General features: G+C 74.5%; 54 protein-coding genes (1 of these 54 cut by a window edge). 22 read left to right on the top strand and 32 right to left on the bottom strand.

From position 1 onward, the window contains the following. A protein-coding gene (locus tag ACFXHB_RS02690; protein ID WP_380571500.1) for a DUF461 domain-containing protein crosses the window boundary here: on the top strand, positions 1-387 show its 3' portion. 288 nt of this gene lie to the left of the window's left edge; 387 of the gene's 675 nt are visible here — the last part of the coding sequence; the start codon falls outside the window, past its left edge; it ends in the stop codon at positions 385-387. A gap of 164 nt (positions 388-551) precedes the next feature. On the opposite strand, the gene ACFXHB_RS02685 is transcribed toward ACFXHB_RS02690, so the two are convergent. Together ACFXHB_RS02685 and ACFXHB_RS02680 are read right to left on the bottom strand one after the other, a co-directional pair. Next, positions 552-1,244 (bottom strand): response regulator transcription factor, encoded by a 693-nt coding sequence (locus tag ACFXHB_RS02685; RefSeq protein ID WP_238863613.1) that lies wholly within the window; start codon positions 1,242-1,244, stop codon positions 552-554. A 2-nt stretch (positions 1,245-1,246) separates the two neighbouring features. Continuing rightward, entirely contained in the window at positions 1,247-2,533 is a 1,287-nt protein-coding gene (locus ACFXHB_RS02680) for a sensor histidine kinase (RefSeq protein ID WP_380571499.1), read from the bottom strand. A 307-nt stretch (positions 2,534-2,840) separates the two neighbouring features. On the opposite strand from ACFXHB_RS02680, the gene phoU reads away from it, so the two are divergent. Together phoU and ACFXHB_RS02670 are read left to right on the top strand one after the other, a co-directional pair. Then, a complete protein-coding gene (gene phoU / locus ACFXHB_RS02675; protein WP_380571498.1) occupies positions 2,841-3,518 on the top strand; it encodes a phosphate signaling complex protein PhoU in 678 nt (225 codons plus the stop codon). 263 nt (positions 3,519-3,781) lie between these two features. Then, positions 3,782-3,955 (top strand): hypothetical protein, encoded by a 174-nt coding sequence (locus tag ACFXHB_RS02670; RefSeq protein WP_380571497.1) that lies wholly within the window; start codon positions 3,782-3,784, stop codon positions 3,953-3,955. Between the two features lie 117 nt (positions 3,956-4,072). Here ACFXHB_RS02670 and ACFXHB_RS02665 read toward each other — a convergent pair whose 3' ends face one another. Then, positions 4,073-4,660 carry a lytic polysaccharide monooxygenase gene (locus tag ACFXHB_RS02665; protein ID WP_380571496.1) on the bottom strand — a complete coding sequence of 196 codons (588 nt, stop codon included), beginning with the start codon at positions 4,658-4,660 and terminating at the stop codon, positions 4,073-4,075. Positions 4,661-4,935: 275 nt separating this feature from the next. Then, positions 4,936-5,694, bottom strand: a complete 759-nt coding sequence (locus ACFXHB_RS02660) for a phosphoglyceromutase (protein ID WP_380571495.1) — start codon at positions 5,692-5,694, stop codon at positions 4,936-4,938. A gap of 209 nt (positions 5,695-5,903) precedes the next feature. On the opposite strand from ACFXHB_RS02660, the gene ACFXHB_RS02655 reads away from it, so the two are divergent. Further along, positions 5,904-7,184: an MDR family MFS transporter gene (locus tag ACFXHB_RS02655; RefSeq protein ID WP_380571494.1), complete on the top strand. Its 1,281-nt coding sequence runs from the start codon at positions 5,904-5,906 to the stop codon at positions 7,182-7,184. Between the two features lie 37 nt (positions 7,185-7,221). Here ACFXHB_RS02655 and ACFXHB_RS02650 read toward each other — a convergent pair whose 3' ends face one another. Both ACFXHB_RS02650 and mshA read right to left on the bottom strand, forming a co-directional pair. Beyond that, on the bottom strand, positions 7,222-7,737 hold the full coding sequence (locus ACFXHB_RS02650; protein WP_380571493.1) for a YbjN domain-containing protein: 516 nt from the start codon (positions 7,735-7,737) through the stop codon (positions 7,222-7,224). A 75-nt stretch (positions 7,738-7,812) separates the two neighbouring features. Then, positions 7,813-9,138: a D-inositol-3-phosphate glycosyltransferase gene (gene mshA / locus ACFXHB_RS02645; protein WP_380571728.1), complete on the bottom strand. Its 1,326-nt coding sequence runs from the start codon at positions 9,136-9,138 to the stop codon at positions 7,813-7,815. 535 nt (positions 9,139-9,673) lie between these two features. Between mshA and ACFXHB_RS02640 the strand changes: the two genes are divergently transcribed. Then, the gene (locus ACFXHB_RS02640; protein ID WP_380571492.1) at positions 9,674-10,504 is read left to right on the top strand and encodes a class I SAM-dependent methyltransferase; all 831 of its coding nucleotides are present in this window, start codon (positions 9,674-9,676) and stop codon (positions 10,502-10,504) included. 326 nt (positions 10,505-10,830) lie between these two features. On the opposite strand, the gene ACFXHB_RS02635 is transcribed toward ACFXHB_RS02640, so the two are convergent. Beyond that, entirely contained in the window at positions 10,831-11,391 is a 561-nt protein-coding gene (locus ACFXHB_RS02635) for an O-acetyl-ADP-ribose deacetylase (protein WP_380571491.1), read from the bottom strand. Between the two features lie 243 nt (positions 11,392-11,634). On the opposite strand from ACFXHB_RS02635, the gene ACFXHB_RS02630 reads away from it, so the two are divergent. Then, entirely contained in the window at positions 11,635-13,119 is a 1,485-nt protein-coding gene (locus ACFXHB_RS02630; RefSeq protein WP_380571490.1) for a PP2C family protein-serine/threonine phosphatase, read from the top strand. Between the two features lie 175 nt (positions 13,120-13,294). Here the strand turns inward: ACFXHB_RS02630 and ACFXHB_RS02625 are convergent, their stop codons facing one another. The 6 genes from ACFXHB_RS02625 to ACFXHB_RS02600 all read right to left on the bottom strand — a co-directional run bounded on the left by ACFXHB_RS02625 (position 13,295) and on the right by ACFXHB_RS02600 (position 17,448). Continuing rightward, on the bottom strand, positions 13,295-13,648 hold the full coding sequence (locus ACFXHB_RS02625; protein ID WP_380571489.1) for a DUF2516 family protein: 354 nt from the start codon (positions 13,646-13,648) through the stop codon (positions 13,295-13,297). Between the two features lie 144 nt (positions 13,649-13,792). Then, the gene (locus ACFXHB_RS02620) at positions 13,793-14,344 is read right to left on the bottom strand and encodes a hypothetical protein (RefSeq protein WP_380571488.1); all 552 of its coding nucleotides are present in this window, start codon (positions 14,342-14,344) and stop codon (positions 13,793-13,795) included. 19 nt (positions 14,345-14,363) lie between these two features. After that, the gene (locus ACFXHB_RS02615) at positions 14,364-14,780 is read right to left on the bottom strand and encodes a helix-turn-helix domain-containing protein (protein WP_380571487.1); all 417 of its coding nucleotides are present in this window, start codon (positions 14,778-14,780) and stop codon (positions 14,364-14,366) included. A gap of 218 nt (positions 14,781-14,998) precedes the next feature. Next, a complete protein-coding gene (locus ACFXHB_RS02610) occupies positions 14,999-15,790 on the bottom strand; it encodes an ABC transporter permease (protein WP_380571486.1) in 792 nt (263 codons plus the stop codon). Beyond that, positions 15,787-16,749 carry an ATP-binding cassette domain-containing protein gene (locus tag ACFXHB_RS02605; RefSeq protein WP_380571485.1) on the bottom strand — a complete coding sequence of 321 codons (963 nt, stop codon included), beginning with the start codon at positions 16,747-16,749 and terminating at the stop codon, positions 15,787-15,789. Before ACFXHB_RS02605 ends, ACFXHB_RS02610 begins: the two co-directional genes overlap by 4 nt. 30 nt (positions 16,750-16,779) lie before the next feature. After that, on the bottom strand, positions 16,780-17,448 hold the full coding sequence (locus tag ACFXHB_RS02600; protein ID WP_380571484.1) for a DUF4097 family beta strand repeat-containing protein: 669 nt from the start codon (positions 17,446-17,448) through the stop codon (positions 16,780-16,782). A gap of 225 nt (positions 17,449-17,673) precedes the next feature. Between ACFXHB_RS02600 and ACFXHB_RS02595 the strand changes: the two genes are divergently transcribed. Further along, entirely contained in the window at positions 17,674-18,444 is a 771-nt protein-coding gene (locus tag ACFXHB_RS02595) for a MarR family transcriptional regulator (protein ID WP_380571483.1), read from the top strand. Positions 18,445-18,562: 118 nt separating this feature from the next. Here ACFXHB_RS02595 and ACFXHB_RS02590 read toward each other — a convergent pair whose 3' ends face one another. The 3 genes from ACFXHB_RS02590 to ACFXHB_RS02580 form a co-directional block, all read right to left on the bottom strand. Continuing rightward, positions 18,563-18,760 (bottom strand): hypothetical protein, encoded by a 198-nt coding sequence (locus tag ACFXHB_RS02590; RefSeq protein ID WP_380571482.1) that lies wholly within the window; start codon positions 18,758-18,760, stop codon positions 18,563-18,565. Positions 18,761-18,884: 124 nt separating this feature from the next. Beyond that, entirely contained in the window at positions 18,885-19,541 is a 657-nt protein-coding gene (locus ACFXHB_RS02585; RefSeq protein ID WP_380571481.1) for a nucleoside deaminase, read from the bottom strand. A 45-nt stretch (positions 19,542-19,586) separates the two neighbouring features. Continuing rightward, a complete protein-coding gene (locus ACFXHB_RS02580; protein WP_380571480.1) occupies positions 19,587-20,699 on the bottom strand; it encodes a MerR family transcriptional regulator in 1,113 nt (370 codons plus the stop codon). Between the two features lie 257 nt (positions 20,700-20,956). On the opposite strand from ACFXHB_RS02580, the gene ACFXHB_RS02575 reads away from it, so the two are divergent. Continuing rightward, on the top strand, positions 20,957-21,574 hold the full coding sequence (locus tag ACFXHB_RS02575) for a YceI family protein (RefSeq protein ID WP_380571479.1): 618 nt from the start codon (positions 20,957-20,959) through the stop codon (positions 21,572-21,574). Between the two features lie 199 nt (positions 21,575-21,773). Here ACFXHB_RS02575 and ACFXHB_RS02570 read toward each other — a convergent pair whose 3' ends face one another. After that, positions 21,774-22,739: a LysR family transcriptional regulator gene (locus ACFXHB_RS02570; RefSeq protein ID WP_380571478.1), complete on the bottom strand. Its 966-nt coding sequence runs from the start codon at positions 22,737-22,739 to the stop codon at positions 21,774-21,776. 111 nt (positions 22,740-22,850) lie between these two features. On the opposite strand from ACFXHB_RS02570, the gene ACFXHB_RS02565 reads away from it, so the two are divergent. Continuing rightward, complete coding sequence (locus tag ACFXHB_RS02565) at positions 22,851-24,098, top strand: MFS transporter (protein ID WP_380571477.1); 1,248 nt, start codon at positions 22,851-22,853, stop codon at positions 24,096-24,098. Between the two features lie 10 nt (positions 24,099-24,108). Further along, on the top strand, positions 24,109-24,594 hold the full coding sequence (locus ACFXHB_RS02560; protein WP_380571476.1) for a macro domain-containing protein: 486 nt from the start codon (positions 24,109-24,111) through the stop codon (positions 24,592-24,594). 19 nt (positions 24,595-24,613) lie between these two features. Here the strand turns inward: ACFXHB_RS02560 and ACFXHB_RS02555 are convergent, their stop codons facing one another. Further along, a complete protein-coding gene (locus ACFXHB_RS02555) occupies positions 24,614-25,159 on the bottom strand; it encodes a GNAT family N-acetyltransferase (protein ID WP_380571475.1) in 546 nt (181 codons plus the stop codon). Between the two features lie 185 nt (positions 25,160-25,344). Here ACFXHB_RS02555 and ACFXHB_RS02550 point away from each other — a divergent pair, with 185 nt between their 5' ends. Next, the gene (locus ACFXHB_RS02550) at positions 25,345-26,169 is read left to right on the top strand and encodes a TetR family transcriptional regulator (protein WP_380571474.1); all 825 of its coding nucleotides are present in this window, start codon (positions 25,345-25,347) and stop codon (positions 26,167-26,169) included. A 162-nt stretch (positions 26,170-26,331) separates the two neighbouring features. Here ACFXHB_RS02550 and ACFXHB_RS02545 read toward each other — a convergent pair whose 3' ends face one another. Then, complete coding sequence (locus ACFXHB_RS02545) at positions 26,332-27,636, bottom strand: GNAT family N-acetyltransferase (protein ID WP_380571473.1); 1,305 nt, start codon at positions 27,634-27,636, stop codon at positions 26,332-26,334. A 148-nt stretch (positions 27,637-27,784) separates the two neighbouring features. Between ACFXHB_RS02545 and ACFXHB_RS02540 the strand changes: the two genes are divergently transcribed. Then, the gene (locus ACFXHB_RS02540) at positions 27,785-28,294 is read left to right on the top strand and encodes an NUDIX domain-containing protein (RefSeq protein WP_380571472.1); all 510 of its coding nucleotides are present in this window, start codon (positions 27,785-27,787) and stop codon (positions 28,292-28,294) included. A 160-nt stretch (positions 28,295-28,454) separates the two neighbouring features. Continuing rightward, positions 28,455-28,982: an SMI1/KNR4 family protein gene (locus ACFXHB_RS02535; protein ID WP_380571471.1), complete on the top strand. Its 528-nt coding sequence runs from the start codon at positions 28,455-28,457 to the stop codon at positions 28,980-28,982. Positions 28,983-29,151: 169 nt separating this feature from the next. On the opposite strand, the gene ACFXHB_RS02530 is transcribed toward ACFXHB_RS02535, so the two are convergent. The 6 genes from ACFXHB_RS02530 to ACFXHB_RS02505 all read right to left on the bottom strand — a co-directional run bounded on the left by ACFXHB_RS02530 (position 29,152) and on the right by ACFXHB_RS02505 (position 39,244). Further along, positions 29,152-30,552, bottom strand: coding sequence for a C40 family peptidase (locus ACFXHB_RS02530; RefSeq protein WP_380571470.1), 1,401 nt, complete (start codon positions 30,550-30,552; stop codon positions 29,152-29,154). A 211-nt stretch (positions 30,553-30,763) separates the two neighbouring features. Further along, positions 30,764-31,840 (bottom strand): hypothetical protein, encoded by a 1,077-nt coding sequence (locus tag ACFXHB_RS02525; RefSeq protein ID WP_380571469.1) that lies wholly within the window; start codon positions 31,838-31,840, stop codon positions 30,764-30,766. A gap of 126 nt (positions 31,841-31,966) precedes the next feature. Next, entirely contained in the window at positions 31,967-33,814 is a 1,848-nt protein-coding gene (locus ACFXHB_RS02520) for a threonine/serine exporter ThrE family protein (protein ID WP_380571468.1), read from the bottom strand. A 129-nt stretch (positions 33,815-33,943) separates the two neighbouring features. After that, on the bottom strand, positions 33,944-34,597 hold the full coding sequence (locus tag ACFXHB_RS02515) for a DedA family protein (protein ID WP_380571467.1): 654 nt from the start codon (positions 34,595-34,597) through the stop codon (positions 33,944-33,946). Between the two features lie 165 nt (positions 34,598-34,762). Continuing rightward, entirely contained in the window at positions 34,763-37,120 is a 2,358-nt protein-coding gene (locus ACFXHB_RS02510) for a hypothetical protein (protein WP_380571466.1), read from the bottom strand. A gap of 168 nt (positions 37,121-37,288) precedes the next feature. After that, the gene (locus ACFXHB_RS02505; protein ID WP_380571465.1) at positions 37,289-39,244 is read right to left on the bottom strand and encodes an ATP-binding protein; all 1,956 of its coding nucleotides are present in this window, start codon (positions 39,242-39,244) and stop codon (positions 37,289-37,291) included. A 342-nt stretch (positions 39,245-39,586) separates the two neighbouring features. On the opposite strand from ACFXHB_RS02505, the gene ACFXHB_RS02500 reads away from it, so the two are divergent. Next, a complete protein-coding gene (locus ACFXHB_RS02500; RefSeq protein WP_380571464.1) occupies positions 39,587-39,907 on the top strand; it encodes a hypothetical protein in 321 nt (106 codons plus the stop codon). A 277-nt stretch (positions 39,908-40,184) separates the two neighbouring features. On the opposite strand, the gene ACFXHB_RS02495 is transcribed toward ACFXHB_RS02500, so the two are convergent. Further along, on the bottom strand, positions 40,185-41,351 hold the full coding sequence (locus ACFXHB_RS02495; RefSeq protein ID WP_380571463.1) for a TetR/AcrR family transcriptional regulator: 1,167 nt from the start codon (positions 41,349-41,351) through the stop codon (positions 40,185-40,187). Between the two features lie 300 nt (positions 41,352-41,651). On the opposite strand from ACFXHB_RS02495, the gene ACFXHB_RS02490 reads away from it, so the two are divergent. Then, positions 41,652-42,809, top strand: coding sequence for an acyl-CoA dehydrogenase family protein (locus ACFXHB_RS02490; RefSeq protein ID WP_380571462.1), 1,158 nt, complete (start codon positions 41,652-41,654; stop codon positions 42,807-42,809). A 246-nt stretch (positions 42,810-43,055) separates the two neighbouring features. On the opposite strand, the gene ACFXHB_RS02485 is transcribed toward ACFXHB_RS02490, so the two are convergent. Beyond that, on the bottom strand, positions 43,056-43,334 hold the full coding sequence (locus tag ACFXHB_RS02485; protein ID WP_380571461.1) for a hypothetical protein: 279 nt from the start codon (positions 43,332-43,334) through the stop codon (positions 43,056-43,058). Between the two features lie 133 nt (positions 43,335-43,467). Between ACFXHB_RS02485 and ACFXHB_RS02480 the strand changes: the two genes are divergently transcribed. After that, positions 43,468-43,785: a cupin gene (locus ACFXHB_RS02480; protein WP_380571460.1), complete on the top strand. Its 318-nt coding sequence runs from the start codon at positions 43,468-43,470 to the stop codon at positions 43,783-43,785. A gap of 45 nt (positions 43,786-43,830) precedes the next feature. On the opposite strand, the gene ACFXHB_RS02475 is transcribed toward ACFXHB_RS02480, so the two are convergent. After that, complete coding sequence (locus tag ACFXHB_RS02475) at positions 43,831-44,421, bottom strand: TetR/AcrR family transcriptional regulator (RefSeq protein ID WP_380571459.1); 591 nt, start codon at positions 44,419-44,421, stop codon at positions 43,831-43,833. 122 nt (positions 44,422-44,543) lie between these two features. On the opposite strand from ACFXHB_RS02475, the gene ACFXHB_RS02470 reads away from it, so the two are divergent. Further along, on the top strand, positions 44,544-46,124 hold the full coding sequence (locus ACFXHB_RS02470) for an MFS transporter (RefSeq protein WP_380571458.1): 1,581 nt from the start codon (positions 44,544-44,546) through the stop codon (positions 46,122-46,124). Between the two features lie 109 nt (positions 46,125-46,233). Then, entirely contained in the window at positions 46,234-46,890 is a 657-nt protein-coding gene (locus ACFXHB_RS02465; RefSeq protein ID WP_380571457.1) for a class I SAM-dependent methyltransferase, read from the top strand. On the opposite strand, the gene ACFXHB_RS02460 is transcribed toward ACFXHB_RS02465, so the two are convergent. Further along, positions 46,848-47,639: a response regulator gene (locus tag ACFXHB_RS02460; protein ID WP_380571456.1), complete on the bottom strand. Its 792-nt coding sequence runs from the start codon at positions 47,637-47,639 to the stop codon at positions 46,848-46,850. The genes ACFXHB_RS02465 and ACFXHB_RS02460 overlap by 43 nt on opposite strands. Further along, on the bottom strand, positions 47,636-48,853 hold the full coding sequence (locus tag ACFXHB_RS02455; RefSeq protein WP_380571455.1) for a sensor histidine kinase: 1,218 nt from the start codon (positions 48,851-48,853) through the stop codon (positions 47,636-47,638). Before ACFXHB_RS02455 ends, ACFXHB_RS02460 begins: the two co-directional genes overlap by 4 nt. A 286-nt stretch (positions 48,854-49,139) precedes the next feature. Between ACFXHB_RS02455 and ACFXHB_RS02450 the strand changes: the two genes are divergently transcribed. After that, positions 49,140-51,503, top strand: a complete 2,364-nt coding sequence (locus ACFXHB_RS02450) for an MMPL family transporter (protein WP_380571454.1) — start codon at positions 49,140-49,142, stop codon at positions 51,501-51,503. Here ACFXHB_RS02450 and ACFXHB_RS02445 read toward each other — a convergent pair. Then, complete coding sequence (locus ACFXHB_RS02445) at positions 51,470-52,369, bottom strand: DUF3626 domain-containing protein (RefSeq protein ID WP_380571453.1); 900 nt, start codon at positions 52,367-52,369, stop codon at positions 51,470-51,472. The genes ACFXHB_RS02450 and ACFXHB_RS02445 overlap by 34 nt on opposite strands. A gap of 123 nt (positions 52,370-52,492) precedes the next feature. On the opposite strand from ACFXHB_RS02445, the gene ACFXHB_RS02440 reads away from it, so the two are divergent. From ACFXHB_RS02440 to ACFXHB_RS02430, 3 genes are all read left to right on the top strand, one after another. Continuing rightward, positions 52,493-52,885 carry a YidH family protein gene (locus ACFXHB_RS02440; protein ID WP_380571452.1) on the top strand — a complete coding sequence of 131 codons (393 nt, stop codon included), beginning with the start codon at positions 52,493-52,495 and terminating at the stop codon, positions 52,883-52,885. A gap of 183 nt (positions 52,886-53,068) precedes the next feature. Next, on the top strand, positions 53,069-53,383 hold the full coding sequence (gene tatA, locus ACFXHB_RS02435) for a Sec-independent protein translocase subunit TatA (RefSeq protein ID WP_380571451.1): 315 nt from the start codon (positions 53,069-53,071) through the stop codon (positions 53,381-53,383). A gap of 140 nt (positions 53,384-53,523) precedes the next feature. Continuing rightward, on the top strand, positions 53,524-54,093 hold the full coding sequence (locus ACFXHB_RS02430; RefSeq protein WP_380571450.1) for a potassium channel family protein: 570 nt from the start codon (positions 53,524-53,526) through the stop codon (positions 54,091-54,093). A gap of 20 nt (positions 54,094-54,113) precedes the next feature. Here the strand turns inward: ACFXHB_RS02430 and ACFXHB_RS02425 are convergent, their stop codons facing one another. Further along, positions 54,114-54,482 (bottom strand): VOC family protein, encoded by a 369-nt coding sequence (locus ACFXHB_RS02425; RefSeq protein ID WP_380571449.1) that lies wholly within the window; start codon positions 54,480-54,482, stop codon positions 54,114-54,116. Positions 54,483-54,646 lie beyond the last annotated feature (164 nt).

Here is a 54,646-nt window from a genome sequence, read left to right as displayed (position 1 = left end):
GTCTTCGCCGACGAGAAGGGCGCTCCGCTGAGCACCATCGTCGTCCCGGCCGGCGGCGCGGTGCTGCTCGGCGGCAACGGCAACCCGTCCGCCAGGGTCGCCTCCGCCAGCGTGCACGTCGGCGGCTTCGTGCCCACCGCCTTCGCCTTCAAGAGCGGCGAGAAGGTCGCGGCCGACGCCGCGGTCACCCCGAACAAGGGGCTGTACAAGGGGTGGGGCCCGACCGCCTCCCCCGCGGCCGTGCCGTCCAAGGCCGCCACACCCGGTGCCACCACGCCCACCGGGGCCACCACCCCGGCCGGTACGGCGGCGCCCACCACCGGTGCCGCCACTCCGGCCGGTACGGCGCCCACCACCGCCGCGACCACGCCGGCCGCCGCCCACTGACGCACCGCCCGCCGGGCGCGCGCCCGGCGGGCCCGTGCGAAGGACCCCTCCGGGCAGCTGCCCGGAGGGGTCCTTCGTGTGTCCTTCGTCGGTCACCGGCCCGGGGGCCGGGCGAGCGGCTCGCGCCACCCTCCCCCGCCCCGGTGCCGGCGGTCCCGGTCGGTCTACGGCTCGAACTTGTAGCCGAGGCCACGGACCGTGACCAGGTAGCGCGGCGCGCCCGGGTCCGGCTCGATCTTCGCCCGCAGGCGCTTCACGTGGACGTCCAGGGTCTTGGTGTCCCCGACGTAGTCCGCGCCCCAGACCCGGTCGATCAGCTGCATCCGGGTGAGCACCCGGCCCGCGTTGCGCAGCAGCATCTCCAGCAGGTCGAACTCCTTGAGCGGCAGGTCGACCTTGGCACCGTCGACGGTGACCACGTGGCGGTCGACGTCCATCCGGACCGGGCCCGCCTCCAGCGCGCCGGGGCCGCCGCCGTCGCCGGGGCCCTCGGCCTCGCCGCGCCGGCGCAGCACCGCGCGGATCCGGGCCACCAGCTCACGGGTGGAGTAGGGCTTGGTGACGTAGTCGTCCGCACCTATTTCCAGGCCGACCACCTTGTCGATCTCGCTGTCCTTGGCGGTGACCATGATCACCGGGACGTTCGAGCGCACGCGGAGCTGGCGGCAGACCTCGGTACCGGGCAGGCCCGGCAGCATCAGGTCGAGCAGGACGAGGTCGGCGCCGTTGCGTTCGAACTGCTCCAGCGCGTCGGGGCCGGTGGCGGCGATGGCCACCTCGAAGCCCTCCTTGCGGAGCATGTACGAGAGAGCGTCGCTGAACGACTCCTCGTCCTCGACCACCAGTACTCGGGTCACGATCAGGCCTCCGGGGCAAGCTGGGGGGTTGTGTCTGACAGGGATTGCGCGGACTCCCCGGCGGGGAGCCGGTGATGTGCGGGGGCCTGCCCGGCGGGCAGGCGCACGGTGAAGGTGGAGCCCTGGCCCTCGACGCTCCACACCGAGACGGTGCCGCCGTGCGAGGCGGCCACGTGCTTGACGATGGAGAGGCCGAGGCCGGTGCCGCCGGTCGCGCGTGAGCGCGCCGGGTCGACCCGGTAGAAGCGTTCGAAGACCCGCTCGCGGTCCTTCTCGGAGATACCGATGCCCTGGTCGGTCACCGAGATCTCGATCAGCTCGCCGTCGGCCTCGCCGAGGGCGGCCGCGCTGGAGATCCGGCGGGTGGCGATCGCCACCCTGGTCCGCGGCGGACTGTAGTTGACGGCGTTCTCGACCAGGTTGCCGAGGGCCGCGGCGAGCTGGCCGCGGTGGCCGTGCAGGTAGAGGCCGGCGATGCCGCCGGCCGCGATCAGGATCTGCTTGGCGGCGGCCTGCTGGCGGCAGCGGTCGATCGCCTCGGCGATCAGCTCGTCCACCGCGACCGGCTCCGGGTCGACCATCAGTCGGTCGTCCTGGACCCGGGAGAGGTCGATGATCTCCTGGACCAGGCTGGCCAGCCTGGTCGCCTCGATCTGCATCCGGCCGGCGAAGCGCTGGACCGCCTCCGGGTCGTCGGACGCGTCGGCGACCGCCTCGGAGAGCAGCGAGAGCGCGCCGACCGGGGTCTTGAGCTCATGGCTGACGTTGGCGACGAAGTCGCGGCGGACGGCTTCGACCCGGCGGCGGTCGGTCTGGTCCTCGACCAGCACCAGGACCAGCCGGGAGCCCAGCGGGGCGACCCGGACCGACACCGCGAGCGGTTCGGCGGCCCGCGCCGCGCCCGGCCGGGGCACCTCCAGCTCGACCTGACGGATCTCGCCGTCCCGGCGGGTGGCCCGGGCCAGCGCGAGCATCGGGTCGACGGCGACCGCGCCACCGCGCACCAGGCCCATCGCGTACGCCGCCGAGCTGGCCTTGACCACCTCGTCGCCCTCGCCGAGCACGATCGCGCAGGAGCGCAGCACGGAGAGGACGGTGTCGACCCCCGGGGGCAGCGGGGGTTCGTGGGCAGGGGTGGTGAGCCCCTGGTGCCGGGTTCTGCCGTTGGTGCCGCCGTATCTGCCCTTGGCCTGTTCGCGCTCGCTCCAACGGAAGGCGATGGAGGCCGTGAGGCCGACGCCGAGCCCGGCTATGGCGCAGGCAGCGGCGGCGGCCACGTTCACGTCCATACCGCCAGCCTAAGCGCATGACGTGGCCACTCCTCCAGGGTCGGATCAAGGGATCGGCCGCCCGTTGCCGAGAATTCACCTCCACGTAGCTGCCGATTCACCGCACGGGTCGTGCGTGGTCGCCCGGACGGCCCAGAGTTGGCCACGCAGCCCGTGTGGGAAGGGCCGGCGGATCGAACGCCTGTCCGTCGCCCCCGGTGCGCGCGTACGATGCGCGCCACCAGCAGCGGTCATCCGCACGCCGTACCGACGGTCGTACGGAATGACCGGTCGGCACCGCCACCGACACAGCTACTGAGGAGAGAGCATGCGCGACGCGTACCACGAGGAACTCGACTCGATCGGCGACAGCCTGATCGAGATGGCCCGGCTGGTCGGCTCTGCCCTGGGGCGGGCCACCACCGCGCTCCTCGACGCGGACCTGGCGCTGGCGGAGAGCGTGATCGCCGCCGACGAGAAGATCAACAACCTGCACCACGAGCTGGAGAACCGGGCGATCGACCTGCTCGCCCGCCAGCAGCCGGTCGCCACCGACCTGCGCATCGTCGTCACCTCGCTGCGGATGAGCGCCGACCTGGAGCGCTGTGGCGACCTCGCCCGGCACGTGGCCAAGGTCGCCCGGCTGCGCTACCCCGAGTCGGCGGTGCCGGGCGACCTGCACGCGACCGTCCTGGAGATGGGCCAGCTCGCCCAGCGGCTGGTGGCCAAGGCGGGCCTGGTGATCGCCACCAAGGACGTCGACAAGGCGCTGGAGCTGGAGCAGGACGACGACGCGATCGACGCGCTGCACCGCGACCTGTTCGCGCACCTGATCGACGACCGCTGGCAGCACGGGATCGAGACCGCCGTCGACGTCACGCTGGTCGGCCGCTACTACGAGCGCTTCGCGGACCACGCCGTCTCGGTGGCCAAGCGCGTGGTGTACCTGGTGACCGGCGAGCACGTGGACGAGTTCGTCGCCTCCTCGGAGGCCGCCGGGGAGTGACCCCGGGCGCGGCACGGCGCCCCCGGAGGCAGGGTCGGTCCCGCCTCCGGGGGCGCCGCCGTTCGCGCGGTCGGGGCGTCGGGGCCGCGCCACCCGACGGCGCTCACCCCGCTGGGTGAGTAAACCTCGGACGAGGGTGGTGGGGGCGCACGACCTTCTCGGCCCCCCACCACTGCGCGCCCGTTGACGCTCCGTCCGATCGGCGGTTTCACTCGAAGCCGTAGGCACCGAAGCGTGCCCGTCACAAGGAGGGTTCCAGCGCGATGAAGGCAAACCCGACCCGACCGGCACCGGCCCACGACATCGAGCCGCCCACCCCGAAGCTGCTGCCCGTCCTCGCCGCCGGTTGCGGCTGCGGCCCGGGCTGCGGCTGCGGCTGCCAGTCCGGCGCACCCTGCCAATGCGGCGGCGTCAGCGGCGGCTGCTGCGGCCACTGACGACCGGCGCAGCCGGCGAAGCTCCGTGGTGCACGGCCGCCGTGGGAGACGGTCGTGCACCCCGGTCATCCGGTCGGCGGCGGCCGGCCGTCGGCTCGCTCGCCCGCGGAGCGCGGGTCAGAAGAGGACGTCGGTGCAGGAGTAGAAGGCGTTGCCGGTGTCGGAGATCTCCCAGACCGAGACGACGACCTGGTGGCCCGTCCGACCGCTCGGGATCGTCGCGGAGTGGCTGACCGTGCTGGGCACCTGGGTGCCGTTGTACGGGACGGTCAGGAACGGCGTCAGCTCCAGGCTGGCCCGGGTGACCGGCTGGGCCGCGTTGTAGCCCGCCTTGGTCAGGTAGTACTTGAAGTTCGTGGTCGCGTGCCGGGCGGTGAACTTCCAGGTGAAGGTGAGCTGCTGGCCCGCCGACACCTTGGTGGTGGGCCAGCCTCCGCCGCGCGGGTCGTCCAGCTCGGCGAACCGGCTGTTGCCGCCCGCGCAGATGGTGCCGTCGGCCGGCCCTCTGCTGGGGAAGCCCTTCGGCCCCTCGACGCTCTGCGGCTCCCAGCGGATCTCGCCGCAGTTGGTGACCGTTCCCGCGCCGCAGAGCGCGGCCCGGCTGGGTGGGGTCGAGATGTAGCCGTGCGACTGCGCCGGCAGGGCGACGGTGAGCGGGACGGCGACGGCGGCGACGACCGCTCCGACGAGATGACGTGTGCGCATGGTGCTCCTCCGTGGGGGTGGATGGAGTGCGCCGGGCACGGGCGCGCGCTGGGGGGTGCGGCGGCCACGGAAGATCCGTTGGCATGCCTGTGCCAGGTCAGTGCTCACACGGTAGGAGCCCCCAGGGCGGCCGTCAATGGTCTGAACCACCTCGATGAACGGCCGAACCCCCTTGCCGCGCAGGAGGGTTGGGGACGAAGGCGGGATCGGGGCCGAACGCGGAAAGCCGACGGCCCCGCCCCCCAGGGAGGGACGGGGCCGTCACGGCAAGCGGGTTACTTCTTGCCCTGGTTCTTCACGGCCTCGATGGCGGCCGCGGCGGCGTCCGCGTCGAGGTAGCGGCCGCCCTTGGCGACCGGCTTGAAGTCGGCGTCCAGCTCGTAGACGAGCGGGATGCCGGTCGGGATGTTGAGGCCGGCGATGTCCTCGTCGGAGATGCCGTCGAGGTGCTTGACCAGCGCGCGCAGGCTGTTGCCGTGGGCGGTGACCAGGACGGTCCTGCCGGCGGCGAGGTCCGGGACGATGGCGTCGTACCAGTACGGGAGCATCCGCTCGACGACGTCCTTGAGGCACTCGGTGTTCGGGCGCACCTCGCTCGGGATGTCGGCGTAGCGGGCGTCACCGGCCTGCGAGTACTCGGCGTCGTCGGCCAGCGCCGGCGGCGGGGTGTCGTACGAGCGACGCCAGAGCTGGAACTGCTCCTCGCCGAACTCGGCCAGGGTCTGGGCCTTGTCCTTGCCCTGGAGGGCGCCGTAGTGGCGCTCGTTCAGGCGCCAGCTGCGGCCGACCGGGATCCAGTGGCGGTCGGCCTTGTCCAGGGCGATCTGCGAGGTACGGATCGCCCGGCGCAGCAGCGAGGTGTGCACCACATCGGGGAAGAGACCCTCGGCGGCGAGGAGCTCGCCACCACGTGCGGCCTCCTTCTCGCCCTTCTCGTTGAGGTCGACGTCGACCCAACCGGTGAACAGGTTCTTCTGGTTCCACTGGCTCTCGCCGTGGCGGAGGAGGATGAGTCGGTACGTCGTGTCAGCCATGGCCCCCAGCTTAGTGGAGCCCGGAAAACCCCTGGCCTGCGCCCATGGCCTGTGTGTAATGTGTGCCTCGCCTTAGTGACACTTACCACTCCGCAGCGCGGACATGCCGGTCCGCTCAGCGGGATGCCTGCCGCCCGGAGAGCCCCCACGTGCCCGATTCGCCCCTTCCCGCCCGTATCCGAAGAGCCGCGAGCGAGACGGTGGGCGGATTGCCCCGGTCGTTCTGGTGGCTCTGGACGTCGACGCTGATCAACAAGCTCGGCGCGTTCGTCGTCACCTTCCTGGCGCTCTACCTGACGACCGACCGGGGCTACTCCGCCTCGTACGCGGGCCTGGTGGCCTCGCTGTTCGGCCTCGGTTCGGCGATCGCGGCGATCGCCGCCGGCGTGCTGACCGACCGGATCGGGCGGCGCCCGACCCTGGTCGCCGCACAGCTCGGGACGGCGCTGTTCACCGCGGTGCTCGGCTTCGCCGACGGCCAGGTGGCGATCGCCGCGGTCGCCTTCCTGGTCGGCTTCTGCAACAACGCGACCCGGCCGGCCACCTCGGCCATCATCGCGGACATCGTGCCCGCCGAGGACCGGGTCCGCGCCTACTCGCTGAACTACTGGGCGATCAACATCGGGTTCGGCCTCTCGGCGGCCGCCGCCGGCCTGATCGCCACGCACGGCTACCTCACGCTCTTCCTGCTGGACGCGTTCTCCACCCTGGTCTGCGCGGTGGTGATCTTCGTCCGGATCCCCGAGACCAAGCCGGACGCCGCGGCGGTGCGGGCGGACCAGCCCGCGGTCGGCCTCGGCACGGTCTTCCGGGACAGCCGGTTCATGGCGGTCGTGGCACTCAACCTGCTGCTCGCGCTCGTCGCCCAGCAGGGCAGCACCACCCTCGCCGTGGACATGGGCCGGGCCGGCATCACCTCGACCCAGTACGGCCTGGTCATCGGCCTCAACGGCCTGCTGATCGTGGTGCTGCAGATCCCGCTCACCCGGTGGATGGAGGGCCGCAACCGGACCGCCCTGCTGGTCGCCAGCGCGCTGTTCATCGGCTGGGGGTTCGGGCTCACCGCGCTCGCCGGGTCGTCGGCGTGGTTCTACGCGTTCACGGTGGCGGTCTGGACGATCGGCGAGATCCTGAACACCCCGACCCTGATGGGGCTGGTCGCGGAGCTCTCGCCGACCCACGCGCGCGGCCGCTACCAGGGCGTCTACTCGCTCTCCTGGTCGCTCGCCTCGTTCCTCGGCCCGGCGGTGGGCGGGGTGCTGCTGGAGCGGGCCGGCGGCGCGGTGATGTGGGGCTCCTGCGCGGTCTGCGGCACCGTCGCGGCGGCCGGGTACGTGCTGCTCGGACGCCGCCAGGGCGCGGTGGCGGCCGCCGCACCGGCGCGGCGGACACCGGTGGGGACGACGGTGGTCGAGGTCGGGCCGCCGGCCGCGGTGCCGGTGAAGGCGGCGGCACGGCCCGTGGTCGGGACGGCGGCAGCCGACTCCTGAGGCGGAGCGGGGTCCGGGGCCGGCCGGCCCCGGACCGCTACTGCGGCGCCGGCGGCGCGGCGAGGTGCGCGAAGGCGGCCAGGTTGCGGGTGGACTCCCCGCGCTTGGTGCGCCACTCCCACTCGCGCCGGATCGCCGAGGCGAAGCCCAGCTCCAGCAGCGTGTCGAACGGCTCGTCGGCGCTCTCCAGCACCGTCCCGAGCAGCCGGTCGACGGAGTCCCCGGTGAGCGCCTCCAGTGGCAGCCGGCCGGCCAGGTAGACGTCGCCGAGGCGGTCGATCGCGTAGGCGACCCCGTACAGCCGGGTGTTGCGCTCCAGCAGCCAGCGGTAGACGGCCTCGTGGTTCTCGTCCGGGCGGCGGATCACGAAGGCGTTCACCGAGAGGGTGTGGTCGCCGACCCGCAGGGCGCAGGTGGTGCTCAGCTTGCGGGTGCCCGGGAGGGTCGCCACCAGGGTGTACGGGTCGGTGCCGGCCGGCTCCCAGGCCACCCCGGCGTCGTCCAGGGCGGTGCGCAGGAGGGTGAGGGCCTCGTCCTTGGTGCGGATTGCCATGGAGCTGACGTTACTCGGCGGTACCGGTGGCGCGCAGCAACGGACTCGCGCCGACCGGTCCGCCGACCGGTGTGCTCAGGCCAGCCGGAGCCGGGATCCGGTGAGCCGCCCCGCCGGGCGGGCCAGGCTGCCGGCGTACACCTCGGCGGTGGTCGCCGCCGCGGTGTCCCAGCCGAAGCCCGCGGCGTGCCGGGCCGCCGCCTCGCCCCGCCGGTCGACCAGCGCCGGCTGGGTGACGTAGGCCTCCAGCGCGTGCGCCCAGGCCTGCGGATCGTGGCCGTGGACCAGGGTGCCGGTCACACCGTCCCGGACGGCGACCGGCAGACCGCCGACCGCGGCGGCCACCACCGGGGTGCCGCAGGCCTGCGCCTCCAGCGCGACCAGCCCGAAGGACTCGCTGTACGAGGGCATCACCAACGCCGTCGCCGCGCGGTACCACTCGGCGAGCAGCGCCTGGCCGACCGGCCGGTGGAAGCGGACGACATCGCCGATGCCCAACTGCGCGGCCAGCTTGTGCAGGCTCTCCGGCTTGGCCAGCCCGGTACCGGACGGGCCGCCGACCACCGGGACCACCAGCCGCTCGCGCAGCTCCGGCCGGCTCTCCAGCAGTGCCGCGACCGCCCGGAGCAGCACGTCCGGCGCCTTCAACGGCTGTATCCGGCCGGCGAACAGCAGCACGGCGGCGTCCTGCGGCAGGCCGAGCCGGGCCCGCGCGGCGGCGCGCGCGCCCGGGCCCCCGGGGCGGAAGACGTCCAGGTTGACGCCCGGGTGGACGACGGCGAGCTGGTCGGGGCGGGCCGCGTAGTGCAGGGCCAGCTCGGCGGCCTCCTCGGTGGTGTTGGCGATCAGCCGGTCGGCGGCCTCCACCACCTGCGTCTCACCGATCACCCGGGCGGCCGGCTCCGGGGTGTCGCCCTCGGCCAGCGCGGCGTTCTTGACCTTGGCCATGGTGTGCATGGTGTGCACCAGCGGCACGCCCCAGCGCTGGGCGGCCAGCCAGCCGACCTGGCCGGACAGCCAGTAGTGCGAATGGACCAGGTCGTAGTGGCCGGGGCGGTGACCGGCCTCGGTGCGCAGCACGCCGTGGGTGAAGGCGCACAGCTGGGCCGGCAGGTCCTCCTTCAGCAGGCCCTCGTACGGGCCGGCGGTGACGTGGCGCACCAGGACGCCGGGGGCCAGCTCGACGGTGGGCGCGTCGTCCGAGCAGATCGCCCGGGTGAAGACCTCGACCTCGATGTCGAGCTCGGCGAGGCGCTTGGCCAGCTCCACGATGTAGACGTTCATCCCGCCCGCGTCACCGGTGCCGGGCTGGTGCAGCGGCGAGGTGTGGACGCTAAGCATGGCTATCCGGCGCGGGCGGCGCTGGCGGCCCGGGACGAGCGACTGCAGCCGGCCCCGCACGGGCGGGGTCGGCTGGGCTCGGCGCACCGGGCGGACGGGGTGCTGGATCACCTGGCTGAAGCCTCCTCTGAGCTGCCCGTCTCTGCAGCCTGCTTGCCTGCGTGTTGCCTGCGTGCTGGTCGGTGTGCTGCCGCCCGTGCCGCACCGCCGGGTCGCGGCCGCGACCCGGCGGTATGCCGCCCCGTCCGGGCGCGCATCACCACCAGTGTGCCAACCACGTGGTCATCGACCGGCATTCCCGTCCCGGTCCATGAGATGGCCCACGGAACGGGGCGGGAGGTGGACGGACGGCGGGAGGGCGGGCCCGCGCGCCGGGGCGGAGCGGAGCGCGGGAGGCGCTGGGAGGCGTCCGGTGGTGCCGCGAGGTGCGGCGGCGGCGTGCGGCGGCGGCGTGCGTCGGCGGCGCGATGCGGTGCGGTGCGGTACGGGAGGACGGCGGTACGGGAGGACGGCGGCACGGGAGGACGGCGGAGTGGGAGGACGGCGGAGTGGGTGGCGGGGTCGACCACCGGGGATCGGCCGTAGGCTTTCCGGCATGCCCGCCTCCTACGACTCCGCGACCGCGCCTGCCCGCGGGCGGTCGGGGCGCCCGGTGGGGACCGTGACCCGCGGGACCACCAACACCAACCGGTTGCGCCGGATGGACCGCTGGATCGCCCACACCCTGGGCCCCGCGCTGCGGTCCGCCGACCGGCCGCCGGTCGCCGTCGACCTCGGGTACGGCGCCGCCCCGTGGACGGCCGTCGAGCTCTCCGGGCGGCTGCGGACGGTGCGGCCGGACGTCCGGGTGGTGGGGATCGAGATCGAGCCGGAGCGGGTCGCGGCGGCGCTGCCGTACGCCGAACCGCCGCTGCTCACCTTCCGGCGCGGCGGCTTCGAGGTGCCGCTGGACGGCGGCGCGCCCGCCCAGCTGATCCGGGCCGCCAACGTGCTGCGGCAGTACGACGAGTCGGCGGTGGCCGCGGTCTGGGAGCGGCTCCGGGCCCGGCTGGCACCGGACGGACTGCTGGTCGAGGGGACCTGCGACGAGATCGGGCGCCGGCACGTCTGGGTCGCGATCGGACCGGAGGGCCCCCGTACGGTGACCTTCGCGGCCCGGCTGGGCGGCCTCGGACTCCCCTCCGAGCTGGCCGAGCGGTTGCCCAAGGCGCTGATCCACCACAACGTGCCGGGCCGGCCGGTGCACGCCTTCCTCGCCGACTTCGACCGGGCCTGGGCGGCCGCCGCGCCGTACGGGGCGTTCGGCGCCCGGCAGCGCTGGGTGGCCGCGTGCGCGGCGCTGGCGGGCAGCTGGCCGCTGGTGGACGCGCGCGGGCGGTGGCGGCAGGGCGAGGTCACCGTCCCCTGGTCGGCGCTCGCTCCGTAGCCGGGGCGGACCCGGCGGGCCCCGGGTGGCTGCCGGGTGGCGCCCCGTCCGGCTCGGAGCGGATGAGCGAGCCCGGGGATTCACTCGAACGAGTTATCGAATACCTCTGGCGTGTTGACGCCCCGTCACGCCACGATGGGGGCACTCGGCCGACGCCTCACCTCCGACCCTCCAGACCCTTCCGGCACCTTTCCGCCCCTCCGCCCCTCCACCCCTTCCGGCCCGGCGATCCGCCTCGCCCCTCCCCTTCGACTCACCACCACCCCGACGGTGACGCACGACCGGTCCGCCGGCTCCCGCCCCTCGGCTGCTACGGGCTCCGGCCGCTACGGCCGATCCCCGTCGAGCCCCAACACCCGCCACTCCCGCTCGAACGCCAGGTACGCCTCCGTCCCGAACAGCACGAATCGCACCTCCGCCAGCTCGCGCGCCGGCCCCGACCTCGCGGCCGCGACGGTACGGAGCGCGATCCGGGCCGCGTCCTCCAGCGGCCATCCGTACACCCCGGCCGACACCGCCGGGAAGGCCACCGTGCGCGCGCCGAGCTCCACCGCCACCCGGAGCGACTCGCGGTAGCACGAGGCCAGTTGCTCAGCCTTCTTGTCGTACTCCTCCGCCCGATGGACCGGCCCCACCGTGTGGATCACCCAGCGGGCCGGCAACCGTCCTGCCGTGGTCGCCAGCGCGTGCCCGGTGGACAGCCCCTTGCCGTAGTGCCCGGCACGAAGCCTTCGGCACTCCTCCAGAATCTGCGGCCCGCCCTTGCGGTGGATCGCACCGTCCACGCCACCGCCGCCCAGCAGGGAGGAGTTGGCGGCGTTCACCACCGCGTCCACCTGCTGTTCCGTGATGTCACCCTCGACCAGGGTGATCCGCGTCACCGTCATGTCAGCCCTCCGTTGTCCGTCCCGGAGCTCGCAGTCGCGTGCTCCGACTGCCGCCCCCGTCCCTGTCACCCCACCGCCGACCGCACCGCCACCGGCGTGGCAAGAGCCACAACGGCGCCGGGCGGCCGAAGAAATCCCCGGAGTCACGTTATGGTCGCGAGAAGTTCCCCGGCGCAGAGTGCCAGGCGGGCACTGCGGACGGGCGCCGACCGTTACGCACTCGGGGAAAAGGAGGATCAGTCGATGCCCGCAACGGGAGACGGGCGGGCACCTGGTGCCCCGGACCTGTTGGGTGCCCTCGACGGCACCCTCACCGACCGCGCCCGCGACCGGTCCGCGGCCACCGAGCAGTCGGCCGGTCCGGCCGCCGCGACTCCGCCGATACCCCACCCCCGGTCGAAGGCCTCCGGCGCCACCTCCCCGGCCACCTCTCCCGCCGGACCGTCCGCCGCCCCGCTCAAGCTGCTGGTGATCGAGGACGACGCCTCCGACGCCCAACTGCTCAAGGCCGCGGTGGCCGACAGCGGCGCCCCGATCGAGATCCACTGGGCCCGCGGGCTGGAGCAGGCCTCCGAGCTGCTGGCCGCCGGTACCTCGGGAAACCGACGTGGACGACCGCGCGCCGGCGGCTTCAGCTGCGTGCTGCTCGACCTGGCCGCCCCCGCCGACCTGCCGCACCCCTCGGACGCCTCCGACGGTCTGGAGGGCCTGCACGAGCTGCTCCGACGGGCACCGCACACCGCCGTCGTGGTGCTCACCGACGCCGCCGGCGCCGAGCTGGGAGCCGCCGCGGTGGCCGCCGGGGCACAGGACTTCCTGATCAAGCACGAGACGGACGGCCCGCTGCTGGCCCGCGCCCTGCGCTACGCCGTCGAACGCAAGCGGGCCGACGAGTCGCAGCGCCGACTGGTCGAGGCCGAGCTGCGCGGCCAGGAGAACGCCCGCCTCCAGCGCCATCTGCTGCCCACGCCACTGCTGGACGGCGCCGGGCTCTCCTTCACCCGGCGCTACCGCCCCGGTCGCCGCCGCGCCCTGCTCGGCGGCGACTTCTACGACGCCGTCCGCACCGACGACGGCACCGTCCACGTGGTGATCGGGGACGTCTGCGGGCACGGCCCGGACGAGGCCGCCCTCGGGGTCGCCCTCCGGATAGCGTGGCGCACCCTGGTCTTCGCCGGCCTCACCGGCGAGGCGCTGCTGACCACCCTGCAGCACGTCCTGGAGCACGAGCGGCGCAGTGACGAGATCTTCGCGACGCTCTGCATGCTGGTCATCGAACCCGGCGACGCGACCGGCGGGCTCGACTCGCTCGGCGCCGTCGAGGAGGCCCGGCTCTACCTCGCCGGACACCCCGCGCCCCTGCTGCTCGGTAGGGACCACAAGCCGGTGACGCTGCCGGCCGACCCGGCCGGCCCCGCGCTCGGCCTGCTGCCCTGCGACGACGGCCAGGCCGTCTGGCCGGCGCACCGGCTCGAACTGCGCCCCGGCTGGCGACTGCTGCTCTACACCGACGGGCTGATCGAGGGCCGGGTCGGCGCCGGCTCCCGCCGGCTCGGCCAGGACGGACTGGCCGACCTGGTCGGCGACCACCAGTCGGCCGGGCTGACCAGGGGCCGCCTCATCGACAGCGCGATCGCCGAGGTCGAGGAGCTGAACGGCGGCGCGCTGACGGACGATGTCGCCGTCCTGCTGCTGGAACGCAACCCGGTACAGCTGCTCCTCGGCTGAGGAGGCCGAGGCGGCTCCAACGGCTCAGCCGGCCGAGGCGCCCGGCCAGTACCGGCCGGGCGCCGGGCCGCGGCATGGAACGCAACGGGCCCCGGTGGTCGCGGACGGATCCGCGACTACCGGGGCCCGGTCGGGCTTGTGCTCGCCCGGCTCCACCACCGGGGGCCGTACGGGGTTACCAGGGGCCGTAGGGGCCCATGTTGCGCTGGTCGCCCCGACCGCCACCACGATTGGTCAGCCCCCGGATCGCCGGCCGCACGTCGACCATGTAGACGATCGCGGCCACCAGGCCGGCCAGGGTCAGGAAGCTGGTCAGGAAGTTCGCCCCGAACAGCAGATCGAGCCCGAACGCGATGCCCAGGACGACCAGCCAGAACCCCTTGGTCTTCTTGTCCGCCGCCCGGTAGCCGTCCTCCGGGCGGGTGGCCGCGTCGATCAGTGCGAACAGCTTGAATCCCAGGATGGCGACAGCCAGCCACCAGAACGGGTTCAGGTAGTCCAAGCCCAGGATCTGAGCCACTCCGCCCATCGCGGTCTCCTCTGCGTCTCGGCTCCGGCGTGCCGGCCGCCGCCCATCCTGGCACGGCCGACCCCGCCACGGTGTCAACGTCCCGAGGTCACCGGATGTGCCCCGGGCCGCACGTCGCCCACCGGATGACGGCGGTACCGACTGCTACTCGGCGGCCTTCTTGGCGCGGGCGGCCTTCTTCGGCGCGGGCGCCCCGACCGGCTCGTCGACGGCCGGCTCGTCGACCGGCTCGTCCTCGACCAACTCGGCGTCGACCGGCTCGGGCTCCACCGGCTCGGGCGTCACGGCGGGCGCCGCCGCCGGCTCGACCGCGTCGGCCTGACCGCCCCGCTCGACGACGCCCTTGCCGCGCTCGGCCAGCTCGTCGTAGGCCTCCTTGGCCTTCACCGCCAGCTCGACCGCGCGGCCGACCTGCTGGAGGGCGAAGCTCTGCGCCCTCTCCTGGAGCACCTTGAGGTCGGTGGGCAGGGTGGTGACGGTACCCGCGACCTTCGCCTGCGCCTCGACCAGCCTGGCCTGCGCGTCCTGGAACTTGGCGGTGGCCTTGTCCTGCGCGCCCTTGCGGTCCGCCGCCAGGGCCTCGACCTTGCCGGGCACCTCCCGCAGCTTCTCGTAGGCGAGGTCGCCCGCGCCCGCGAGGGCGTAGAGCGGAGTCGGGTCGCTCAGGGTCTTCTTGATCTCGTCCGTGATCGGCATGACCGGTCCTCCCGTTGGTCTAGGTTGCCGGGCCGGCGGCCGTCGGGCCGTCGGCTTCGGGGTCGTCGGGCGCCGCGTCCGGGTCCTCGCGGGCGGCGTTCTCCTTGAGGAAGGCGTCGTAGACCGCGAGCAGCGCCTGCTTCTGCTGCTCGTTGATCAGCGGATCGGCCAGGATCGAGGCCCGCAGTTCCAGGCCCTCACCCCGCCGTTCCTCCAGGATCCCGGCCTGGACGTACAGCGTCTCCGCCGAGATCCGCAGCGCCTTGGCGATCTGCTGCAGAATCTCCGCGCTCGGCTTGCGCAACCCTCGCTCGATCTGGCTGAGGTAGGGGTTGGACACGCCGGCGGCCTCCGCCAGTTGCCGCAGCGAGTACTGCGCGTTCCGGCGCTGCTCGCGGATGTACTCGCCCAGCGAGCCGACGTTCAGTGAGGCCATGCGCCCACCCTGCCCCACCGCGCTTGCAAATGCAAGCACGGTGCTAGCAACAGCAAACGTGGCGGCCCGGACCGGCCCCGGACCGGCCCCGACCTGCCGATGGACGGCCCGGCGGCGGGGCCGGGAACGCCGCCGGGCGGCGTACGCCGGCGTGGTGCCGGAGTGCGCCGCCCTGGGGCGAGCCGTGTGGCGGGAGGTGACCCGCGCCGTCATGGCGGTTACTTCGGGTCGCGGTTGAACGTCGAGGTCGACCAGAAGTAGCCGAGCAGCGCGAGCCCCACGCACCAGGCGACCGCGAGCCACCCGTTGTGGCCGATCCCGGTGCCGAGCAGCAGGCCGCGCAGGGTCTCGATGGCCGGCGTGAACGGCTGGTACTCGGCGATCGGCTGGAACCAGCCGGGCATGGAGTGGATGGGGGTGAAGGCGCTGGAGAGGAGCGGCAGCAGGATCAGCGGCATCGCGTTGTTGCTGGCGGCCTCGGCGTTCGGGCTGACCAGGCCCATGCCGACGGCGATCCAGGTGAGTGCGGTGGCGAAGAGCACGAGCAGTCCGAACGCCGCGAGCCACTCCAGCACGGTGGCGTCCGTGGAGCGGAAGCCGATCGCCACGGCGACGGCGCCGACGAGGACCACACTCATGATCGACTGCAGCACGCTGCCGACGACGTGCCCGACCAGGACGGAGGGGCGGTGGATCGCCATCGTGCGGAAGCGGGCGATGATCCCCTCGCTCATGTCGTTGGAGACGGACACCGCGGTGCCGACCACGGTGCTGCCGATGGTCATCAGCAGCAGACCCGGGACGACGTAGGCGATGTAGGCGGAGCGGTCCGGAGCCCCGCCGCCGATGCCCGAGCTCATCGTGTCGCCGAAGATGTAGACGAAGAGCAGCAACAGCATGATCGGGGTGAGCAGCAGGTTCAGCGTGAGCGACGGGTAGCGCCGCGCGTGCAGGAGGTTGCGGCGCAGCATCGTGTTCGAGTCGCGCAGGGCGAGGGAGAAGGAGCTCATCGGACTGCCTCCGTCGGCTGGTCGGGGATGGTGGTGCCGCCGGTCAGGGCGAAGAACACGTCGTCGAGGTCGGGAGTGTGCACGGTCAGCTCGTCCGCCTCGACGCCGGCGGAGTCCAACCGGTCGAGGATGGCGCGCAGTTCGCGCTGGCTGCCGCCGCTGGGGAGCTGCAGCGCCAGCGCCTCCTCGTCACGGGCGACTCCGTGCAGGGCGAGGGCGGCGGAGCGGTAGGCGGCCGGGTCGGTGAAGCGCAGCCGCACGTGTCCGCCGGGCACGAGCCGCTTCAGTTCCCCGGCGGTGCCCTCGGCGGCGATCCTGCCGTCGTTGAGGACCGCGATGCGGTCGGCGAGTTCGTCGGCCTCCTCCAGGTACTGGGTGGTGAGGAAGACGGTGACGCCGTCGGAGACCAGTTCGCGGATGATCTGCCACATGGTGTGACGGCTGCGCGGGTCGAGGCCGGTGGTCGGCTCGTCGAGGAAGATGATCCGCGGGTCGCCGACCAGCGTCATGGCGATGTCCAGGCGCCGCTTCATGCCGCCGGAGTAGGTGGAGGCGGGCTTCTTCGCGGCCTCCACCAGGTCGAAGCGCTCCAGGAGCCGGGCGGCGGTGCGGCGGCCCTCGCCGCGGGAGAGGTGGTGCAGGTCCGCCATGAGGAGCATGTTCTCCTCGCCGGTGATCAGGCCGTCGACGGCGGAGAACTGGCCGGTGACCCCGATCGCGGCACGCACCGCCTGGGGGTCGGCGGCCAGGTCGTGGCCGCCGACGCGGATGTCGCCGGTGCCCCGGTCGGCGGAGACGAGGGTGGAGAGGATCTTGACGACGGTGGTCTTGCCGGCCCCGTTCGGGCCGAGCAGGGAGAAGATCGTTCCTTCCGGGACGACCAGGTCGACGCCGTCGAGCACGACCTTGTCACCGTAGGACTTGCACAGCCCGTTCGCCGCGATGGCCGGCTTGGTCATGGTGGGTGACTCCTTCGGGTTCCGTCGGGTTCAGAGGCTGCGGGCGGTGATGTCGCCCCGCGTGGTGGTGGCGTGGATGGTCAGGACGGCGGCGCCCTCGGCGTTCCTGAGCGCGTCGTGGATCCGGCCGCGGCCGGTGCCGGCGTCCAGCGAGGCGGCGACGCCGGGGGCCGCGTCGACCGACAGGTCGCCGTCCAGGGTGCGCAGGGTGACGGTGCTGCCCAGGGCCTGGGCGATCCGGATGTCGCCGCGCTGGGTGCCGAGTTCGGCGGGGCCGCCCAGGCGGCCGATCGTGATGTCGCCGTCGATGACGGTGAGGTGGGCGCCGGCGACCTCGTCGAGTTCGACCGGGCCCTGGGCCCCTTCGAAGGCGACATCGCCGAGCCGCCCGACGCCCCGCAGTTCGGCGCCGGCCGCCTTCCCCTCGACCCGCGAGCCGGCGGGCAGTCGGACGGTCACCTCGACGGAGCCGAAGCGACCGAGGAGCCGGTTCTTCTCCGGCGCGGCCTCGATCCGCAGCACGCCGTCCTGGTAGTCGACGGTGATCTGCTCCGCCGCCTTCACGTCGCGCCCCTTCGTGGCGTCCGCGGGGAGGACCTCGACCGTGGTGTCGGCCCGGTCGGCGGCGATGAACCGGACGCGCCCCGCGGGGATGTCCAGGACGGCGGTGATCGGGGCGGCGGTGGCGAACTTCTGCATCGTGCTCTCCTGCGGCTCGTCGTTTCTGACATTGGAAAAGCTACGTTGCGTTCGCAGATTACGCAACAGACTCGTTGCGCCACATTGCTATCACTGCAGGTAGATACCCAAATATCGTTGCAACGAGCGTACTTCTAACGCAACGTCAATCACCTCAGTCGTTGCATTGGATGGGAAGTGAACGCTATGCTGACGGGCATCAGGGAACCGTGGAAGGAGATCGCGATGCCGGGAGGCAGGCTCACCCAGCAGGAACGTCAGCAGATCGCGCTGGGGGTGGCCGACGGGCTCGCCTACGCGGAGATCGCCCGACGTCTCGACCGCCCCACCTCGACGGTCACCCGCGAGGTGATGCGCAACGGCGGCCCCGGCGCCTACCGCGCCGACCTGGCCCACCGCGCCACCGAACACCGCACCCACCGGCGCAGGCAGGCCGCGCCCCGGGGACCGGCGGCGCCCCGGCAGGCCGACGGGCGCGACGCCGAGGCCGTGCGCGAGTACGAGGAGGTGTTCACCACCCTCCTGATGGGATCGGGCCTGCCCAGGATGACCGCCCGGGTGCTGGCCTCCCTCTACACCACCGACGCGGGCAGCCTCACCGCGTCCGAACTCGTCCAGCGCCTGGAGGTCAGCCCGGCGTCCATCTCCAAGGCGACCACGCTGCTCGAATCCCAGGGCCTGATCCGCCGGGAACGCGACGAACGCCGCCGCGAGCGCTACATCGTCGACAACGACGTCTGGTACGACGGCATGATCGCCGCCGCCCGGGCCCACGGCCAACTGGCCGAGACCGCGCGGCAGGGCGTCACCATCCTCGGTCCCGACAGCCCCGCCGCCGTCCGTCTGGAGGGCATCGCCCGCTTCGTCGACTTCGTCGGCGAGAGCATGGCCCGCGCCGCGGAGCAGGCCCGCGAGATCCTCTCCACGAAGCCCGCACCGCTCGCGGACGACGCCGCCGAACCCGGTCCGGACGGCGGGCGGGCGGCCGGGTCCTGACGGGTGCCGCAGGGCGACCGGAGCGGCCGTGGGCGGGCCTCGTCAGGCGGCCCGCCCGGCCCACGCCGGGCCCGCGCCCGCTCTCGCCCGGTCCTCCCGGTCCTCGCCCGGGCCTCGCCTAGTCCCCGTCCCCGCCGCCGGAACGGTTGCTGCCGCCGCGGCGGCGGTTCTTGTGCAGGTAGCGCAGCACGTCGCCCACCGAGAGGGTCGCCGACGCCACCGCGCGGACCCACCGGGGCCCACCGCGGTCCGCCCACACCACGCAGACGCACCCGCCGACGGCGAGCACCAGCACTCCGAGCACCAGAACGGTCATGATCCACCCCTGCGGTCGTCCGTACGCGCTCCGCTCATCTTCGCAGGCCGGACGGGAACGGGGCAGGACCGAACCACGGCGGGACGCAAAGCGGGCGGGATGCCCGGCCGACCCCGGCGACGGGTCAGGCCGCGGCGCGGGTGACGGCGGACCGGAGCCCGGCGAGCAGAACGGGGAGGGAGTCGGCGGGGGTGCCGGCGCCCCGGGCGGCGAGGTCGACGGCGAGGCGGGCGGTGCGGGCCGCGCGCGGGCCACCGGCCAGGGCGGTGCGCACGGTGCGGTGGTCCGGGCCGCCGACGCGGACGGCGGCGGCGAGGAAGAGCAGATCGGCCGCCACCTCCGCCCAGCGCGGGCCGGCGACGTCCGCCCCGGCGCCTCGCCCGGCGCCCACCGCCCACGGGTCCGGGGCGAGGAAGCGGACGACGCCGATGCCGGTGAAGGCGACGGCGGCCGCGCACATCCCGCACGGCTCGTGACTGCTCCACAGGGTGTGGGTGGCGAGGTCCCACCCGGTACGGGTCCGGGCCGGCGCGTTCAGCTCGGCGGGCGCGAGCGGCGTGCCCTGGCGGATCCGTACCACCCGGCGGGTCGTAGGCGCGGTTGCGCCCCTCGGCGGGCCGCGGTTGCGCCCCTCGGCGACGATCACGCCGTCGGCGTCGGCGAGGACCGCGCCCACCGGCAACCCGCCGTCGGGCCAGGAGCGGTGGGCCGGCTCCAGGCAGCGCCGCGCGCCGGGTGCGAGGGCCGCCCAGGAGGCGTCGAAACCGTCGGTGCTCCCCATCCGGCCGAGGTTGGCGAGCGGGCCGCCCCGGCCGGTGTCGGCGGATCAGACGAGCTCGGGCACCCGGACGGGCATCAGGATGGAGAAGGTGCCGTCGCGGCCGGCCGTGCGAATGGCCAGCGGGGCGACGGGGCCGGTGAGTTCGAGGACGAGTTGCCCGGGACCGGCGGCCGGGAGGGCGTCCAGGAGGAAGTCGCGGTTGACGGCCACCCGGACGTCCCCGGGCGCCGGGTCGCCGCCGTCCGCGACGGTGAGCCGCCCGTCCCGGCCGAGCGTGAGCACGGTGACCTCACAGTCCTCGCCGTGCGGGCCCGAGGGCAGTCGGCGGGTCGCGCCGGACTCGACGGCGCCCCGCAGCTCGGCGGCGGGCAGGCCGACCCGGTGGACCGGGTCCAGCCGGACCAGCGACCGGTAGTCGGGGTAGTCGTGGTCGAGGGCGGCACCCTCGATCCGGTGCCCGCCGGTCTCGACCAGGACGGCGTCGGCGCCGAGGGTCAGTCGGGCGTGTTCGGCACCGGAGCCCAGCAGCGCGCGGATGGCGTCGACCAGCGCGGTCGGGACGATCGCGGCGGTCGAGACCTCGTCCGGCGCACCCGGCACGGGTACCGGCAGCGGTACCTCGGCCAGCGCCATCCGGTACCGGTCGGTGGCGACCAGCCGCAGCAGCCCGCCGTCCAGGTCGAACAACACGCCTGACAGCACGGGGACTTCGGGGTCGGTGCCGACCGCGAACCGGACCGCGGCGAGAGCCTCGGCGAGTGCGCGGGCGGGGACGGTGACGGTGTGCGGGGCGGGTGCGGCGGTCACGGGGTTCTCCCTCTGGTCGATCAGCGTGCGGATCAGGGAGAGCTCCCGGCGCGCGTCGGCGAGACCGGCCTCCAAGCGGCGCAGGTGCGCGTCGACCACCCGGTGGGCCGTGCCGGAGCCGGGCTCCGCACCGAGCACGGCCCGGATGTCGGCCAGTGGCAGGCCCACCCGCCGGAGGCGGCAGAGCAGCCGGGCGTCGGCGAGTTGGCCGGGCGCGTACCAGCGGTAGCCGGTCTGCGGGTCGACCCGGGCGGGGGTGAGCACGTCGGCGCCGTCGTAGAAGCGCAGCGCGCTGACGCCGAGGCCGCTGTCGCGGGCCAGTTCACCGATGCTGCGCAGGTCGCTCTCCATGCCCCGGACTCTGTGGCCTCGACCAGGTCGAGGGTCAAGCCGCGCGGCCGGACCGGGGGCGACGATACCGATCGCGGCCGACACCGCCCCCGTCCCGCCACCGGCCCCGGCCCGACCGCCGCCGCTCCCCGCTGCGCCGTCCGGGTGGTTCCGTGGACCGCCCACGCACCGCATGGTTGAACTTTGAACGAAACCGCCCTAGAGTGGAGCCAACAAGTTGAAGCCTAAACAAATGGCTTCGGACCCAAGGAGGAGCCATGGGCCTTTTCAACCGCACCAAGACCACCACCGCCGCGACCACCACCGCCGTCGTCGAGGCCCCGGCCGGCCCGGACCTGGGCCACCTCAGCGGCGACTGGGCGATCGACACCACCCACAGCGAGGTCGGCTTCTCGGTGCGCCACGCCATGGTCACCAACGTCAAGGGCCGCTTCACCGAGTACGTCGGCAAGCTGCACCTGGACGGCACCTCCCCGCACAACTCCAGCGCCGAGCTGGTGATCAAGGTCGCGAGCATCGACACCAACCAGGCCCAGCGCGACGAGCACCTGCGCACCGGCGACTTCTTCGCCGCCGAGACCTACCCGGAGATCCGCTTCCGCAGCACCTCCGCCGAGCGCCTGCGCGGCGACTCCTACCGGATGACGGGCGAGCTCACCATCAAGGACACCACCCGGCCGATCGTGCTGGACCTCGACTACACCGGCAGCGCCACCGACGCGTACGGCGCCGAGCGGGTCGGCTTCGAGGGCGCGGCCGTGCTGGACCGCACCGACTGGGGTCTCAGCTACAACGCCGCGCTGGAGACCGGTGGCGTGCTGATCGGCGAGAAGGTCAAGCTCAGCTTCGACATCTCCGCCGTCAAGGCGGCCTGACCCGGCCGGCCCCGGCCACTGCCCCGCGCGCCCGGCAGCGGCCGTTCCGCTGACAGCGGCACCGGACCAGACCGGACCGGACCGGCGCGCCCGCACCCGACCCGCCCCTGCCGACCCCCGAGCGGCAGGGGCGGGATCGCGCTCCGACCGCGCCCCCAGGGCCGCGCCCCCACCCCTGCCCCCGCCCCCACGGCCGCGCCTACACCGCGAGCAACGCCGCGTCGGACTCCGCCAGCCAGCTGTCGGCCGGGCGGCGCAACCAGCCCTCGCGCGCCCCGAGTTCGGCGGCCGCCGCGCCCAGCGCGACCAGCCCGGGGTGTCGCAGCTCCGGGCGGTGCACCAGGCTGACCAGGGTCAACGGCACCGGCTCGACCAGCGGCACGTTCACCACCCCGGGGATCAGCGGGCCCCCGGTGGTGGTCAGCATCGGGTCGCCGTGCCGGGTGAGGTAGCGGGCGGTCTCGTCCACCCCGACCGGCGGGACGTACGGCGCGGCCGGCACGAGGCCGTGGGCGCTCAGCAGCCGGGTGCCGAGGTCGGCCCATTCGGTGGTGGCCGGATTGCCCGCGCAGACGTCCACCGGGTGTCCGGCCAGGTCGGCGAGCCTCAGCACCGGCCGGGCGGCGAGCGGGTGGCCGGCCGCCATCATCACCGAGACCCGCTCCAACCGGACCGGCGTCTGGGCCAGTTGGGCGCGCAGCCCGGCCGACAGTCCGGCGAAGCGGCCGAACGCGGCATCCAGCCGGTGGGCCGTCAACTCCTCGGCGGCCGCGGCGAGTCCACCGAGGAACCGGGCCAGGATCTCACCCTCCGGCCAGGCGGCCCGGGCGCGTTCGAGCACCCGGTCGGTGGTCAGGTCGGGCCCGGTGACATCGCTGTTGAGGTCCAGCAGCAGCGGGCGCCGCTCGGCGCCGTTGACGATCTCGTCGTGCAGGGCGAGCAGCCGGCGGGCCCGCGGCAGCAGCCGCTGCCCGGCCGGCGTGAGGCCGACGCTGCGCGTGGTCCGGGTGAGGAGCGTGTCGCCGAGCAGCCTCTCCAGCGTGCGGATGTCCCGGCTGAGCGCCTGCTGGGCGACGTGCAGCCGCTGGGCGGCCCGGCCGAAGTGCAGCGTCTCGGCCGTCGCGACGAAGCCCCGGAGCAGCCGGGGGTGCAGGTCGTGGGGCATGGCCGCAGATTAACAACACCATGATGTGAGTGCGGCGAAACAGGTGTTGGACCGGGACGGGGCCACTGCCCGAGGCTGGAGCCCTCCCCCCTCCCCTCCTTGAGGAGTCCCGTGCTCGCCTCCTACCGACGGCTGTTCGCGCCGCCCGGCACCGTCGCGTTCACCCTGGCCGGGCTGCTCGGCCGGCTCACGATGTCGATGACCGGCGTCGCGCTGGTGGTGCTGCTCTCGGAGCGCCGCGGCTCGTACGCGCTGGCGGGCACCGTCGCGGCGGCCGGCCTGGTCACCGGGGCGATCGGCATGCCGCTGCTGGGCCGGCTGGTCGACCGGTTCGGGCAGGCCCGGATCGCCGTCCCGGCAACCGTGTACAACGCCGTGCCGCTCCTCGGCCTGCTGCTCTGCGTGCGGCTCGGCGCGCCCGACTGGACGCTGTACGCCTGCTGGGCGGCCTGCGCGGCGGCGCCGAACCTGGGCGGCATGGCCCGGGCCCGCTGGGCGCACCTGTACCGGGACGACCCGGCCGCCCGGCACCTGGCCAACTCCTTCGAGCAGTCGCTGGACGAGCTCTGTTTCATGGCCGGACCGGTGCTCGCGATGGTCCTCTGCACCGCGGTGGCGCCGGAGGCCGGTCTGCTGGCCGCCGGGGTCTTCGGCAGCGCGGGCGCCCTGCTGTTCGCCGCCCAGCGCCGGACCGAACCCCCGCTCGCCGGCCGGACGGCGGACCGGCGGCGCGGCTCGCCGCTGCGGATCCCCGGGCTGCGGGTGCTGCTGCTGACCTTCCTCGCCACCGGCGTGGTCTTCGGCTCGACGGAGCTCACCACGGTGGCGTACGCCGACGCCCTCGGGCACAAGCCGCTGGCGGGCGCGCTGCTGGCACTGGTCGCGGCCGGGTCGTGCGCGGCCGGGCTGGTCTTCGGCCTGCTCCGGCCCCGCCGGTCGCCGGGCGTCCGGTTCCTGTCCGGCGTCACGGCGATGGCCCTGCTGTTGCTCCTGCCGCTCGCCGCCGGGCTGGGCGGCGCCGGGCCCGCCCTGCTCGGGGCGGCCCTGTTCGCGGCCGGGACGGGCACCGCCCCGACCATGGTCACCGGGATGACGCTCGTCCAGGAGCTGCTCCCCCGAGGACAGTTGAACGAGGGCATGGCGGTGGCGGTCTCCGGCATCGTGACCGGGATCTCGGCCGGGGCGGCGCTGGCCGGCGCGGTCGCCGAGCACACCGCCCCCGGGACCGGCTACTGGCTGCCGGCCGGCGCCGCCGCGCTCGCCCTGCTGATCGCCCTGACCGGGCGCCGCCACCTGCGGACTCCGGCCGCTCCCCCGGCGGAGCGGGCGTCCGGACGGGTCGTCAGTGCCGCGCGGTAGCTTGACCGGCATGGAACCGGCCGTCATCAGCTACCTCCGCGGCGATGCCACCGCGCCCCGGGGCAAGGGCATGAAGGTGATCGCGCACGTCTGCAACGACCTCGGCGGGTGGGGCAGGGGTTTCGTCCTGGCGCTCTCCCGGCGGTGGCCGGAGCCGGAGGCCGCGTACCGGCGCTGGCACCGGGAGCGCGCGGGGAACGACTTCGGCCTGGGCGCCGTGCAGTTGGTCCGGGTCGAGCCGTACGTCCGGGTGGCCAACATGGTCGGCCAGCGCGGCGTCCGGACGGGCCGCTCGACCGGCGCCCCGGTGCGCTACGAGGCGATCGACACCGCCTTGACGACGCTGGCCGGGCAGGCGCTGGCGCTCGGTGCCTCCGTCCACATGCCCCGGATCGGCTGCGGCTTGGCGGGCGGGCGCTGGGAGCTGGTCGAGCCGCTGGTGACGGCCCGCCTGGTGGAGCGGGGGGTGCCGGTGACGGTCTACGACCACGACTGAGCACCCGCCGGAGCCGGTGCTACCGCGCCGGCGCACCGTCCCGGTCCCCGGCGGCGGGCCAGGTGTACTCGTACTCGGGCAGCGCGTACCCGCCCGGGAAGATGCCCTCCTGCTCCGCCGTCCGGCGGCCGCCCTCGCGCTCGTAGAAGGCGACCGCCCGGGTGTTGTCGCGCAGTACCTCCAGGTAGAGGTCGGCTCCGGGGTGGCACGTCGCCAAGTGGTCGCGGACGGCGTCGAACAGCGCGTGGCCGATGCCGCCACCGGTGCGGCCGGGCCTGACGTGCAGGTTGTCGAGCAGGATCCGGCCGTCGGGCTGCGGCACCAGGTAGGCGAACCCGACGGCGCCACCGGCCTGTTCGGCGATCAGCAGCGCGGGCGTGTTGGCCGGTTCGCCGTAGTCGGCGGCCAGCCGCAGCGCCCACACCTCGCTCCGCTCGTCGGCCAGCCCGTCGCCCAGCGCCTGCTCCGGGACGATGCCGGTGTAGGCGGTCCGCCAGCTGAGGGCGTGCAGCTCGGCCACGGTCGCGCTGTCGGCCGCGGTACCGCGGCGGATGGTGACGTCCATGGGGGCGAGCCTGCCACACCCCCGAGCTTGAACATGCTCAAGCTTTGGATCTACAGTCACTCCCATGCTTTTGAACACGTTCGAAAGCATGGGGGCGGAGCGTCGGCACCGGATGCGAAGGGGTCGTCCGGTACCGCGCGCACCGACACCGGCCGGGGCCGACCGATCCGGCTAGGCTCGGGGCCGTGGACGACCTGGCAGCGACGAACGGCACCAACGACAAGACGAGCGCGAACGGCACGGACAGCCCCGAGGGCGCGAACGGCGCGCCGTCGACCCCGGCGGCGGGCGGCGAGGTACGCGGCAGCCGCGCCCAGCCGAAGACCGACAAGAGCGAGCAGACCCGGGCGCTGATCCTGGAGACCGCCATGCGGTTGTTCCAGGAGCGCGGCTACGACAAGACCACCATGCGCGCCATCGCCACCGAGGCGGGCGTCTCGGTCGGAAATGCTTATTACTACTTCGCGGCAAAGGAATTCTTGATCCAAGGATTCTACGACCGCATGACCTACGACCATGCGGCGGATGCCAGGAAGCGCATGGCCCATACCCGGGACTTCGCCGAGCGGCTGCAGATCGCGCTGGAGTCCTGGCTCGACACCGCCGCGCCGTACCACGAGTTCGCCGCGCAGTTCTTTCGGACGGCCGCCGACCCGACCAGCTCGCTCAGCCCGTTCTCCAACGAGTCCCACCCGGCGCGGGCCACCGCCGTGGAGCTGTTCCGCGAGGTGCTGCAGGGCTCGGAACTCGCGCCGAAGCTGGACGCCGAACTGGTCGAGCTGCTGCCCGACGTGCTGTGGCTGCACCTGATGGTCGTGGTGCTCTACTGGGTCTTCGACCGCACCGAGGACACCGAGCGGACCCGCGAGTTCGTCCGCCGGTCCACCCCGGTGGCGGCCCGGGTCATCAATCTCTCGCGCTACCGGGTGTTCCGCCCGATCGTCCGCGACGCCAAGGGCCTCATCCAGGACTTCATCCTGCCGACCATCGGGAAGACCGCAGTCAAGTAGCAGCGGGAAAGACCGGCGACAAGGCCACGGCCGGGCGCTCCGCGTGGTCGGAGCGCCCGGCCGTGAGCCCTCGCGTTCACTTCTCCCGGGCGCTCCGGCCCGGCCGGATCGGGCGGATCGGGCGGATCGGGCGGACGCCGGGCGACTCCCGCCGGCGACGGGTCAGAAGATGTCCGGGTTCCAGGCCCGCAGCGGCGTGCGCAGCAGCAGGTCGGCGGCGGCGGCCGCGCCCGGGCGCAGCTCGGTGACCAGGCCGGCCGCGGCCAGCCGCGGGGCGGTCTCGCCGCCCAGGTACAGCGAGCCGAGCGCGGAGGCGTCCAGCGCGAGGTCGGCCTCGTCCGTGCTGCGGGTGCAGCGGCCGCTGCCGTCGGCGGCGACCTCGACGGCCCACCGGCCGGCCGCGAAGCCGGCCCGGTCCTCGACCTCCAGCACCACCCGGCCGGGCGCGCCGTACGTCCGGGCGTCGAAGGCGGCCTCGACGTCGAGCACCCGGAGCCACATGAAGTCGGCGTTGTCGGCAGAGGGGGTGGCGGCGCGCGGGTCGGCCAGCAGCAGCGGCAGCGGGTTGTCCGGTCCGATGTTCTCGGCCGCGACCTTGCGCACCCAGTCGACGGAGAGGACGAACCGCCACAGCTCGGCGGCGGTGGCCAGGTCCAGCGCGAAGAAGTCGACGACGGTGAGGGTGCAGTTCGGGTAGCTGCCGTCCCAGTTGTCGTCGACCCGGTAGACGACCAGGCCGGTGGCGGTGCCCTCGGCGTCCCGGTGGACGGCGGCGAAGGGCTCCTTCCACTCGAAGCCCGGGACCTGGATGTCCCCGGTGTGGCGCCGCCACCAGAGCTCGTCGCGGGGGATCGCGCCGGGCTGGGTGAGCCGCCAGCGGTCGTGCACCTCGGGGCCCGCCTTGCGCAGTTCCTCCATGGTGACGAAGTCGATCCGCCCGCCGGGCACGGTCGGCAGGCCCGCGCGCAGGCCCCTGGTCCGCTGCAGGTCGACGTTCCAGCCGTGGCCGCGGGTGGCCGGGCCGAAGCCGAACCGGCCGTAGATGTTGTACTCGGCGGCGACCAGGATGGCGACGGCCGAGCCGCGCTCACGGGCGGCCGCCAAGTCCTCCGTCATCATCCGGCTGAGCAGGCCGCGTCGGCGGTGGGTGGCGGACACGGTGACCGAGCTGATGGCGTCCGCCTCGACGACCGCTCCACCGGGGACGGTCAGTTCGACGTCGAAGCTGCGGAAGGTGGCGACCTGTCGGCCGCCGTCCAGGGCAGCGAGCACCCGGCCCGGCTGCCACTGCCGGCGCCGGAACTCCGCCGCGCTCTCCACGTGCGGGCGGAGGAACCCGAAGACGAGTGCCCGGTCCCAGCCCTCGACCTCGTCAACGCCGATCGCCCGGACCTCGACCCCGCCGACGCGCTCGTCCACCCGGCCGTTGCCCCGGTCGCCGGTCCCGCCGCCCACATCAGTGCCCATGACGTCACGGTACGACCGCCCTCCGAGGACGGCACCTCATTTTTCGCCCGCCGCCGGGAGTGCGCGCAGGCCGGCGCCGCGCACGGTCTCCCCCGGGCCGACCCGGCTCCCGCCCGGCGCTGTCGGTCCGCTCTGGCATCGTGGCGCCATGGGCGAACAGGTGGATCGGGTCGACGAGCAGGACCGGGTGCTCGCGGTCGTGGACCGCGACGAGGCCATCCGCCGGCGGTGGTTGCACCGGATCGCCACCACCGTCTGCCGCGATCCCGCCGGGCGGTTCCTGGTGCACCGGCGCCCGGACGACGATGCGCGCTTCCCCGGCCGGTACAACTGGCTCGTCGGCGGGGCCGCGGAGGCCGGCGAGTCCTACGCGGCGGCCGCGGCCCGGGAACTCGCCGAGGAACTGGGGGTCCGGGCCGAGGCCCGGTTCGTCCTCAAGTTCCGCTGCCGAGGAGCGATCAGCCCCTACTGGCTCGGGGTCCACGAAGCCGTGATCGTCCAGGACCTCACGCCGGACCCGTCCGAGATCGTCTGGCACGCCTGGCTCACCAGGGCCGAACTGCGGACCGTCGTCGCCGACGACTCCTTCGTCCCCGACGGGCGGGAGGCCTTCGAGCGCTACGAGGCCCTGACCGGGGCGGGCGACGGCTCCGGCTGAGCCGCCGACGTCAACGGTCGCGCCGCGAGGCCGGCATGAGGGTCCGCCACCGCACCGCCGGGACCGAGCCGCCCCACCGCCCGCACCGCGGTGGGCGCGCGTCCCGTCCCGCCGGGCCGGGCCGGCGTCCGGTGACGGTGGCGGCCGCTAGCCTCTCCGCGTGACTCCGACCAGTGATCGACGACTCCCCGAAGCCCTCGCCGCCGCGCTGACGGTCCCGTTCGACCACGAGGACGGCAGGGGGATCGACTTCGAGCCCTTCCCGGACTTCCTGTCCGCCGAGGACACCACCGACTGGTTGCGGGCCTGGACCGGCAACACGGAGGTGAGCGGTGACGAGTTCCGGGTGTTCGGCCAGGACGGCACGGGTGGATACGCGGCGTTCTGGCTGGTCCGCCCGGGCCGCCCGCTCATCGACCAACCCGTCGTCTTCCTCGGTTCGGAGGGCGAGACCTGCGTAGTGGCGCGCGACCTGGGCGACTTCCTGTGGCTGCTCGCCGGCGGCCTCGGCCCCTGGGAGGCCGCCACCCCGTACGGGAGCGACCCGAGCCCCCGTCCCAGCCGGCGGCTGACGGCGGTCGCGGAGCGGTTCGCCCCCGAGCGGCAGCGGCCGGCCACCGCCGTCGTCGAGCGGGCGGTCCGGGAGTTCCCCGACTTCGACGACACCGTCATGGCGCTGTGCCGCTGACTCCCGCACCGACCCGGCCGGCGCGCGGACTCGCGGCCCGTGACGCACCCGGGAGCCGGCGGCCCGGCCGCGGATCACTCCACTCGGCGGCCCGCTGACTCTTCGTCGCACTTGACGGAGGCGAAGGGCCGAGAAGTGACGCGAGGATCCGCGCACGGGCCGGACCGGTCTACGGGCGGGCGTAGAAGTCCGGGGTGCCCATGATCCAGAGGCTGGCCTGCTTGACCGGCAGGCCCGGGCGGGGGGCCTCGATCATCTGGTCGTCGCCGATGTAGAGACCGACGTGGTGGATGTCGGCGGCCCGACCGGTGTCGGTCCAGAAGACCAGGTCGCCGGGCCGGAGCTGGCGGTAGCCGATCCGGGTGCTCTGCGCGTACTGGTCGGCGGCGAAGTGGTTCAGCTGCTTGCCGCCCTGGCGCCAGGCCATCATGGTCAGCCCCGAGCAGTCGTAGCCGCCGGGGCCTTCGCCGCCCCAGACGTAGGGCAGCCCGACCTTGGAGCGGGCGAAGGCCACGGCGGCGGCCGCTCCCTCGGCCGACCAGGGCCGGGCGGCCGGGGGCGGGACCGCGGGCGGCGCCTTCGCCGCACCGGCCGCCTCGGCCGCCGCCTTCTCCGCCGCCGCCCGCTCGGCGGCGGCCTGCTCCGCCGCCGCCTTCTCCGCGGCGGCCCGGGCGGCGGCCTCGGCCTCGCGGGCCGCGATCGCCTCCAGTGCCTCGCGCCGCTGCCGCTCCAGTTCGACGGTGGTGTGGCGGGCGACGGCGAGGTCGGCGAGCAGGTGTTCACGGCGTTGGCCGACGGCGACGACCTGCGTCTGCTGGGCGGCCAGCCGGGCCTCCGCCCGGCCCCGGGCCGCGCCGACCTCGGCGGCGGCCTTCTCGGCGGCCTCGGCGGCGGTGCGGGCGGCGGCCGAGGCGCGGGTCGCGGCGGCGGCGGTGCCGGTGGCCGCGTCCAGGATCTGCCGGGTGCGGTCGCTGGCGACACCGACCACCGCGGCCTGGTCGCCGGCCTCGCGCGGTCCGTGCGCGCCGATCAGGGCGTTGATGGCGGACAGCTCGGCGGTGGTGCCCTGACGGTACGTTTCGGCGGCCAGCTGGGCGGCGTTCTCGGCGGCCTCGGCCCGCGCGGCCTCGGCGGTGGCGGCCCGGCCGGCGGCGGCGGACTCCTCCGCACGGGCCCGGGCGAGGGTGAGCTGTGCGCCGTTGTACGCCTCGACGGCCTGCTCGGCGGAGCGGCCGGCCCGGTCCAGTTCGGCGGTGGCCGCGGTGAGCCCGGCTTCGATGGTGGCGACCGAGGCGGCCCGGCGGTCGGCCTCGGCCCGGGAGCGGTCGATCTCCTCGGCGGAGGGGTAGGGCCCGTCGGCGGAGGAGCCGGAGGAGCCGGAGGAGCCGGAGGAGCCGGACGAGCCGGAGGAGCCGGACGAGCCGGACGAGCCGGACGAGCCCTCCGGGACGTCGACGTCCGCCGGGACCGCCCCGGCCGACGGCGGTGCCGGGGCGGCCGCGGCGGCGGGGAGCAGCCCGAGCAGGGCGGTGAGGGACAACAGGAGGGTCGGCAGGAGCCTGCGCGCCACGAGACATCCCTTCTCAGGTGTCGGACCAGGGCCGTCCGGAGAGCACGGCGGCGAACCTGGCGAAATATCCCATCACGTGACAAGTGGGTCACTGATCGCCATATTCTCAAGCCGGGCGGCTCTCACACCCCAAGCCCGCGCCGCCGGGCGGGTGACCTGTCAGATGATCTGACTGACCATCACCCACACCCAGGCGCACAGGGTATGCGAACTACCGGTGGATCCGGCGGGTGTGCGGCCGCGGCCGGGGGTGTCGGTCGGGCCGGGGCTCCAGACCGGTCGGACGCACCGCATAGGTACGACTGCGGCCGGCCCGGACGGTGCGGCGGCGCTGCTGCGCCCGGGGCCGGGGGCCGGACTCGGGCGCGCCCGACCCCGGTGCCCGGCCGGCGGCCGAGGTTCCGCCGGGCGCGGGGACCGCCGCCGAGCGGCGGTCGGCGAGGCGCGCGGACCGGCGGGCCAGCGCGCGGGCGGCGTGCGCGTCGAGGTGGGCGGAGGCCCGGGCGGCCATCCGCTCGGCGACCCGGTGGGCGGCGGGGTGACCGGCCGGCACCTTGTCGGGGGCACCGGCGATCAGGTCGAAAAGCCAGGTACGGGCGACGTCCGCACGCCGGTGCAGTCGGCGCTCGCGCCGGAGCGCGCGGGCCCGGCGGCGCGGGCGGGTCGCGTAGCGCCAGCGCGCCCACGGGCTGCTCGGGCGGGCCAGCCGGATCGCGCCGATCCAGGAGAGGCCGGGCACCATGATGCCGAGCAGACCGGTCCACACCTTGCCCTTGAGCAGGGTGACGAACGAGACCAGCGCGTTCACCGAGATCACCGTGACCAGCCCCCACCTGGTCTCCTGACTGGGCACCACACCGAGCGGCACGTACCCGACGAGCAGCAGCGAGGTGCAGAGGATGCCGAAGATCACCGCGTCCACCGATTTGCGGCCCTGCTCGCCCCAGTAGACGTCGTCCAGGTGCAGGATCAGCGCGAACTCGTCCAGCACCAGGCCGCAGCCGATGCCGAAGATCAGCCCGAACACGTCGATCCACGGGTGGCCGCCGTAGGTCGCGAACACCCCGATGCCACCGGTCAGCAGGAAGCCGAGACCGAACACCATGTGGTGGATGTGCAGGCCGCCGGGGGTGACGTTGCCCGGCCACCAGCGCACCTTGGCCCGGATCATCCGGACGCTGAACCGGATCATGACGAAGGAGGTGATGAATCCGACCAGCAGCAGGAACAGCGGTTGCTTGTGCGCGGCGACGATGTGCTCGCGGTAGCCGTCCAGCAGTGTGGTCATGCGTCTTACCTTCGTTCCTGGTCCTGCGTCCGGTCTGCCACGACATGACCCGGGGGCCAACACCGGCCCAACGAGTCCGCCTCCCGCGTCGACCCGGCGCGGGTCGGTCGGCGCGGGTCGGGGTGGTCAGAAGCCGCGGGTGCGCTTGGCCGCCCGGCGGGGGGCGACGGGGTAGAGCTCCGGCCGGTCGGCACCGGTCGGGAGCTTCATGAAGAGCCGGGCGATCTCCCCGCCGAGGTTCACCCCGATCGCCAGGGCGAGGGCGATCGCGGCGGCCCTGGTGATCTGGACCAGGCCGCCGCTGGCGTGGCCCTGGGCGAAGGAGAGCATGCCGAGGTAGAGCGCCGAGCCGGGCATCAGCGGGCCGATCGCGGCGGTCACGTAGGGCAGCGCGGAGCCGTAGCGGTAGCGGGCCATCAGCTGGCCGAAGAGGCCGACCAGGCCGGCCGCCACGCCGGTGGCCGCGATCGGGGAGACCCCGGCGTTGTAGACCAGCGCGCCGTAGCTGGCCCAGCCGATGCCGCTGTTGAGGGTGACCAGGGCGAGCGAACGCCGGTCGGTCTGCAGCAGCATCGCGAAGGCCAGGGTGAGGATCAGCGCGGCGATCATCTGGACCGGCGGGTAGTTCACCCCGACCAGGCTCTCGTCCGGCTTGAGCTGGGGGTCGAAGCCGACCCCCAGGTAGAGGATCAGCATCACGCCGATGACGATGCCGGCCACCAGGTAGATCACTTCCAGCAGCCGGGCCGCCGCGGTGATGTAGAAGCCGGTCAGGCCGTCCTGGACGGCGGCGACCAGGGCGCGACCGGGCAGCAGGGCGAACAGCCCACCGGTGATCACCACGGAACCGCGCAGGCCCCAGTCGTTGAGCGAGAGGATGATGCCGGAGGCCGCGGCCGGCATCGCGGCCAGCACGAACTGGTAGAACTCCGGCAGCCCGCGGCGGGCGATCAGCGAGGCCAGCCGGTCGCCGAGGACGGCCGCGATGAACGCGCTGGCGAAGACCAACCAGGCCTTGTCGTCGATCCGCCCGCCGACCAGGAAGGTCGCCGCGCCGGCCAGCAGCCCGGTGTTCAGCGAGAGCAGCCAGGCCGGGTACGGGTGCCGGTTGCGGCGGATCAGCGCGAGCCGGCGGTACGCGTCGTTGACGGAGACCTTCTCGCCGGTGATGTCGGCGACCAGCTCGTACACCGCGTTCAGCCGGGTGTAGTCGGAGGTCCGGCGTCGGACCACCCGGTCCGCGGTGACGGGCGGCTCGACCAGCGAGGGCTGGTGCGAGATCCCGATCAGGGTGAAGGTGACCTGCGGTTCGCAGCGGTCCAGCCGGTAGGCGTGGGCGATGCCGAGCATGGCCGCCTCGACGTCCTCGGCGGCCTCGCCGCTGGCGAGCAGCAGTTCGCCGATCCGGAGCGTCAGGTCGAGGATCCGCGGGACGTTGCGGGCGGCGGAGGGGTGCAGTTCGCGGGGGGTCCGCTCGAAGGCCGGACGCTCGGACATCGGGGTGCGCAGCAGGGTGCGCATCCGGTCCGGCCAGGGCGCCTCGCCGGGGGCGCCCGCCGTCAGGGTGGGGACGGCGATGCCCGCGGGCGGCGTGTAGCCGGCGGCGCGCCACTCCTCGGGGGTGAGGGTGTCCTCGGCGACCGAGCGCCGGCGGTGGGCGGGAACGGCTCCGGCGTCGGCTCCCCCGGCCGCGCCCGGCCCCGGCCTCCCGGCGCCCTCCCCGGCGGCCGGTTCCGGCTCGCCCGACGGCTCCGGGTTCAGCAGGCCCCTGGTCTCCCGGACCGGCGACACCAGCGGGATCACGGTGGCGGGTTCGACGGTCGGGGCGGGGTGGCCGAGCAGGCCTTCGGTGGGCGGGGCCTCGGAGGGGTGGGGCGGGGTCGCCGGTGGGTTCGGGCGGGCCTGCCGCGCCTGGCGGGCCGCCCTGCCGCCCCTGGCCCGCTTGCCTGCGCCCGGCCGGCCCCGCTTAGGCACTTCCCACTCCTTGCCGCCCCTGGTGACGCCGGGTCGGCCCGGCCACCGTTCGATCTCCGGTTACACCTTGCCTGATCAAACGGTCGGACGCACATGTACGTCCCGGCGGGCGGCCGCCGTCGGGGGTGCCTACCCGGCGCGGTCGTGGGCGGGGGCCGGCCGGCCGGACCGGCGGGCGCGCAGCAGTTCGATCGCCACCGGGACCACCGAGACCAGCACGATGCCGACCAGGATCGCCTCGATGTTCTCCCGGACGAAGGGGATCTGGCCGAGGAAGTAGCCGAGCACCGTGACCCCGGCGCCCCAGAGCACGCCGCCGACGATGTTGAAGACGACGAAGGTGCGGTAGTTCATCCTGCTCACCCCGGCGATGACGGGGGTGAAGGTCCGCACGATCGGTACGAAGCGGGCCAGCACCAGCGCCTTGGGCCCGTGCCGGTCGAAGAAGGCGGCCGCCTTCTCCACGTTCTCCTGCTTGAACAGCCGGGAGTCGGGCCGCCGGAACAGGCTCGGCCCGACCCTGCGGCCGAAGAGGTAGCCGACCTGGTCCCCGGCCACCGCGGCGAACACGATCAGCGCGCAGACCAGCCAGAGCGGCTGGTGGAGGTAGGTGCCGCCGGCCACCAGCAGGCCGGTGGTGAAGAGCAGGGAGTCGCCGGGCAGGAAGAAGCCGATCAACAGACCGGACTCGGCGAAGACGATGGCCAGGATGCCGATCAGCCCGAAGGTGGAGATCAGGGTGGTCGGATCGAGCCAGGACGGGCCGAGGGCGAGGCTGGTCACGGGGCAGACACTCCTGGAGGTCGACTCTTGGCAATGAAACAGTAAAGCATTGCCCAAGGACCTCTAAACCCGGAGCCCCTGCCCCGCTGCCGCAGCCCGCACCCGCACCCCGCTGCCGCAGCCCGTCCCCGCACCCCGGTCCCGGCCCCCGTCCCGCGGTGCCCGCTAGAGCCCGTAGCGCTCGATGATCTCCTCGTGCCGGGCGGTGTCCGCGCCCGCCGCCTCGGCCAGGGCGAGCCAGGCCGGCGGGTGCGGCCAGGCCGCGGTGAGCCGCCGCAGCAGCGCGTCGGCCTCGGCGGCCTGCGCGGTGGGCGGTACCCCGACGGCGGCGTAGATCCCGGGCAGCACCTCGTCCTCGTCGGCCGGGTCGGTGATGGTGTACTGCTCCCCGCTGTAGGCCCAGACCGCGTAGCCGGCCCGTCCGAGCTCCTCGCGCAGCCCGGCCCAGGCCTCGTCCCCGGGCCAACCGCCGTCGAGCCAGTAGGTGGTGTAGCCGGCCGGGTCGAGCAGCGTCAGCAGCCCGAACACCGGGCGCCAGGCGCGCTTCTCCTCCTCCGGGGCGTCCGGGCCCGGCGGCTCCTCCAACAGGGCCGGGCCGAAGACCACGATGTCGCCGTGGTTGAGCGTCAGGTCCTCGCCGAGCACCGGCAGGACGCGGGCGGTGGCCGGGCCGGTGCGGACGGCCGGGAGGTCGGCGTTCGCACCGTTGGTGCGGGTGGCCCGGACGGTGACGAGCTGCCACTCCTCGTCGACCGGGCCGTCGGGCTCGTCGAACTCGATGCCTATCAGCGCGCCGGCCGTGCGGACCGCCGCCCAGTCCCGATTGACGGTGGCGGCGGTGATCAGGTGCCAGAGGTCGGGCTCCTGGACGGTGCGGTGCCGCTGCTCCGGCGGGGTGCCCTCGGTGGGCAGCGCGTGCTCCAGGATCTCCTGGTAGTAGCGCTGCGCGGCCGTGTGGTCACCCAGTTCGGTGGCCGCGGCGGCGGCCAGCCGGCGGGTGTTGATCCGGTCGGGGTGCAGGGCCAGGATCGCCCCGCACTGCTCCAGCACCTCGGCCCAGCGGCCCTCGGCGGCGGCCCAGCGGGCCCGGATCCAGTGGCTGCCGGACGGGCTGGACGGGGCGAGCCGCTCCGCGAGCCGGCGGATGCCCTCGTCGTCCGCGCCGTCGATCAGCGCGCTGCCGAGCATGGCGACCAGCTCCTCGCTCGCCGGGTCGGCGTCCAGCCGGTCCCAGAGCAGGTCGGCGGCGGCCCGCCGGTGGCCGAGGCCGCCCAGCGCCGCGGCCAGGTCGAGGGCCAGCGCGGTGGCTCCGGCCGGCTCGCCCCGGTACCGGTCCACGGCGGCGGCGAGCAGATCGGCGGCGGCCTCCAGGGACGGCCGCGCCTCGGCGAGGTACGCCGACAGCTCGGCGGGCGGGACGGGCGGCTCCGGGACGGGCAGCGCCTCGGCGTCCGCGCGCAGCCGGGCGACCGCCCCGGCGACGCCGTCGGTGCGGCGCAGCTCGGACAGCTTGCGCTCGCCGAAGGCGGCCAGGGTGAGCGCGACCGTCCGGGCACCGCGCCCGACGGCCAGCCGGCCGGCGGCCAGCAGCAGGTCGACGCAGGGGCGGTGCGAGCCGGTGCCGTCGAGGTACCCGACCCAGCCGGCCAGCGCGGCGCCGAGTTCGACGTCGTTCTCCCGGACGCCGGCCGCGACCAGCAGCTCGACCGTGTCCGTCCAGGCCGCGCGGAGGTCGGCGTGGCGCTCGGCCTCCGCCAGGCTCGGCAGCAGGGCGAGTGCCTCGTCGGTGCGGCCGAGCGAGGCGAACGCGCGGGCGCGCAGCAGGGCGCCCCAGCGCCGGTCGCTCGCGTCGATCTCCCGCCCTCGGCCGCGCTCGGCCTGCTCGGCGGTGTCGAGCAGGGCCAGCACCTCCTCGTGCCGGCCGAGCAGGTGCAGCGTGCCGGCCCGGGAGTGGTGGAAGTGCAGCGAGAGCCGCTGGCCGGCGGCCTGCATCCGGGCGGCGGCGGTGTCGAGGTGGCTGAGCGCCTCGGCCGGGCGGCCGTCGTCCTCCAGGGCGTCGGAGTACTCCCGGGAGAGGCAGTCGAAGCAGGCGCGGGCGGGCTCGATCCGGTCCAGCGTCTCGGCCAGCACGGCGAGCCGCTCGGGCACGTAGCCGGGGCCGTCGACCCGGGCGTGGCAGATCGCGAAGTCCTGCACCACGCAGACGGACTGCGGGCAGCCGGCCGTCTCCTCGCGGTGCGCGAACTCCAGCAGGTCGACCACCTCGGGCAGGGCCTGCTCGCCCTGGTGCCGCTTGTTCAGCAGGTTCTGCATGCGCCAGTGCCGCAGGTAGACCTCGACCCAGGGCAGGCCGAGCGCCCGGGCGGCGGCGACCGCCTCCGGGTAGACCGCGTCGAGCTGGTCGTTGCGCCCCTCGTTGGCGTGGCCGGGGAGTTCGTAGATGGCGTCGGCCAGTCGCCGGTGACCGGCTTCGGCCAGCTGCTGGTGGGTGTCGTGGACCCAGGCCCAGATGTCGGTGCTCATGCTGCTTGCGTCTCCCCCTGCGGGTGGTGCGCGGTGTGCTGGTGGACAGTGTGCCGACCGCCGCGGACGGGCCGTCCGCCGCCCCGGGCGGCTGCCGCGGTGGGCGTGGTGGCCGTCATCGCCGTGGTGGCCGTCGTGGCCGGGGCGGGCACGACGGCCGGGTCGGGGTCAGCCCCGGCCGGGCGGACTCCCCGGGCCGCCGGCGCCGCCGAGCCCGTCGAGGCTCCCCGGGCTGTCCGGGACGCCGGGCAGCCCGGCCGGCACGGCGGCGGTCAGCGCGGAGACCGCGGTGCCGATGCCGGCCAGGGCGCCGCCGAGGTCGCCGGTGCTGGAGCCGGCCGAGGCCGCCGCCATGATCACCTTGAGCGAGCGGAGCAGCCCGGCGGCGGTGGCGCTGCCGGTGTGCCCGCCGCGGTAGGCGGCGAGCAGGTCCTGGACGGCCGGGCAGGCCAGGTTGAGGTAGAGCCGGGCCTTCACCTCGCCGTCGGACCGGGCGGTGAAGGCCCGGGCCAGCCGCAGCGCCGCGGACGGGATCCGGGCGTCCGCCCGGTCGTCCTCGATCCGGGCCTTCAGTTCGGCCTCGCGGTCGGGGACGAGGACGAGCGGCAGGCCGGGCGGGTCGAACCGGGCCGGGACGAGCTGCTCCCCGGGGTCGGTCAGCGCCCCGGACAGCCAGCCGGCCTCCTCGGCGGGCAGCGGGCGCTCCGGGTCGCGGAACAGTTCGCGGTTGCCGCTCTCGCTGCCCAGTTCGACGATCCGGCAGTCCCGCAGCCCGGCGTAGCGGCGCAGGAACGGCAGCACGGCGTAGCGGTCGCCGCGCGCGATCGGCACCTGCATCGCCCGGTACAGCATCTCCTCGAAGCCGCCGCCGCTGCCGAGCGCGACGTGCACCGCGCCGCCGCCGGCGGCCCGCAGCGCACCGGCCGTCAGGTCGCCCTGCGAGGTGGGCACCGGGACGTCGTCGGCGAGCAGGGTGAACAGCCGGTCGTCGCAGAGCGCGGCGCCGAGCAGGTCCTGGCCGTGCCGGGCGAGGATCCGGCGCCAGACGGCGGGGCGCAGCCGGGCGGTCTCGTAGAGGCCCTCCACCACGGCGTCGGCGAGGGCCTGCTGGAGCGCGCGGTAGTGCTCGTCGCGCTGGAGGTCCTCGCGGCTGGCGGTGGGGGTGAGCCGGCTGGACTCGACCACGCCGCCGATGAACCCGGCCCAGCTGGGCAGCAGGTCGCGGGCGTCCTCGGCGAGCAGCATGCCGCGCAGGTAGACCGCGAGGTCGCGGTTGTCGCTGCTGCCGTAGGTGCCGCCGTCCTGGACCCAGAGCAGGCCGACGGCGTCGCTGCCGCCGCCGGCCCCGCCCTCGGCGGGCTGCACCGGGAAGGCGGTGAGCGGTTCGAAGCGGCGGCCGAAGGCGGTGGCGAACCGCATCCGGGCGGTGTGCGGGTCGCCGTCGACCGCCTGGCGCCAGGGGACCGGCACGGCGTTGACGGGCCGCTCGTCGTCGCCGACGAAGACCGGGATCGGCAGCAGGACGCAGTACCGGCCGAGCACCTCGCGCAGCGCGTTCTCGTCGGCGAGGTGGGCGTGTTCGGTCTTCAGGGAGAGTTCGACCAGGGTGCCGGGGGCCGGCCGGGCGGGCACCCGCTCGACGCTGTACTGCTCGCCGCCGCGGCTGCGGTAGCGGTGGCCGAGCCGGGGATCGCGGTGCGAGGTGGTGGTGACGGTGACCTCGTCGGCCACCGAGAAGGCGGAGAGGAAGCCGAGCCCGAAGGCACCGATGAGCTCCTGGTTGCCGGTGAGATCGCGCAGCATCCGGGTGTAGCCGGTGCCGACGGTGGCCAGGTAGGCGTGGATCTCCGGCTCGGTGAGGCCGGCGCCGGTGTCCTCGATGCCGACGACGCGCCGGCCGCTGTCGGCGCGGACCCGGATCAGTGGGCGGTGGCCGCCGTCCGGGTCCTCCAGCAGCCGCCGGGTGTGCGAGTCGTGCGCGTTCTGGACGAGTTCGCGCAGGGCCACCAGCGGGGTGGAGTAGAGGTGGGTGGCGAGGACGTTCACCAGTCCGCCGAGATCGACCTCGGTCGTACGCAGATCCTCGGCGGGCATGGGCGGGTCGGGCGGGAGACCATCAGACATGGGTCCTCAGTGTGCCAGTGCGACTATCCGGCGACCATTTCTTTCTCGGGCCAGGGATTCGGTCAACCTGGCATTGACAGCCGCACCATCCCCGCACGGCCGTCAGGATGACCCAACCAGCCTTCCTTCGAGGGAACTTGACCGTATCCGCGTGACCTTTCGGGGCGCCGCCGCCCGTACCGCTTCGTCGCCTTCATGACACCATCGGGCGAATTGCCACCCATTCGGTGGAGTTCGTGCGCGGCGCTGGTGAATGCTGGTCGTGCGACGTCAGGAACCGGCGCTTCGGGGCGGCCACCCCGCAGGGCGCCACTTTCGCAGTCCACTCTCAGGGAGACCAGCGTGTCCCGTATTCGCGCAGCCGCCGCCGTCACCGCCCTCGGGGCCTTCCTCCTCGTCGGGGTCGGGGCCGCCACCGCGCACGCCGACAACGGCGCCGGTGCCGACCACCACTCCAACAGCAGCGTCGTGAGCAACACCGGCTCCAACAACGTGATCGGCAACGTCATCGGCAACGTGGTCAACACCCAGCAGACGGCCACCGGCTCGGGTGCCGGCAACCAGAACAACGGCCTCGCCGTCACGGGCAACGCCGGCAACATCGGCGCCCTCCAGGGCAACGGCAACGTCGCGGCCGACGTGCACCCGCACTTCGTCTTCTAGACCGGCACGGGCCCGGCCCCTTCGCGCACCGGAGCGGCCGCGGGCCGCCCGGGAGCTCTCGCGGGCCGCGACCACCGGGCGGGGTGCCCGCCCCCGTCGACACGGGGGTGGGCACCCCGCCCGCGGCCGCCCGGGGCGGGGCGGGGGGGACCCCGGCCACCCCGGCCCCACGGGGCGGCGGGGGGCGCGGCGGTGGCTGGGGGCGGCGCCCCCTCGGGGGGGGGGGCCCCCCCCGCCGCCCCGGGGGGGTGGGCACCCCGCCGTCGCCCGCCCGTCGCTAGGCGGGCTCGACCAGGCCCAGCACGGCCCGACCGAGCCGCCGCAGGCAGTCCCCGAGATCCGGCCGGTCGCGGTACGGAGGATTCCGCACCCCGTCGTTGACCAGCGCGAACAGGGCGTGCACCCGGATCCGGGCCTCGGCCGCGTCGTACTCGGGACGCACCTGGCGGAGCAGGTCGACCCAGGTCCGCAGGAAGTCCCGGCGGAAGTCCACCGCGACCCGCCGGTCCGGCGCGGCCAGCCGCTCCGTCTCGCTCACCATCGCGCCCAGGTAGTCGCCGTTGCGCCGGGCGAAGTCCACATAGGCGGCCAGCGCGGCCTCCAGAGCCGGCCCCGGGCCGGCGGCGACGGCGATCGCGCCCTCCACCTCGTGCCACAGCCGCTCCCGGCTGCGCACCAGCGAGGCGGCCAGCAGTTGGGCCTTGCTGTCGAAGTGCCGGTACACGCTGGGCCCCGCTATGCCGACGGCGGCGCCGAGTTGGTCGGTGCTGACGTTGTCGAACCCGCGCCGGTGGAACAAGCGCACCGCCACCGCGAGCAGTTCCTCGCGGCGCGACCGCGGCCGGGAGGACGCCACCGGGGCGCGGCCCCGCGGGTCGGGCGACGTACCGTCCAGCGGCACCGCCAGGATCGCCGCGATCAGCTCCCGCAGCAGCCGCTCGGCCCGGCGCGGCTGCGGGACGGCCGACTGGTAGGAGAGCCCGGCCCCGGCCGAGAGCGCCGACCAGCAGAGCAACTCCGCTTCGGCGGAGCCGAGTTCCGGCCGCTCGGCGCGGAGCACGGCAGCCATCAGCGCGACGTCCGCCCGCAACTCACGGCGCAGCGCGGCCCGTCGGACGGGCGGCAGCAGCCGGGCGTCGCGCTGCACCAGCGTGCCGAGCGGGCGGTGTCCGACCGCGACGGCGGCCAGCACGGCGCCGACGGCCGACGTGGTGGTCGCCGCGCGCAGCCCGCCGGCCAGTTCGTCCAGCCCCACCCGCAGGGTCCGGTCGAGCAGTTCGGGCTTGCCCCGGAAGTGCCGGTAGAGGGCCGGCGCGGTGATGCCGACCCCGGCGGCGACCTCGGTCATCGACACCTGGTGGTACCCGCTGCGGTGGAAGCGCTCGGCGGCCACGGCGAGGATCTGCGCCTGCCGGGATCGCGCGGGCGGCCGTCGTACCACCATGCCGCCGCTCCTCGCCTCGCCCGCTCGCCTCGCCCGCCGGCGGGGCCCCGGCCGCCCGCACCACTGTCCGCGGCGCTGCCCGCACCGCTGTCCGCACCGCCGCCCGTAGGCTAGCAAGGATTCACTTGTGGCGGCCCGACGCCCGCCGTAGCAGGCTCGGTCACGGTCCGGACACCGCCGCGCCGACCCTGGACAAGTCGAAGCTACCCGGGATTAACTTGTGGGGCGATCAGCTGTCCACCGGCCCGCAGCCGCCCGTGCCGGCCCGCACCGCCCGGCACCACCGAAGGGAGCGCCGTCGTGCGCCGCACCGTGTTCACCGAGGACCACGAGGCCTTCCGGGAGACCATCCGGGACTTCATCGCCCACGAGGTCGTCCCCGTCTACGAGAGCTGGGAGGCCGAGGGCCACCCGCCGCGCGACTTCTACCGCCAACTCGGCGCGCTGGGCGTCTACGGCATCGAGGTCCCGGAGGAGTACGGCGGCGCGGGCGAGAGCGGCTTCAAGTACCAGGCGGTCGTCGCCGAGGAGACCGCCCGGGCGGGTGTCGGCTTCGGCTCCTCGGGCGTGCACACCGGTCTGGTGCTGCCGTACCTGCTGGAGTACGCCGACGAGGAGCAGAAGCGGCGCTGGCTGCCCGGCTTCGTCTCCGGCGACATCATGACGGCCATCGCGATGACCGAGCCGGGCGCCGGCTCCGACCTCGCGGGCATCTCCACCACGGCCCGGCTGTCCGAGGACGGCACCCACTACGTCCTCAACGGCGCCAAGACCTTCATCACCGGCGGAGTGCTCGCCGACCTCGTCCTGGCGATCTGCCGGACCGCGCCGTACGACCCGCAGAACCGCCGGGCCGGGCTCTCCATCCTCTGCGTGGACACCGCCTCCGAGGGCTACACCGTCGGCCGCAAACTGCAGAAGATCGGCCTGCGCACCTCCGACACCGCCGAGCTGGCGTTCAGCGACGTCAAGGTGCCGGTGGAGAACCTGCTCGGCGAGGAGGGCAAGGCCTTCTCCTACCTGACCCACAACCTGGTGCAGGAGCGGCTGGCGATCGCGGTCGGCGCCTACGCGGCCTCGGCGGCGGCGGTGCGGTTCGCGGTCCAGTACGTCAAGGAGCGCAAGGTGTTCGGCCAGGCGGTGGCCGAGTTCCAGAACACCAAGTTCACGCTGGCCGACTGCGAGGCCCAGGTGGTGGCCCAGCAGTCGATGGTCGACCGCGCGCTGGAGCTCTACCAGCAGGGGGAGCTGACGGTCGCGGACGCGGCGGCGACGAAACTGTTCTGCACCGAGTCGGCCTCCGGCGTGATCGACAAGTGCCTCCAGCTGCACGGCGGTTACGGCTACATCCTGGAGTACCCGATCGCCCGCCTCTACACCGACAACCGGGTGTTCCGGATCTACGGCGGCACCAGCGAGGTCATGCGCAGCATCGTCGCGAAGTCGCTCGGCCTGTAGGGAGCACCCCGGTGGCGGGGAACACCACGGTGGCGGGGAGCACCCCAGCACCCCGCCGGCGGGCCGCACCCCCATGGCGGCCCGCCGGCGCTCCCGACCCCTTCGCACGATTGCGCCGCCCGGGTGAAGCCGGGCGGCGCGGCGGTGGAGGGGTCGGACGGTCGGGCGTCTGAACGGTGGAACGGCAGGGCGGTCGGCGGGCGCCCGAGCGCCCCGGGGGCACCCCGGGGACCGGGCCGGCCGGGCTCAGTTGGGCGAACCCTGCTCGGCCCGCCAGGCCTCCCAGCCGGCCGTGGAGGCCGCGGTCGAGGCCGCCTTCGCCTGACGCAGCGCCCGCTGCGCGACGGCCGTCGGCGGGGTGTCCAGCTGCCGGACCCACGAGCGCCCGGCCGTGGCCAGCGCCGCGCACACCATGGCGGCGCCGGCCGCCCCGAGCACCGCGCCGATACCGGTGAGGACCGCACCGCCGGCCAGCAGCGAACGGTTGACCTGGAAGCCGCTGAGGAAACTGTCGTTGGTCGCCATGCATCCACCATGGGCGCAGTCCGCGATCGCCGCACGCCGAGTTGCTCCGGGGTGCGCGAGCCCGGCGGGTCCGCGACGCTGGCCCCAGGGCCGCCGCGAGGGGGCCCGGCAGGCAGGACCGGGAGGACATCCGATGGTCGATCTCGAACAGCTCGCCGTGGAGCACGCGGCCAAAGCCGCCGAGAGCCCGCACGGGCGCAGCGCCCACCTGGTGCTGCACGACGGCGTGCTGCGCCAGACCGTGATCGCGCTGACCGCCGGGACGTCCCTGGACGAGCACAACGCGCCCGCCGCGGCGAGCCTTCAGGTGTTGCGCGGCCGGGTCTCGCTCACCGTCGCCGGGCACCGGCAGGAGCTGGCCGCGGGCCGGCTGCACCCGATCCCGCAGGAGCGGCACGGGTTGCTGGCCCACGTCGACTCGGTGGTGCTGCTGACGGCGGTCACGGCGTAGCGGTCACACCACCACGGCCACGGCACACCGGCCACGGCACAGCGCTCACGGCGTAGCGGGTCCGAGCACGCTGCCGCTGACCAGCTGGAGTCCGCGCAGGAACTCCCGCCCGGTCGGCGCCATCGCGGGCGCGGCCAGCCACTGGGCGGCCAGGCCGGCCAGCAGGGCCTGGTAGAACATGCCGCGGGCCATCTCCTCCTCGGTGTCCGGCACCTCGGTGAGCCCCTGGAAGAGTGCCGCGAGCCCGAGCCTGCCCTCCTTCTGCACCGCGGCGAGCGCCGCCGCCAGCTCGGGCGCCCGCTCGCTCTGGACCATCGCCTCGAACTGCGCCGCCCAGAGGCCGCGGTGTTCGACGAAGGTCTCCTTGACGCCCTCCCAGACCGCGACGAACCGCTCCTCGGGGCCGTCCTCCAGCTCGTTGGCGCGCGTCACCACGGCTCCCAGGGCCGCCCCCCACTCCCCGATCGCCTCGATCAGTGCCGTGTTGAGCAGCGTCACCTTCGAGCCGAAGTGGTAGCCGATGGCCGCCAGGCTGACGCCGGAGGCGGTGGCGATGTCCCGGGCGGTGGTGCGCCCGTAGCCCTTCTCGTACAGGCAGTGCTTGGCGCCGGCCAGGAGGTCCTCACGATTTCCCATGCCCCGATGCTACGGCCTGCCTGAACAGATGTCTTGCACATACGTCTCACACGCATGCCTGAGACGAATGATTTAGACGCCTGTACTAGACAGTCGTATGACACGCCCGTACCGTCTTCCCCATGACCGCAACCACCGGCCGCGCAGGCCGTCGCGAATGGATCGGCCTGGCCGTCCTCCTGCTCCCGACGCTCGTCCTGACCATGGACATGGGCGTGCTCTTCTTCGCCGTCCCGTTCATCTCCACCACGCTGGCGCCGAGCGGCACCGAGCAGTTGTGGATCATGGACATGTACTCGTTCCTGCTGGCCGGGCTGCTGATCACGATGGGCTCGCTGGGCGACCGGATCGGCCGCCGCCGGCTGCTGATGATCGGCGCCGCCGGCTTCATCGGCGCCTCGGTGCTGGCCGCTTACGCGGACGGCGCGGGCCAACTGATCGCCGCCCGCGCCGTGCTCGGTGCCGCCGGGGCGACGGTGATGCCCTCGACCCTCGCGCTGATCCGGAACATGTTCCACGACCCCAAGCAGCGGCAGATCGCCCTCAGCGCCTGGGGCGGCGTCCTCACCACCGGCGCCACGCTCGGCCCGGTGGTCGGCGGGCTGCTGCTGGACCACTTCTGGTGGGGCTCGGCCTTCCTGATCGCCGTCCCGGTGATGGTCCTGCCGCTGATCGCCGCCCCCTTCCTGCTGCCCGAGTACCGCGCCCCGCGGCAGGGCCGGTTCGACCTGCTCGGCGCCGGCCTCTCGCTGGCCGCGATCCTGCCGCTGGTCTACGGCGTCAAGACCCTCGCGGTGGACGGCTGGAGCCCGCTCGCCGCCACGGCCGTCGCGGCCGGACTGCTCTTCGGCGGCCTCTTCGTCCGGCGCCAGCGCACCGCCGCCGCGCCGCTGCTCGACCTGAGCCTGTTCCGGATCCGCGCCTTCAGCGGGGCGATCGGCGTCAACACGCTGGCGATGTTCGCGATGATGGGCTTCACCCTCTTCACCTCGCAGTACCTGCAGCTGGTCAAGGGCATGAGCCCGCTGACGGCCTCGCTCTGGTCGCTGGTGCCGAGCGTGGGCGTCGGCGCGGCGGTCGGCCTGGGTTCGGCCCTGGCCGGGAAGGTCCGGCCGGCGGTGCTGATGGCCGGCGGCTTCCTGATCGGCGCCTCGGGCTTCGCCCTGATGACCCGGGTCGGTACCGACTCGCCGCTCGCCGTCATCCTCACCGCGGCGGGCGTGCTGGCCGCCGGCACCGTCGGCACCATGACCCTCACCGCCGAGATGGTCGTCTCCGCCGCACCGGTCGAGCGGGCCGGCATCGCCTCCGCCACCTCCGAGACCGCGGTCGAGCTCGGCAGCTCGCTCGGTATCGCCCTGCTCGGCGCGGCCGGCGCCGCCGTCTACCGGTCGCGGCTGGACGGCGCCCTGCCGGCCGGGCTCGACGGCGAGGCCGCCCGCACCGCCCAGGACACCCTCGGCGGAGCGGTCACCGTCGCCGCCGAACTGCCCGGTCACCTCGGCACCGAGCTGCTCGGCACCGCCCGCGCCGCCTTCACCGACGGTCTGCACGTGGCCGCCGTGGTCGGCCTCGTCTTCGCGGTCGGCGCCGCCCTGCTCGCCTACCGCCTGATGGCCCACCTCCCCGCCCGGCCCGCCGAGTCCGCCGCGCCCGCCGAAGCCGCCGTGCCCGCAGAAGCCACCGAGCCCGCCGCCGTCTGACCGGAAGCCCTACCCCGCGTGTCATCAAGAGCCCCCGCCCCCGGGCGGGGGCTCTCGCACGTGCCGGGGCGGGTTCCCGGCGGCCCGGCGGCGTGCCAGGCTGCCGGGCATGCCACAGAGCGCTGGGCACGGACGGGTCCGGGCCGGCTACGACGCCGTCGCGCAGGAGTACCGGCGGCGGATCGGGGGCGAGTTGGCCCACAAGCCGGTGGACCGGGCGCTGCTCGGGGTGGTGCTTGAGGAGGCCCGGGGCGGGCCGGTGGCCGACCTCGGGTACGGGCCTGGCCACGTGGCGGGGTGGCCGGCGGAGCGGGGCGCGGCGGTGGTCGGGATCGACCTGTCGCCGGCGATGGTGGAGATCGCCCGGCGGGACCACCCCGGGGCGGAGTTCCGCGAGGGGGACCTGCTGCGACTGCCCGCCGTGGACGGGGAGTTCGCGGCGGCGGTCGCGCTCTACTCGGTGATCCACCTCGAACCCGACGAGCTGCGGCCCGCGTTCGAGGAGATGGGGCGGGTGCTGCGGCCGTCCGGCACGCTGCTGGTCTCCTTCCACCTCGGCACCGAGGTCCGGCGGCTCGACGAGTGGTGGGGGCACCCCGTCTCCGTCGACTTCCACTTCCTGGAGTCGGAGCGCGTCGCCGCCCTGCTGGAGGAGGCCGGGTTCACCGTGGAGGCGCGGCTGGAGCGGGCCGGTCTCCCGGAGGAGGCGGCCACCCGCCGCGGCTATCTGCTGGCCCGCCGCGAGGCCCGGCCGGACCGGGGCTGAAACGGGCGCGGACGCCCTTCCGCACCCTGACCGCCCCCCTGGCGAAGGCCCCGGCACCCCGGCCCCGCCGGGCGGGCGGTGACCAGGCCCGACTCGTAGGCCGCGATGACCGCTTGGGCACGGTCGCGGACGGCGAGCTTGTCGAAGAGGTTGGTGATGTGGTTCTTGACGGTGGAGAGGCTGAGGTCCAGGGCGCCGGCGATCCCGGCGTTGTCCAGGCCGGTGGCCATCAGCCGCCACACCTCGACCTCGCGCGGGGTGAGGTCGTCCAGGCCGGCGGGGACCGGCCCCGCGTCGCGCGGTGCCCGGACGTAGGTGGAGATCAGCCGGGTGAGCAGCCGTGGCGCCACCACGGCCTCACCGGTGTGGACGGTGCGGATCGCCGCGGCGAGGTCCTCCGGCGAGCTGTCCTTGGGGAGGAAGCCGTGGGCCCCGGCGCGCAGGGCGCCCACCACGTACTCGTCGAGGTCGAAGGTGCTGAGGGCCAGGACCCGGCAGCCGGGCAGGGTGGCGGCGAGCTCCGCGGTCGCGCCGACCCCGTCCAGGACGGGCATCCGGATGTCCATCACCACGACGTCGGGCCGCAGTCGGTGCGCGAGGGTGACGGCCTGCGCGCCGTCCCCGGCCTCCCCCACCACCTCGAAGGACGGGTCGGGGGCGAGGATCAGCGACAGTCCGCGCCGGACCAGCGGCTGGTCGTCCGCGATCAGCACCCTGATCCTCGGCCGGGTCGGCCCCGTCCCGGTCATCGGTACGCCCCTTCGTGCTGGACGGCCGCCTCGGCCGTCTCGTCCGTGCCCAGCGGCAGATCGGCGACCACCGCGAACCCTCCCCCGGCCTGCGGACCGGCGGTGAGGGTGCCGCCGTGCAGCGCGACGCGCTCGCGCATGCCGATCAGCCCGTACCCGCCCGGGCCGGCCGGCTCCGGCGGCGGCGCGCCCCCGCCGGTGTCCCGGACCTCGACCCCGACGCCGTCCGGACGGTAGGTCAGCAGGACGGACGCGCGGGCGGGGCCCGCGTACTTGCGGGCGTTGGTGAGCGCCTCCTGGACGATCCGGAACACCGTGAGACCGGCCGTGGGCGGCAGCGGACGCGGCGTCCCGAGGATCTCGAAGGTGGTCGGCAGCCCGGCGAGGCGGGACTCGGCCGCCAGCCGGTCGAGCTCCTCGACGCCCGGCTGGGGCAGCGCCGGCGCGGTCTCCGGTTCGTCGCCGGCCCGCAGCACGTCCAGGAGTTGGCGCATCTCGCGCAGGGCGAGCCGCCCGGAGGACTCCAGGGTGACCAGGGCCTCCCGGACCACCTCCGGCCGGTCGAGGTTGGCCCGGGCCCCACCGGCCATCAGCTGCATGGTGGTGATGTGGTGGGCCACGATGTCGTGCAACTCCCGCGCGATGCGGCGGCGTTCGTCGGCCACGGCACGGTCGGCGAGGAGTCGGCGGTTGGCCGCCACCTCCCGCTGCCAGCGGTTGACCACCAACCCGGTGCCGACCACGATCAGGGTGGAGAGGGACGCGGTGAGGGCGGTCTGCGGGTACGGCAGCCGGCCACCGCTCTGGCTCAGCAGCGTCACCAGAGCGGTCACGACGGCCACGACGGCCGTCACCCGGCCGGGGCAGACCCGGACGACCGAGTACAGGGCGACGACCAGCACCGCGCCGAAGTGGGTGGGCAGCGGGACGGTCACGGCGGCCGTCGCGTCGAGGGCCAGGACGGCGGCGAGTGCCGCCACCGGGTGACTGCGCCGGGCGAGCAGCGGCACGGCCGCCAGTGCGACGAGGAGGAACCCCGCCGCGTTGACCTCGTACTTGGCGTCGGGGCTGTCGAAGAACACGTAGCTGAGCAGGTTCAGCGCGCAGGCCCCGGCGGCCACGAACGCGTCGTTGCGGGGCCGCGACGGCTCCACGCCGTCGACGAGCCGCGGCTCCGGGGCAGCACCCGGCCAGGTGTGTCGACTCCTGGGCATGCCCGTCCCCCTCGTGTCCGGCCTGGTGCGGCCTGGTGCGGCCTCGTCCGGCCTGGTCGTCCGGCCTCCCGTTCCCGGGACAGGGTCGCACAGCGGCCGGCGGGCCACCCCCGTGCGGGGGCTCCGACCAGGACCCTGGTCCTGGTCGGAGCCCCGGGCGGGACCCAGGGCCCCGCTCCGGATCATCCGCCGCCACGACGCCCGCGGGCCCCTTCCGGTGATGGGCTGGAGACCGGCCGGGAGACCCCGGCAGACATCCGCAGTCGCCCGTCCGCCGGAGGACATCGTGATCCGCGCCCTGACCGGTTGCTCCACCAGACATCCGTGGAAGACCATCGCCCTCTGGGGGGTGCTGGGCTTCCTCCTGATCGGCCTGGCCCCGACCCTGCTCGGCCGCGTCACCCAGAGCCAGACCGGGGACTTCCTGCCCCGGAGCTACGACTCGGCCGCCGCGCTGCGGATCGCCGAGGAGCGGTTCGGGGTGGACCCCGACGCCAGCACGGTGACGGTACTGGTCGCCCGGACCGACGGCCGGGCCCTCGAACCGGCCGACCAGGAGCGGGTGGCGGCCGAGGCGGCGAAGCTGGCCCAGCGCCGGGTGGCGATGCCCCGGAAGGACGACGGCCCCGAGTTCCTGATCCCGGACCGCTCCCAGACGCCCCGGGTCGCCCCGGCCATGACGGCGCCCGACCGGAGCTTCGAACTGCTCTCCGTCCAGCTGACCGGGAGCCCCGCGGACCAGGGGGTGCAGGGCGTCTACCGGGCCTTCCGGGACGCCGCCCGGGCGCAGTTCGCCGAGGCCGGGATGCGGACCGGCTTCACCGGCGGCCTCGCCGACACCGTCGACACGACCGATGCCCACGACACCGCCGCCAAGGTCGGCGGCGCGCTCGTCCTGGTGCTCATCGTGCTGCTCAACGTGCTGGTGTTCCGCAGTGTGCTGGCCGCCGTGCTGCCGTTGCTCGCGGTCACCGTGATCGGCGGCGTGGCGGTGGGGGCCGTCGCGGGCACCGCGATGCTCACCGGGCGCAAGCTCGACGCGGGCACCCCGGGCCTGATCAACGTGGTCCTGCTCGGCATCGGCATCGACTACCTGCTGTTCCTGCTCTTCCGCTTCCGCGAGCAGCTGCGCGCCCGGCCCGAGCAGCCCGCCCGGGAGGCGGCCGCGCAGGTCTCCGCCCGGGTGGGCACCGCGATCACCTCGGCGGCGCTGACCATCGTGGCCGCGTTCGCCACGCTGGGTCTGGCGACCTTCGGGCAGTTCCGCTCACTGGGTCCGGCGATCGCGGTCGCCGTCCTGGTGATGCTGCTCGGCAGCCTCACCCTGATGCCGGCGCTGCTGGCGGCCGCCGGGCGCAAGATGTTCTGGCCCTCCAAGGCCCTGCTCCACCAGCCGCGCGACGGCCGGGCCGCCCGCTTCGGCGAGCTGGTCGCCCGACGGCCGCTGGCGATGCTGACCGCCTCCGTCGCCCTGCTCGCCGCCCTGGCCGCCGGGCTGGCCGGCATCCGGATGGACTACGGCCAGGGCGACCCCGGTGACCGGACCCCCGCCGCGGCCACCGCCGCGGAGATCTCCCGCGCGCTGCCGGCCGGTGTGTCCGACCCGACGAGCGTCTACGTCACCAGCACCGACGGCTCCGCCCTCACCCCGGCCCGGCTCGACGATCTCTCCCGGGCGCTCACCGGGGTCGACGGCGTCGGCAAGGTCGCCCCGACCGTCCTGAACGAGGACCAGCGGGCTGCCCGGATCGACCTCTACCCGACCGCCGCACCCCAGAGCCAACAGGCCCGCGACCTGGCCTCCGGGCCGATCCGGGCCGCCGTCGCCCGGCACACCCCCGCCGGGACGAGCGCCCACGTGGGCGGAACGGCGGCGATCTTCGCGGACGTCTCGACGGCCGTCGCCCACGACCTCAGGATCGTGTTCCCGGTCGCGGCCGCGCTGATCGCGCTGATCCTGCTGCTGCTCCTGCGCAGCCTCCTCGCGCCCGTGGTCCTGATGCTCGCCGTCGGGCTCGGCTTCGCCGCCACCCTCGGCGCCGCCACGCTGGTCTTCCAGCACCTCCTGGGCAAGCCGGGGGTCAGCTTCACCCTGCCCCTGGTGCTGTTCCTGTTCGTCGTGGCGCTGGGCACCGACTACAACATCCTGATCAGCGACCGGATCCGGGAGGAGATGCGGCGGCCGGGCCCGGCCCGCGACGCCGTGGCCCGCGCGGTGCGGTACACGACACCGGCCATCACGATGGCCGGGCTGGTGCTGGCCGGTTCCTTCGGCACCCTCGCCACGACTCCGGGCAGCGAGCAGGTCGCCTTCGCGATGGCGCTGGGGATCATGCTCTCCGCGCTCGTCCTGTCCCTGGTGGTCGTCCCCGCCCTCGCCGCCCTCCTCGGCCGGGCGATCTGGTGGCCGGTCCGCCCGCGGCCGACCGGTGACGTCCGGCCGCGGCACGCGGCGTTCGTGCCCGCGCCCGGACCGGCCCCGGATTCCCCGCGGCCGTTCGGACCGGCACCCGCCGCCGGGCCCGCGCACGACACACGGCACGACACACGGCACGACGTGCTGCACGACGGGATGTACGACGGGATGTACGACGTCCCCGGGGAGCGACCGGGCCGCTACCCGACCGGCGAGCCGAAGCGGGCCAGGTAGTGCCAGACCCGCTTGAGGTCCTGCGGATCGTGCCGGCCGGCGCGGACGGCCTCGCCGATGACGCGCGGGTCCAGCAGGCCGTCCTCGGCGATCGCGATGCCGAGGGCGACGAACTCGGGGCCCCGGTAGTCGGGGTGGCGGCTCAGCTCCTCGGTCGACAGGCGCAGGCCCGGGTGCCACGTGAGCGGGCACGGCAGCCGGCGGGCCCGCTCCTCCACCGGGGTGCCCCGGAAGCTCGGGTCCAGGACCAGCGCCTCCACGTCCGTGTCGAGCCGGACCGGGCCGTGCACCTGGGCCTCGATGTAGTCGTCCAGCTCGTCGGTGTCGTCGGCCTCGGCGAGGGCGATCAGCGCCATCCGGTCGGCGGTGCCGAAGTCGGTCGGGTCGAGGAAGCTGTCGGGGTAGCAGAAGGTGGCCCGGGCGAGGGCCTGCGGGGTGAGCCGGAAGTGGGCCGAGCCGAAACGCGGCGCCGCGCCGAGGGGCTTGCGGCGGAAGTCGAGCGCCCCGTACACCGGGCGCTCCTCGGCGGGTGCCTCGTCGTAGGCGCCGCCGAAGATCCGGCTCTCCCAGCGCCAGCGGTCACCGCCGGGGTGGGCGGTCAGGCCGCCGTTGCCGGTGCCGGTGACGAACTGGGAGCGGTAGACGCCGTCCCGCGCGAGCGCCTCCAGGATGTCCCGGCCGCCGTCGGCCCGGTCGGGGTGGAAGTTGAGGGTCACGCGCAGCCCGGCGGGCAGCGGCCCGCCGGTGGCGAGCGCCGCGACGTGCCGCAGGGCCCGCTCCCGGGCGGGGGTCCCGGAGGTACCGGCGGCTGCGGGGCCGGGGGTCGCGGGGCCGGGGGTCGCGGGGCCGGGCGCGTCGATGCTCATCGGCGCAGTCTGGCGGACGCCCGCCGGTCGACGCATCCGAGTTCCCCCGGTCCGAGCTGCGCCCCGACGCCGGGCAGGGCAGCCTGGGTGCGACGGGACACCCGGAGCACAGCGGGAGGGCGGATGGCGGACCTGGGGCCGGAGCCGGACCCGGAAGCGGGCCCGGAAGCGCGGCCGCCGGACGACGACGAGCCGGACTACCGCTTCTCACTGGCCAACGAGCGGACCTTCCTGGCCTGGATCCGCACCTCGCTCGGCCTGCTCGCGGGCGGCATCGCCATCGACCAGCTGACCCCCGGGGTCGCCCCCGCGCCGCTGCGGATCGCCCTCGCCGCGATCTGCGCGCTCGGCGGGGCGGCGCTCGGGGTGGCCGCGTACCGGCGGTGGACCCGGGTGCAGGCGGCGATGCGGACGGGAGAACCGCTGCCGGGGACGCCCGTCCTCCTGGTGCTGTCGGTCTCCGTGGCGGCGGTGGCGGTGGTGTTCTGCGTCCTCATCATCGGGTATGCCCATTGATCCCGGTGGCCGGAATTCATCGCCTGTTCGCCACCATTGATCGCCGTCCGCCCTGGCGGCACCTGGTTTTTGACCAGCGTTTCCCGGCCGGTGTATACGTTCGCCGCCACGGCCAGGCATACTGGCCAGGTCGGGCGCTTTGCCCTCCCGTGACTCTAGACAAGAAGGGACCGGTGGCCAGGGATGCTGCGGAACGGTCTTGAGCCCTGGCACCTCCTGGTGGTGCTGGCGGTCGTCATCCTGCTGTTCGGATCGAAGAAGCTGCCGGAGATGGCCCGTGGCCTCGGCAAGTCCATGCGCATTCTGAAGGCGGAGACGAAGGCGCTGCGCGAGGACGAGGCTCCGGCCGCGGACGCCGCTGCCGCTGCCGCCGCCCCGGGCACCGCGCAGAGCACCGCTGCCCCGCAGGCGCACGCGCCGCAGCAGCCGGTGGCCCCGCAGGCGGTCGCGCCGACCAACGTCACCAAGGCGACCGAGGCCCCGCGCACCACGGCCTGAGGTCCTTCCTTCGACCGAGCCCCCGCCGGAAACGGCGGGGGCTTCGTCGTACCCGGGGCGCGAGCGGCTCCCCCGCTCCCCCGGCCCGTTCGGAGCAGCCCGGCGGGCGGGCGCGACAGCGCTGCGGCAGGCTGAGCGGGATGTCCGCGACCCCGCCCCCACCCGCAGAGGACCGCATCGACCTGCGGGCCTGGCTCCTCCTGCTGGGCTCCTTCGCCCTGCTGATGCTCGCGTACTTCACCCTGCCGCTGCGCTACTTCGGCGCACACCGCCCGGTGTTCAGCTGGCTGCTGTTCATCGCCGGCCTGACGCTGCTGAGCGGGCTCCTGCTGGGCCGGGTGCTCGACATCCTGCGCGGCACGGGCCGGCGGCCCGGGGTGTGGCTGGTCTTCCTGATCTGTCTCTCGCTCACCGTCTTCGCCGCGACGTACTACGTGCTGGCCGGTGCGGCCGGTGAGTTCATCGGGCTCGACACCCGGCTCGACGCGCTCTACTTCACCGTCGTCACGATGGCCACCGTCGGGTACGGCGACATCACGGCGGCGGGTCAGGGGCCCCGGCTCATCGTGATCCTGCAGATCGTCTACAACTTCGTCTTCCTGGCGGCCGCCGCCGGGACCCTGACACAACGGGTCCGCGCCGGGCTGGAGAACCGGATGCGGGAGCCGGGCGGTGGCCGCCGGCACCGTCGGGGCGGCCACGACCACTGACGCCGGGTCGGGAGCGACCGTCAGCCGTGGGCGGTGTCGATCACGCAGAAGCGGTTGCCGTCGGGATCGGCGAGGACGACGAAGTCCGGGTCCTCCGGGTAGCGGTCCCAGTCGACGGACCGGGCCCCCAGCGCGAGCAGCCGCTCGACCTCGGCCGCCTGCTCGGCGGCGTCCGCCGTGTACAGGTCGAGGTGGACGCGGGGGTGCTCCTGGACGGGCGACTCACTGAGGCCGAGCGCCAGTTGCACACCGGGCCCCTGCGCGGGCACCAGGACCACCCAGTGCTCCTCGCCCTCGTCACGGGGGACGTAGCCCAGCGCCTCCGTCCAGAAGGCGACGGCCCGCCGGACGTCCGGGACACCCAGCACGATGGATCCGATGGTCAGCATCGGCCGATTCTGCCTGGTCGCGCGTTCGGGCCGGCGGGGACTGTCCGGGTGGCGGCGAGGCCCCTGCCCGGGTGGGCGGGGGCCTCTGCGGTGTCCGCTCAGGTGGGTATGCGGTGGCGGCCGGGGTGGGTGGGTCGTTCGGGCTGGCGGGTTTCGGGGCCGTA

Origin of the sequence: Kitasatospora sp. NPDC059327 (genome assembly GCF_042752535.1) — a bacterium.
Lineage (GTDB): Bacteria > Actinomycetota > Actinomycetes > Streptomycetales > Streptomycetaceae > Kitasatospora.
Note: the sequence above shows the minus strand (reverse complement) of the source record. Positions and strands in the feature narration are given on the sequence as shown.

Bases quoted from the DNA above. Each gene is read 5' to 3' on its own strand.
- ACFXHB_RS02570 (WP_380571478.1), bottom strand. From the start codon at position 22,739: ATGCCCCACGACCTGCACCCCCGGCTGCTCCGGGGCTTCGTCGCGACG.
- ACFXHB_RS02480 (WP_380571460.1), top strand. From the start codon at position 43,468: ATGGTCGATCTCGAACAGCTCGCCGTGGAGCACGCGGCCAAAGCCGCC.
- ACFXHB_RS02635 (WP_380571491.1), bottom strand. From the start codon at position 11,391: ATGACGGTGACGCGGATCACCCTGGTCGAGGGTGACATCACGGAACAG.
- ACFXHB_RS02605 (WP_380571485.1), bottom strand. From the start codon at position 16,749: ATGACCAAGCCGGCCATCGCGGCGAACGGGCTGTGCAAGTCCTACGGT.
- ACFXHB_RS02575 (WP_380571479.1), top strand. From the start codon at position 20,957: ATGGGCCTTTTCAACCGCACCAAGACCACCACCGCCGCGACCACCACC.
- ACFXHB_RS02560 (WP_380571476.1), top strand. From the start codon at position 24,109: ATGGAACCGGCCGTCATCAGCTACCTCCGCGGCGATGCCACCGCGCCC.
- ACFXHB_RS02445 (WP_380571453.1), bottom strand. From the start codon at position 52,369: ATGAGCATCGACGCGCCCGGCCCCGCGACCCCCGGCCCCGCGACCCCC.
- ACFXHB_RS02620 (WP_380571488.1), bottom strand. From the start codon at position 14,344: ATGCCGATCACGGACGAGATCAAGAAGACCCTGAGCGACCCGACTCCG.
- ACFXHB_RS02510 (WP_380571466.1), bottom strand. From the start codon at position 37,120: ATGAGCACCGACATCTGGGCCTGGGTCCACGACACCCACCAGCAGCTG.
- ACFXHB_RS02555 (WP_380571475.1), bottom strand. From the start codon at position 25,159: ATGGACGTCACCATCCGCCGCGGTACCGCGGCCGACAGCGCGACCGTG.
- ACFXHB_RS02630 (WP_380571490.1), top strand. From the start codon at position 11,635: ATGCCCGCAACGGGAGACGGGCGGGCACCTGGTGCCCCGGACCTGTTG.
- ACFXHB_RS02590 (WP_380571482.1), bottom strand. From the start codon at position 18,760: ATGACCGTTCTGGTGCTCGGAGTGCTGGTGCTCGCCGTCGGCGGGTGC.
- ACFXHB_RS02440 (WP_380571452.1), top strand. From the start codon at position 52,493: ATGGCGGACCTGGGGCCGGAGCCGGACCCGGAAGCGGGCCCGGAAGCG.
- ACFXHB_RS02650 (WP_380571493.1), bottom strand. From the start codon at position 7,737: ATGGCAATCCGCACCAAGGACGAGGCCCTCACCCTCCTGCGCACCGCC.
- ACFXHB_RS02670 (WP_380571497.1), top strand. From the start codon at position 3,782: ATGAAGGCAAACCCGACCCGACCGGCACCGGCCCACGACATCGAGCCG.
- ACFXHB_RS02475 (WP_380571459.1), bottom strand. From the start codon at position 44,421: ATGGGAAATCGTGAGGACCTCCTGGCCGGCGCCAAGCACTGCCTGTAC.
- ACFXHB_RS02465 (WP_380571457.1), top strand. From the start codon at position 46,234: ATGCCACAGAGCGCTGGGCACGGACGGGTCCGGGCCGGCTACGACGCC.
- ACFXHB_RS02495 (WP_380571463.1), bottom strand. From the start codon at position 41,351: ATGGTGGTACGACGGCCGCCCGCGCGATCCCGGCAGGCGCAGATCCTC.
- ACFXHB_RS02660 (WP_380571495.1), bottom strand. From the start codon at position 5,694: ATGGCTGACACGACGTACCGACTCATCCTCCTCCGCCACGGCGAGAGC.
- ACFXHB_RS02430 (WP_380571450.1), top strand. From the start codon at position 53,524: ATGTCCGCGACCCCGCCCCCACCCGCAGAGGACCGCATCGACCTGCGG.
- ACFXHB_RS02460 (WP_380571456.1), bottom strand. From the start codon at position 47,639: ATGACCGGGACGGGGCCGACCCGGCCGAGGATCAGGGTGCTGATCGCG.
- ACFXHB_RS02525 (WP_380571469.1), bottom strand. From the start codon at position 31,840: ATGACCACACTGCTGGACGGCTACCGCGAGCACATCGTCGCCGCGCAC.
- ACFXHB_RS02540 (WP_380571472.1), top strand. From the start codon at position 27,785: ATGGGCGAACAGGTGGATCGGGTCGACGAGCAGGACCGGGTGCTCGCG.
- ACFXHB_RS02455 (WP_380571455.1), bottom strand. From the start codon at position 48,853: ATGCCCAGGAGTCGACACACCTGGCCGGGTGCTGCCCCGGAGCCGCGG.
- ACFXHB_RS02505 (WP_380571465.1), bottom strand. From the start codon at position 39,244: ATGTCTGATGGTCTCCCGCCCGACCCGCCCATGCCCGCCGAGGATCTG.
- ACFXHB_RS02485 (WP_380571461.1), bottom strand. From the start codon at position 43,334: ATGGCGACCAACGACAGTTTCCTCAGCGGCTTCCAGGTCAACCGTTCG.
- ACFXHB_RS02680 (WP_380571499.1), bottom strand. From the start codon at position 2,533: ATGGACGTGAACGTGGCCGCCGCCGCTGCCTGCGCCATAGCCGGGCTC.
- ACFXHB_RS02425 (WP_380571449.1), bottom strand. From the start codon at position 54,482: ATGCTGACCATCGGATCCATCGTGCTGGGTGTCCCGGACGTCCGGCGG.
- ACFXHB_RS02665 (WP_380571496.1), bottom strand. From the start codon at position 4,660: ATGCGCACACGTCATCTCGTCGGAGCGGTCGTCGCCGCCGTCGCCGTC.
- ACFXHB_RS02640 (WP_380571492.1), top strand. From the start codon at position 9,674: ATGCCCGCCTCCTACGACTCCGCGACCGCGCCTGCCCGCGGGCGGTCG.
- ACFXHB_RS02580 (WP_380571480.1), bottom strand. From the start codon at position 20,699: ATGGAGAGCGACCTGCGCAGCATCGGTGAACTGGCCCGCGACAGCGGC.
- phoU (WP_380571498.1), top strand. From the start codon at position 2,841: ATGCGCGACGCGTACCACGAGGAACTCGACTCGATCGGCGACAGCCTG.
- ACFXHB_RS02595 (WP_380571483.1), top strand. From the start codon at position 17,674: ATGCCGGGAGGCAGGCTCACCCAGCAGGAACGTCAGCAGATCGCGCTG.
- ACFXHB_RS02585 (WP_380571481.1), bottom strand. From the start codon at position 19,541: ATGGGGAGCACCGACGGTTTCGACGCCTCCTGGGCGGCCCTCGCACCC.
- tatA (WP_380571451.1), top strand. From the start codon at position 53,069: ATGCTGCGGAACGGTCTTGAGCCCTGGCACCTCCTGGTGGTGCTGGCG.
- ACFXHB_RS02610 (WP_380571486.1), bottom strand. From the start codon at position 15,790: ATGAGCTCCTTCTCCCTCGCCCTGCGCGACTCGAACACGATGCTGCGC.
- ACFXHB_RS02545 (WP_380571473.1), bottom strand. From the start codon at position 27,636: ATGGGCACTGATGTGGGCGGCGGGACCGGCGACCGGGGCAACGGCCGG.
- ACFXHB_RS02470 (WP_380571458.1), top strand. From the start codon at position 44,544: ATGACCGCAACCACCGGCCGCGCAGGCCGTCGCGAATGGATCGGCCTG.
- ACFXHB_RS02625 (WP_380571489.1), bottom strand. From the start codon at position 13,648: ATGGGCGGAGTGGCTCAGATCCTGGGCTTGGACTACCTGAACCCGTTC.
- ACFXHB_RS02600 (WP_380571484.1), bottom strand. From the start codon at position 17,448: ATGCAGAAGTTCGCCACCGCCGCCCCGATCACCGCCGTCCTGGACATC.
- ACFXHB_RS02615 (WP_380571487.1), bottom strand. From the start codon at position 14,780: ATGGCCTCACTGAACGTCGGCTCGCTGGGCGAGTACATCCGCGAGCAG.